Here is a 51,955-nt window from a genome sequence, read left to right as displayed (position 1 = left end):
GCGTTGTATAATAGTTGCCCAGAACACATTGAGGTTCTTTTGGCTCATGGCGCTAACCCATTAGCCAAAGATGATTTTAATGACAGCTTCCTTTCTTTGATTTCTGCGGAAATAGCCAAGGGAGACAAAAATAATTCTTATATAAAGAAATTAATTAAAATTAAAGAGAAAATAAACATTATGAATTAGTTGGCTCTCAGGTGGGTGAAATAATTGGCGTTTGACGTGGATGGGATGGGTATGGCATGAAGCACATTATTCTCATTATCACCGTGGTGCTGTCTATATGTGCGATGCAGGGATGCGAACAAGGTAGGGATCTACAACCACAAGATTACTTTGAAGGGAAGCAGCTGGACATCGCCACCATCATTTACGAGGGTGACAGGCAAAAGCTGGATAAAGTTTTATCGACGGTAAGCAAAGAAACGTTAAATCGGCCGGCCAAGGCGGAGATGACGTTGCTATTCTGGACGATAAACAACGCCATCTTTGACAAGAACACGCCAGAGCGGCTCAAGATCATTACAGATTTAGTCAAGGCGGGGGCTGAGCCATTACAACCTCAGCCTAACGCACCAGGCAGCCCCGCTGAATTTGTTATGAAAGCGGATAAAGGCATCTGGATACAGGCTATGTTAGAGGGCGGACTTTCTCCAAATGCCAGGGATAAGGTTCATAATCAACCCATTATATTTAATAGTATCTTTGCAAAAAACACAGAAACATTAGAGGTCATGTTGGAGCATGGTGCTGATATAAATATAAAAAATTCACTGGGTGATACGCTGCTCATCGATGCTTTAGACTATCACTCCTATGACCACGTCATTCTTTTATTAGAAAAAGGCGCCGATAGCGATATAAGAGGCAACTCGGGTTGGACGATGGGTAATCAACTACAACGGCTGATTAATAGGAGTCCGGACGGCAGTGAGGCGAAAGCGTCTCTTGAGCGCATCAAAGACGAGCTAATTAAGCGTGGTGGGAAATGGCCACCTCTCCCTGTCAGTAAATAAGCCGTCTCGCTGTATTACCGGAAACTGGGCACATGTTGTAAAGGTGTTCTTACCGCAGAGGCATTGTCCACAGACGGTCGAGTTGCGAAAGTTTGCTTGGGTTGCGCACGATAAATACCTGAGCCAGTCGGCCTTCGGCATTCAAGCTGAGACTGACAGACGCCGTAATACGGCCTTGTTCGGATAGCAAGGCGCCCGGCACGCCATTGATGAGCGCGTGTTGCCAGAGATAGGCTCGCCAAAATACGGGCAATTTACCGCCGATAAACTCGAGTACCTCACGTTTGCCGACGAGTTCAGCCAGGTTGGCGGGCACTTTGCCGCCGCCGTCCGCACTGAGCTTAACGTCTTCGGACAACAGGGTCGAAAGCGGTTCGATATCTGCCGTTTCCACCGCCGTTTTGAAAGCGATCAGCAACGCCTCCTGCCGCTCTGTGGGCTGGGTTTTACGCTCCTCTGGGCGGCCAACTTTTTCGCGCGCGCGTGACACCAGTTTACGACACGCCGTTTCTTCCCCACCTAATGTCGTGGCGAGATCCGCGTAGGGCAAGTCAAAGATGTCATGCAGCAAATAGGCTGCGCGCTCGCGGGGAGTGAGTCTTTCGAGCAACAGCATAAAGGCCGTCGACAGCGACGATGCGAGTTCCAACGTCTGCTCGGGCGTTTTGGCTACGGCGGTTTGAATGGGTTCTGGCAGCCAAATACCGACATAATCGACGCGAGCCTGCTGCGCGGCGCGCAGCAGGTCAAGGCAACGACGAGTGCAGACGGTGGTCAGCCAGGCCGCAGGATTCAGAATGCTGTGGCGATCCGCATGTAACCATTTGATATAGGTATCTTGCACGGCATCTTCCGCGTCGGCCAGAGAACCTAAAATACGATAGGCGAGGCCGATCAGAAACGATCTTCTCGATTCGAACAGTGCTGCATACTTGTCGTTTTTCATACTAGTGGCCGGAAATATGAATTCTATTCCACAAATTTATCATAGTGATATTTGCGGTTAGCGCGCTGATTTCCTCCTCGGAATAGTACGCGCGCAATGCCGCACGCAGTGGGCCATACTCGGTATGGCGTTCAAGCCGCGTTAACGCTTCTGTCCAGGCAAATGCGGCGCGCTCGCGAGGCGTGAAATCATCAACGTGTTCCCATACCACCAGCCTGTCCAGACGTGCGTTGGTTTCACCGTCCTCGCGCGCTTCTTTGGTATGCATCTCGACACAGTAACCGCAGCCATTGATTTGCGAAGCGCGCAGGAGGACGAGATGGTAGATCTTGCGCTCCAGATTGTGCGCATCGATAGCGCCATGCACTTTCAGCAGCGCGGAAAAAACGTTGGCAATGGTTTGCGCATGATTGACAGGGTCGGTATTCACTAACGTAGTCATAAGAACTCCTCATTTATCGGGTTAACACATATAGATGACGAATGAGAAGAGGGATGTGTGACCGAACCACAGCAAAAATGTGCATTTTGGGGCCGTGGGCCGTTGATGTAATACGTTTTTCAGGCAACAAAAAACCCGATAATCTTGAACCTAAAAGGCGGGATTATCGGGCTCCACAAAATGGGGACATCAAAGAAAAGCAGTGGCACTAATTCAGACTGCGGCCCCCAACGAAAGTTCTGGCCGGCGACAAAAAAATCAAAATATTTTTATCGCCGATCCATCTCTCCCGCTAATCGATCAGCCGAGTATGCCCGGCCATAGCACCACGATGAGTGAACCCGCCAGCGTTAACAGCACGTTAGCGATGGCGTAGGTGCCGGCGTAACCCAGCGCCGGGATGTTGCTGCGCGCGGTATCGCTGATGATCTCCATCGCCGGCGCGCAGGTGCGGGCGCCCATGATGGCGCCGAACAGCAGGGCGCGGTTCATGCGCAGCACATAGGCGCCGAACAGGAAGCAGATAACCACCGGCACCAGGCTGACGATCAGCCCGGCGATCAGCATCTGGCCGCCGACCGCACCCAGGCTGTGGCCGATGCCGGCGCCGGCGCTCAGGCCCACGCCCGCCATAAACACCATCAGGCCGAATTCTTTCACCATGTTCAGCGCGCCCTGCGGAATGTAGCCGAAGGTCGGGTGGTTGGCGCGCAGGAAGCCGAGCATGATGCCGGACATCAGCAGGCCGGCGGCGTTGCCGATGCCGAACGAGAAGTTGCTGAACTGTATGGTGATCTGGCCGATCAAAAGGCCGATGATGAAGAAGGCGCAGAACGCCAGCAGATCGGTCACCTGGCTGTGAATCGAGATAAAGCCAATTTTCTCCGCCACGCTCTTCACCCGGCGCGCGTCGCCGCTCACCTGCAACACGTCGCCTTTGTTGAGCACGATGCTGTCGTCGATCGGCATTTCGATCTGGCTGCGGATCACGCGGTTGAGGAAGCAGCCGTGGTCGGTCAGCTTTAGCTGGCTCAGGCGTTTGTTCACCGCGTTGCTGTTCTTCACCACGATCTCTTCGGTGACGATGCGCATGTCGAGCAGATCGCGATCGAACACTTCCTTGCCGTTGCGGAAGCTCGGGTCCAGCCGCGCGTGGGCGTCCGGGTAGCCGACCAGCGAAATCTCGTCACCCACCTGCAGCACCGCGTCACCGTCCGGGTTGGCCAGAATGCCGTTGCGGCGGATGCGTTCGATGTAACAGCCGGTCTGGCGGTAGATGCCCAGTTCGCGCAGGTTCTTGCCGTCGGCCCAGGCCACCAGCTCGGGGCCGACGCGGTAGGCGCGGATCACCGGTAGGTAGACCTTGCGCTGGCTGTCGGTGTCCAGGCCGCGTTCGCGGGCGATCTGCTGGGCAGAGGTGGACAGGTCCTGGTGTTGCAGCTTCGGCAGGTAGCGCGCGCCGAAGATCAGGCTGACCAGACCGATCAGGTAGGTGAGGGCGTAGCCCAGGCTCAGATGATCCTGCGCCGCCAGCAGCGCCGGGCCGTTGACGATGGTGTTGCGTAGCGTGTCGCCGGCGCCCACCAGCACCGGCGTGGAGGTCATCGAGCCGGCCAACATGCCGGCGGTCAGGCCGATGTCCCAGTGGAACAGCTTGCCGAGACCGATGGCGAGCACCATCGCCGAGCCGACCATCACCAACGCCAGCATCAGGTAGTTTTTGCCGTCGCGGAAGAAAATCGAGAAAAAGTTGGGTCCGGCTTCCACGCCGACGCAGAAAATAAACAGCATGAAGCCGAGATTCAGCGCCTCGGTGTTAATGGCGAAGTGTTGCTGGCCGAGCAGCAGGGAAACCACCAAAACGCCAATGGAATTACCGAGTTGGACGGAGCCCAGACGGAGTTTACCGAGGCACAGCCCCAGTGCGAGTACCACGAACAGTAACAGAATGTAGTTACCGTTTAACAAACTAGCGACGTTTATGTTCACGGAGGATAACTTATTGTTTACCAGTAAGTGCTTGATATAGATAACTATAAGAGATAAATTCAGCCTTAAAACGACGTCATAAATCACCACCAGCAGAAAGCGAAGCGAACCATCGTTCGGCGGCGTTCATTCTAGACGCTATGACCGATGACAGCCAGCACAGAAAGCTGATTTCCTGCGCCGCCGTGCGCATTTAACTCTCTTTTGACCAAGGAAAAAATTCGGTTCAGCGTCACCTCACGGGGGGCCGGACCGATTTCTATTGATGCGGTAATTGGGCGGGGGAGAATTCGCATGACGAGTTATCGATATTGGCTGGGCATTCTCAGCTGTTTTCTGTTGTTCAGCCTGGTGTTTCTCGGCCAGCAAACCGGCCTGTTCGGCAGCACGGATCATGAGCACCACGGGGAAACCGGCCTGCTGCTGTTCGTTGTCCCCGGTGCGATCGCCAGCTATCTGTCGAGCCGCAAGCGGCTGCTTTGCCCGTTGCTTGGCGCGCTGTATGCGCTGCCGCTGTGTCTGCTGATCCGCCACTTCTGGCTGACGCCGTCCTATTCATTCTGGCAGGAGTTGGCTTATGCCACCAGCGCGGTGTTCTGGTGCGTGTTCGGCGCGATGCTGATGCTGTTCGCCCTCGGCCTGTTGCAGACGCTGCAGCAGCTGCACCGGCGGCAGCGGCAATAAAAAAAGGCGCGTTAAGCGCCTTTTTTGTCGTTCAAAAACTTACTGGAACAGGTTCAGGTGTTCTTTGGCGTAAGCTTCGAAATCGGTGCAACCGCCGATGTGCTTCTCATCCAGGAAGATCTGCGGCACGGTTTCAACCGGTTTACCGACGGTTTTTTCCAGATCGGCCTTGGTGATGCCTTCCGCGTGGATGTCAACGTAACGGAAGTTGAAATCGTCGCGTTCTTCAGTCAGTTTTTCCGCCAGTTCTTTAGCGCGGACACAATAAGGACAGCCAGGACGCCCGAAGATTACTGCAAACATGCAACGCTCCTTAATTGGATTTTCAATAAATGGTTCGCTATTGCAACGACATCCCGTCACCGAAAAAGTCATTACCTGCGTCAGATGGCGCCTACTATGCCCGTTGAGGCCATGAAAAAAAAGCAGGAATTACCTGTTAATCTGATTCATGTAACCAATTAGTCAGCCGGGGCTGTCGCCGTCGGCGGGAATTCACTACACTGGGGGCAGACCTTCTGGAGAAGAAAAATATGCGTTCATTCGGTGACTTACCACGCCCGGTGCTGGTGTTGGAAGGGCTGGGTATCGTGATGTTGGTGCTGGCCTACCTCAGCATTCACGGCCACCTGCAGCTGCCTGGCTGGCTGGCATCGCAGCAGGCGGCGGTCGGCATGATTTTCCTCGGCGTGGCGTTGATGGTGCCGGCGGCGGCATTTCTGGTGTGGCGCGTGGTGCAGGGCTTTGGCCCGCTGATGCGCGGCGGGTTGCCGCCGGAAAACGATCGCCGCAAACCGCGAGATGCGGATGCATCGAAAGATAATCAGGACCGCGATCCGCGCGCCTGAGTGCCGCGGCCGCTAACCCGCCTGCCGGGCAGGCGTTGGCTTTTGGGGTGACGAGTGAAAATTGCCATTCTTTCTCGCGACGGAACGCTCTATTCATGCAAGCGGCTGCGTGAAGCGGCGGAAGATCGCGGGCACAGCATCGATATCATCGATCCGCTTTCCTGTTATATGAACATCAACCCGGCGGCGCCGACCATTCACTATCGCGGCCGCCAGCTGGAACGCTATGACGCGGTGATCCCGCGCATCGGCTCCGCCATCACCTTTTACGGCACCGCGGTGCTGCGCCAGTTCGAGCTGCTTGGCAGCTACCCGCTCAACGAATCCGTGGCCATTACCCGCGCTCGCGATAAGCTGCGTTCGCTGCAACTGCTGGCGCGGCAGGGCATCGATCTGCCGATCACCGGCTTTGCCCATTCGCCGGACGACACTGGCGACCTGATCGAGCTGGTCGGCGGCGCGCCGCTGGTGGTCAAGCTGGTGGAAGGCACGCAGGGTATCGGGGTGGTGCTGGCGGAAACCCGCCAGGCGGCGGAAAGCGTGATCGACGCCTTTCGCGGGTTGAATGCCCATATCCTGGTGCAGGAATACGTGCGCGAGGCGCAGGGGCGCGACGTGCGCTGCCTGGTGGTGGGCGGCCGGGTGGTGGCCGCCATCGAGCGGCAGGCGAAGCCCGGCGAGTTTCGCTCCAACCTGCACCGTGGCGGCACCGCCCGCAAAGTGACCATCACCGCCAGGGAGCGGGCGATTGCGGTCAAAGCGGCGAACACGCTGGGGCTGGACGTCGCCGGGGTGGATATCCTGCGCGCCGAGCGCGGCCCGCTGGTGATGGAGGTCAACGCGTCGCCGGGGCTGGAAGGGGTGGAGACCACCACCGGGTTGGACATTGCCGGCATGATGATCGAATACATCGAGCAGCGCGGCCGGCCGGGCTTCCGCCTGAAATCCGGTGGTTGACGGGGCGGTCGGCGCGCTTTTCCCGCCGAGCAATATCTTAATTAGTGAATTAAGCCGCATTGATCGTGGCGTATCGGGTGAATATTCCGTAAGCTATGCGCCTTTTCGCGTTTTGAATATTGTGAGGCTGGTTATTATGGATTCACTCATTGTCCCCGATTTGGCGCTGTTGCGGCGCTGGCTGGATCAGTCGGGCATTTCTTTCTTTGAGTGCGATTCCTGCCAGGCGCTGCACCTGCCGCACATGCAGAACTTCGACGGCGTGTTCGACGCCAAGATAGATCTGGTGGACAACGTCATCCTGTTCTCCGCGCTGGCCGAGGTGAAACCGACCGCGCTGATCCCGCTGGTGGCGGACCTGAGCCAGATCAACGCCAGTTCGCTGACCATCAAGGCCTTTGTCGACATTCAGGACGACAACCTGCCGAAGCTGATCGTCTGCCAGTCGTTGAGCGTGGCGGTGGGCATCACCTACGAGCAGTTCACTCATTTCATGCAGCAGGGCGAAGAGCAGGTCTCGATGGTGATCCTCGAGGCGCGGGCGAACGATCTGCTGTTTATGGGTGACGAAGAAGAGATCCCCGCTGGCGCCGTGCGTCAGCCGATGCTGCACTGATCCTCGCCGTACCTTAAGCATGCCGTCGCTCCGGCGGCATGCTGCCGTTATTCCCCTCCGCAATAAAATATTCTGCACTTTGGCCTTTGCCGCCCGATCTTTCTCGTCTTTTGTGCCGTTAATGGCGTATCACATAGAGAAAAACTGCATAAAAAATCGATAAATGGCGTTTTTTACCCTGGGGGCTGGCAGGTTGCGGTGGCAGCGGCTATGCTGCTGATTCTGCAAAGGGCTTGCGATTTCCCTTGTAACCACGCGAGCAGGGCAGTGCAAAAAGGCGCATGCAATCATATGCATAGCCATTCATTTCGTGGTTGCAACGATTGCGCTCAATCAGGAAAGGTTTTGTATCGCTGCAGATACAAGTTCAATTCTATGATTTACCCTGTTTTGGAGGAAGTTACGGATGGTCACCCAACGTAAAAAGTGGTTATCGGGTGTGGTTGCCGGTCTGTTGATGGCCGCGTCCGTCACGGCGTCAGCCGAAGAGAAAACGCTGCACGTGTATAACTGGTCCGACTATATCGCGCCGGATACCCTGGCCAAATTCCAGAAAGAAACCGGCATCAAAGTGGTGTACGACGTCTTTGACTCCAACGAAGTGTTGGAAGGCAAACTGATGGCGGGCAGCACCGGTTATGATCTGGTGGTTCCTTCATCCAACTTCCTCGAGCGCCAGTCGCAGGCCGGCATCTTCGAGCCGCTCGACAAGAGCAAAATGCCCAACTACAAGAATCTCGATCCCGAGATGCTGAAGCTGGTTGCACATAATGACAAAGACAACAAATACGGCATCCCATACCTGATGGTGACCACCGGCATCGGCTACAATGTCGACAAGGTGAAGGCGGCATTAGGCAAAGACGCGCCGGTCGACAGCTGGGATCTGATCCTCAAGCCGGAAAACCTCGAGAAGCTGAAAAGCTGCGGCGTCTCTTTCCTCGATGCGCCGAGTGAGGTTTACGCCACCGTGCTGCACTACCTGGGCAAGGATCCCAACAGCACCAATGCGGCGGACTATACCGGCGCGGCCAACGATCTGCTGCTGAAGCTGCGGCCGAGCATTCGTTACTTCCACTCTTCACAGTACATCAACGATTTGGCTAACGGCGATATCTGCGTGGCGATCGGCTGGTCCGGCGACGTGATGCAGGCGGCCAACCGCGCCAAAGAGGCGAAGAACGGCGTGAACGTGGCCTATGCGATCCCGAAAGAAGGGGCGCTGACCTACTTCGACATGTTCGCCATGCCGGCGGACGCCAAGAACAAAGACGCCGCGTACCAGTTCCTGAACTTCCTGATGAAACCTGACGTGATGGCGGGCATCAGCAACTATGTCTATTACGCCAATGCGGTGAAAGATTCCACGCCGCTGGTGAAGGCCGAGGTGCGCGAGAACCCGAACGTCTATCCGCCGGCCGATCTGCGCGCCAAGCTGTTCACGCTCAACGTGCAGTCGCCGAAGCTGGATCGTGTCATTACCCGCGCATGGACTAAAGTTAAAAGCGGGAAGTGATGATGGGGGGATACCCCCGATCGTCGGTAAACCGGCAGGCGGGCGCTCCCCGCCTGCACTGCTGTTTTGGGCCACGGCACTCGCCGTGGTTTTGTGCCGCTTTACGCCGGAGAGCACCCCGATTGAACGACGCCATCCCTCGTCCTCAAGCCAAGTCGCAGAAGGTCTTCACCCCTCTGCTGGAAATCCGTAACCTCACCAAAACCTTCGACGGGCAGAATGCGGTCGAAGACGTCAGCCTCACCATCTACAAGGGCGAGATCTTTGCGCTGCTTGGGCCGTCTGGCTGCGGCAAGTCAACCTTACTGCGCATGTTGGCCGGCTTTGAACAGCCGACGGAAGGGCAGATCGTGCTCGACGGGCAGGATATGTCGCACGTGCCGCCGTACCAGCGGCCGATCAACATGATGTTTCAGTCTTACGCGCTGTTCCCGCACATGACGGTAGAGCAGAACATCGCCTTCGGCCTGAAGCAGGACAAAATGCCGCGGGCAGAAATCGCCGAGCGGGTGGCGGAAATGCTGGCGCTGGTGCACATGCAGGAGTACGCCAAACGCAAACCGCACCAGCTTTCCGGCGGCCAGCGGCAGCGGGTGGCGCTGGCGCGCAGCCTGGCCAAGCGGCCCAAGCTGCTGCTGCTGGATGAGCCAATGGGCGCGCTGGACAAGAAGCTGCGCGATCGCATGCAGTTGGAAGTGACCGATATTCTCGAGCGCGTCGGCGTCACCTGCGTGATGGTGACGCACGATCAGGAAGAGGCGATGACCATGGCGGGGCGCATCGCCATCATGAACCGTGGCAAGTTCGTGCAGATCGGCGAGCCGGAAGAGATCTACGAGCATCCGAATAGCCGCTTCAGCGCCGAATTTATCGGTTCGGTCAACGTCTTCGACTGCGTATTGCAGGAGCGCCACGACGATGCGCTGATCCTGCAAAGCCCCGGATTGCGCCATGCGATCAAAGTAGATCCGGACGCCTCGGTGGTGGACGGCGTGCCGATCCAGGTCGCGCTGCGGCCGGAAAAGATCCTGCTGTGCGAACAGGTGCCGGAAGACGGCTGCAACTTCGCGGTAGGGGAAGTGGCGCACATTGCCTACCTGGGCGATCTGTCCATTTATCACGTGAAGCTGCACAGCGGGCAGATTATCAGCGCCCAGCTGCAAAACGGCCACCGTTTCCGCAAGGGGATGCCCACCTGGGGCGATGAAGTGCGTCTGTGCTGGGAAACCGACAGCTGTGTCGTGTTGACGGTGTAGCGGAGCCGCTGAGGAGTAACCCATATGACCCTGCTTTCTGAACGCACGCCGGAGCCGCCGGCCAAAACGCCCGGCACCCTCAAGGCGCTGTTCCACCGCCTGCTGATGGCTCACGGCCGCAAGCTGGTGATCGCATTGCCGTATTTATGGCTGACGCTGCTGTTCATGCTGCCGTTCCTGATCGTGTTCAAGATCAGCCTGGCGGAGCTGGCGTTGGCGGTGCCGCCTTACACCGAGTTGATGAGCTGGGTGGACGGCAAGCTGAACATCGCGCTCAACTTCGCCAACTACCTGCAACTGACCGACGATCCGCTGTATATCGACGCCTATCTGCAGTCGCTGCGCGTGGCGGCGGTCTCGACGCTGTGCTGCCTGATCATCGGCTATCCGCTGGCCTGGGCGGTGGCCCACAGCAAGGCGTCGACTCGCAACATTCTGCTGCTGCTGGTGATCCTGCCTTCCTGGACCTCGTTCCTGATCCGCGTCTATGCCTGGATGGGGATCCTGAAAAACAACGGCATTCTGAATAACTTTCTGATGTGGCTGGGGGTGATCGACCAACCGTTGGTGATCCTGCACACCAACCTGGCGGTGTATATCGGCATCGTTTATTCCTACCTGCCGTTTATGGTGCTGCCGATCTACACGGCACTGATCCGGCTGGATTACTCGCTGGTGGAGGCGTCGCTGGATCTGGGCGCCCGGCCGCTGAAAACCTTCTTCAGCGTCATCGTGCCGCTGACGCGCGGCGGCATCATCGCCGGTTCGATGCTGGTATTCATTCCGGCGGTAGGGGAGTTCGTGATCCCGGAGCTGCTCGGTGGGCCAGACAGCATCATGATCGGCCGCGTGCTGTGGCAGGAGTTCTTCAATAACCGCGACTGGCCGGTGGCTTCGGCGGTCGCCACCATCATGCTGCTGTTGCTGATCGTGCCAATTTTGTGGTTCCACAAACACCAGAACAAGGAAATGGGGGGGCAGGAATGAACAACTTGCCGGTAGTACGTTCACCGTGGCGTATCGCCATCCTGACGGTCGGCTTTACCTTCCTGTATGCGCCGATGCTGATGTTGGTGATCTACTCCTTCAACAGCTCCAAGCTGGTGACGGTGTGGGCCGGCTGGTCCACGCGCTGGTATACCGAACTGTTCCACGACTCGGCGATGATCAGCGCGGTGGGGCTCAGCCTGACCATCGCCGCCGCCTCCGCCACCGCCGCGGTGGTGCTGGGCGCCATCGCCGCCGTGGTGATGGTGCGGTTCGGCCGCTTTCGCGGTTCGACCGGCTTTGCGTTTATGCTGACTGCACCGCTGGTAATGCCGGACGTGATCACCGGCCTGTCGCTGCTGCTGCTGTTCGTGGCGATGGGGCACGCTTTCGGCTGGCCGTCGGAGCGCGGCATGTTCACCATCTGGCTGGCGCATGTCACCTTCTGTACCGCTTATGTGGCGGTGGTGATCAGCTCGCGTCTGCGCGAGGTGGATCGCTCGATTGAAGAGGCGGCAATGGATCTGGGGGCGCCGCCGCTGAAGGTGTTCTTCGTTATTACCTTGCCGATGATTGCGCCGGCGCTGATCTCTGGCTGGATGCTGGCGTTTACCCTGTCGCTGGATGATCTGGTGATTGCCAGCTTCGTCTCCGGCCCGGGCGCCACTACGCTGCCGATGCTGGTGTTCTCCAGCGTGCGTATGGGGGTGAATCCGGAAATCAATGCGCTGGCCAGCCTGATCCTGCTGGTGGTGGGCATTCTCGGCCTGATCGCCTGGTGGTTTATGGCGCGTTCGGAAAAACAACGATCGCGTGAATTACAGCGGGCGGCCCGTAGCTGAATCGTAACAAACCTGCTATTTTTGCAATCAATAAGTATTGCAACTAACTACCTGACTTTACATGCGCCATCTGTATTGGTGGCGCGTCGTAGCGGAACACGGATATGTCAGACATGCTGAAAAGCGGGCAGGGAATGAGATCGACTTCGGATGCGCCGGTGCCGGTGATGGTGGCGGGCACCGCCATGGTGGCGATCAAGTGTATCAGCGTGGTGTTGTTGTTGGGCGAACTGGGCGTCGACGGCGCACAGGAGTTCGTTAACACCAGCGCGCAGGCGTGGGATTCTACCTTTATCTTTCTGGCCGGCCTGATGCTGCTGTGCCTGCAAATCAGCTGTGGCTTTGCGGTGATGCGCGGCCGCAACTGGGGACGCTGGGGCTATGTGGTCTGCCAGTGCATCGTGGTGCTTTACCTGCTGTTGGCCACCATTGGCAGCGTCTTCCCCGAGGTGTTCACCGTGGAGGGGGAAACCAGCGGCCAAATCCTGCACGTTCTGATCCTGCAAAAGATCCCCGACGCGGTGATCCTGGCGTTGCTGTTCGTTCCTGCCGCCAGCCGCCGCTTCTTCACCGTGCGCAAGTGAGATTTTAGGCGTGCGGAGTGGTAAACTCTGCGCCCTTAATTCGTCATCCTGAACTTCACGGTAATCTTCATGCATTGCGCTTTGTATACGGCGGGTACCTGCCGTTCCTGTCAGTGGCTGGAAAAGCCCTATCCGCAGCAACTGGCTGACAAACAGCATCACCTGCACTCGCTGCTGGCCGGGTGCGACGTCGCGCAGTGGCTGCAGCCGATGGCGGGGGAGCTGAGCGCATTTCGCAATAAAGCCAAGATGGTGGTCAGCGGCAGCGTGGAGCGCCCGCTGCTCGGCATGCTGCACCGCGACGGCACGCCGGTCGATCTGAGCGACTGCCCGCTGTATCCCGCCGGCTTTGCGCCGATGTTTGCGGTGCTGAAAAGCTTCATCGCCCGCGCCGGCCTGACGCCGTATAACGTGGCGCGCAAACGCGGCGAGTTGAAATACCTGCTGCTGACCGAAAGCACGCTCGACGGCGGCGTGATGCTGCGTTTCGTGCTGCGCTCGGAAACCAAGCTGGCGCAGCTGCGCGCTGCGCTGCCGTGGCTGCAGCAGCAGCTGCCGCAGCTCAAGGTGATCTCCGCCAATATTCAGCCGGTGCACATGGCGATCATGGAAGGAGAGCGCGAGATCGCGCTGACCGAACAGCAGGCGCTCGAGGAACAGTTCAATCAGGTGCCGTTGTTCATCCGCCCGCAAAGCTTCTTCCAAACCAACCCGCAGGTGGCCGCCGAGCTGTATGCCACCGCCCGCGACTGGGTGCGCGCGCTGGGTATCGACAGCATGTGGGATCTGTTCTGCGGCGTCGGCGGTTTCGGCCTGCACTGTGCGCAGCCGCAAACGCGGCTGACCGGCATCGAAATCAGCGCGGAAGCGATCGCCTGCGCGCGCCAGTCGGCGCAGCGGTTAGGGTTGTTGCACGTAGATTTTCAGGCGCTCGACTCCACCCGCTTCGCCACCGCCGAAGGCCAGGTGCCACAGCTGGTGCTGGTTAACCCGCCGCGGCGCGGCATTGGCCAGGCGCTGTGCGACTACCTGAGCCGGATGGCGCCGGACTATATTCTCTATTCCAGCTGCAACGCCGAGAGCATGGCGAAAGATATCGAGACGTTGCCGGGGTACCGCATCGAACGGGTGCAGCTGTTCGACATGTTCCCGCATACCGCGCACTACGAAGTGTTGACGCTGCTGGTGCGGCGTTTATAAAACATAAGGCCCGGTTATCCGGGCCTTATTGCTTATTGCGGGAACCATTTGTCGTTGATGGCCTTGTAGGTGCCGTCGGCCTTGATGGCGTCCAGCGCGGCGTTCAGCTTGGCCAGCAGCGCCTGGTTGTCGGGGCGCACCGCGATGCCGAGGCCGGTGCCGAAGTATTGTGCATCGGTGATGTGCTCGCCGACCGGCGCCAGCTGCGGGTTGGTTTTCAGCCACTCGTTCACCACGGCGGTGTCGCCGAACACGCCGTCGATACGGCCGTTTTTCAGCTCCAGAATGGCGTTCTGGTAGCTGTCGTAAGAGACGGTGTTAATCTCCGGGTGCTTGTCCTGCATGTATTTCTGGTGGGTGGTGCCGTTTTCCATGCCGAGCTTTTTGCCTTTCAGATCCGCCAGCGAGCTGAACTTGCCTTTTTGCGCGATCACGATCGCCGAGTTGGCGTAGTAAGGCTGGGTGAAAGCGACCTGTTTGCTGCGTTCCGGCGTGATGTCCATACCGGAAATCACCGCATCGTATTTCTTGAATTTCAGCGCGGCGATCAGGCTGTCGAACGCCTGATTGGTGAAGGTGCACTGCGCCTGCATCTGTTTGCACAGCGCGTTGGCCAGATCGATATCGAAGCCGACGATCTGGTTGTTGGCGTCCAGCGATTCGAACGGCGGGTAGGTGGCGGAGGCGGCGAAGCGGATGGTCTCGGCCGCGGTGGCGTTAAAGGTCATCCCGGCCAACATCGTCGCGGCAAGCAGCAGTTTTTTCATGCGTAGAGCTCCTGTCTGGATCCTGAAAGTGATTATTCGCTATCGTTTGTTTTTACTGGTGAACGCCAGAGTTTTTTGCGTGTGCGCATGCTGATAACCCTGCCATCGAGTGAATTAAAATGCAATATAAATGATTAAATATTGCCGCAGAGATAAAAAAAGCCCCGCACGATGGCGGGGCTCATGGGGAGAGGCGGTCTCAGTTGCGGCGCTCAAACGCCAGCGCGCGACGCTCTACCAGCCGCATCAGCAGCGTCAGCAGGCCGTTGACGCACAGGTACACCAGGCCCGCGGCGCCGAACACCATGACGTCGTAGGTACGGCCATACATCAGCTGGCTGTAGCCCATCACTTCCATCAGCGTGATGGTGTAGGCCAGCGAGGTGCTTTTGAACACCAGCACCACTTCGTTGGAATAAGACGATAGCGCACGTTTGAAGGCGAACGGCAACAGGATGCGCAGCGTCTGCCGGCGCGACATGCCCAGCGCTTCGCACGACTGCCACTGCCCGGCGGGAATGGCGCGCACCGCACCGTAGAACAGCTGCGTGGTGTAGGCCGCGCTGTTCAGCGCCAGCGCAATCATCGCGCACAGCCAGGGCTGCGACAGCAGGTTCCACAGCCACGGGTAGTCGCGGATCGCCGGGAACTGGCCGGGGCCATAGTAGATCAGGAAGATCTGCACCAGCAGCGGCGTGCCGGTGAACAGCGTCACGTAGATCTTGACCAGCGGCGTCAGGATCGGCGTTTTCAGCGTCAGGATCACCGTCAGCAGCAGCGACAGCAGCAGCGCGACGATCAGCGCGGCGACGGTCAGGGTTAGGCTGGTATGCAGCCCTTTGAGGATTTCCGGTAAATACTCAATCATCAGACCGGCCCCCGCTCAAAGCGCGTGGCGCGCAGCTCAATGCGTTTGATGACGTATTGGCTGAACAGCGTCACCAGCAGGTAGATGGCCGCCGCGATCACATACCAGGTAAAAGGCTCCTGGGTGCGGGTGGCGATGCTCTTGGTTTGCAGCATCAGATCGTTCACGCTGATCAGCGACACCAGCGCGGTGTCTTTCAGCAACACCAGCCACTGGTTGCCGAGGCCGGGCAGGGCGTGGCGCCACATCTGCGGCATGATCAGGCGAAAGAAGATCGCCGCCTTACCCAGTCCCAGCGCCTGGCCGGATTCCCACTGCCCCTGTGGCACCGCTTTGAGTGCGCCGCGCAGCGTCTGCGAAGCGTAGGCGGAATAGAGCAGGGCCAGAGCGATCACCCCGCACAGGAACGGACTGACTTCGAAATTGTCGATCGCCAACTGGATCGGCAACTGGAACAGACCGAGGTTGAGGGTAAAGCCGTCGGAGAGCATCAGCAGCAGCTGCGACGAGCCGAAATAGATAAACAGCACCACCAGGATTTCCGGCAGGCCGCGCAGCACGGTCACCCAGGCGGTGCCGAGCCAGCTGACCGCTTTCCAGCGGGACGATTCCCATACGGCGAACAGCATCGCCAGAATCAGCCCGAGGATCAGGGCGCAAACGGCAAGGCCGACGGTCATGCCGGCGGCGCTTGCTAAAGGTTGTAATTCATTCATCGGGGCGTATTACTGCTGGAACCATTTTTTGTAGATGGTTTCATAGGTCCCATCCTGCTTAATCTTGTCCAGAGCGGCATTGAACTTGCCCTGCAGATCGGTATTCTTTTGGCGCACCGCGATGCCGAGGCCGGTGCCGAAGTAGTCTTTATCCGTCACTTTGGCGCCCACTGCCGCCAGCGCGTCATTCTGCTTCAGCCACTCGTTGACCACCGCGGTATCGCCGAACACCGCATCAACGCGGCCATTCTTCAGATCCAAAATGGCGTTCTGGTAGCTGTCGTAAGGCACGGTGGTGATTTCCGGGTGCTTGTCGGTCAGGTATTTCTGGTGGGTGGTGCCGTTTTGCACGCCCACCTTCTTGCCTTTCAGCGCCGTCACGTCGGCGATTTTGCCTTTCTGCGCGATGAACAGCGCCGAGTTATCGTAGTACGGCTTAGTGAACAGCACCTGCTTTTCACGTTCCGGTGTAATGTCCATGCCGGCCATGACCGCATCAAAACGCTTGAACTTCAGACTAGGGATCAGGCTGTCGAACGCCTGGTTGGTGAAGGTGCACTCGGCCTGCATCTCTTTGCACAGTGCGTTGGCCAGATCGACATCAAAACCCTGAATCTTGTTGCTGGCGTCAATAAATTCAAATGGAGGATAGGAGGCTTCGGTAGCGAAACGGATGGTTTCGGCTGCGGAGGCGGAAACGCTGATGCCGGCCAGAACGGCGGCGATTATTAGTTTTTTCATCGCAAAATCCCCAAATTACAGCAAGTTAATTGTTAGTGTGATAAGTAGTTGGCAAACTCGGTGGTCTGTGGCTGCGCAAAGTGGCTGCTGTCGCCTTGCTCCACAACGTGGCCGTTTTCCATGTACACCACGCGGCTGGCGGTCTTGCGCGCCACTTCCACTTCGTGGGTGACGATCACCTGCGTGATGCCGGTGCCGGCCAGTTCGCGAATGATGCTAACGATCTGAGCGGTGATTTCCGGATCCAGCGCCGCAGTCGGTTCATCGAACAGCAGCACCTGCGGTTCCATCATCAGGGCGCGGGCGATCGCCACGCGCTGCTGCTGGCCGCCGGAAAGGTGCAGCGGGAAGCGATCGGCGAAGTCGGTCAGGCGCAGACGCTTGAGCAGCTTGTCGGCGCGCTCCATCGCCTGAGCCTTGGTCAGACCCAGTACGCGGCAAGGCGCCTCGATCAGGTTCTGGACCACAGTGAGGTGAGGCCACAGGTTGTATTGCTGGAAAACCATGCCGACGTTTTGACGCAGTTCGCGAATGGCTTTCTCGCCCGGCGCCTGTTTGAAGTCGAATTGGTTGCCGGCGATCTGCAGTTGGCCCGAACGCGGCATTTCCAGCAGGTTTAGCACCCGCAGCAATGAGCTTTTCCCGGCGCCGCTTGGGCCAAGCAGCACCAGGGTTTCCCCAGCTGGACAATCCAGCGTGATGTCAAACAGCGCCTGGTGAGCGCCGTAATAGCAATTGATACCGTTAAGTTGAATACTCATGCGCCAGAATTGAATAGACATTGATGCCGCAAATGTTAACTTCCACAGAATACTTATGCAATCTTTGTGCGTTAAAATTTATGAGTGTGCGGCGGGAAAGTAAAAGATTAGCACAAGATACCGCGACTCAGGCCGAGGGAGGGGATTTGTGGCGCAGGCTGTGATATCGGTAGCGAAATTTTTTCTATTGGACGAAATTTGAGCTGTTGACTGACGGCGGGGATGACCGACGCGGCAAGCCCGCGTCGGCCGGGGTATCGCGGGTTACTGGTTTTCCAGCACCTGGCGCACGCTGCCGTTGGTGGCGTGTGCTGGAACATTCAGGTAGCGAATATCATCAACCACCCAGCAGGTACCTTCGCGCACCATCAGCACTTCGTCCTGCCAGTTCACGGTGCTGTTGGCGTCTTTTTGATAGCTTAAGTCGACGCGCAGCGGAATATTTTTCGCATCGGTGTTAGGAATGGTCGAGGCGCTGGCGACGGAGGCGCTGCTTGGCCCTTGCGCATTGCCGGAGAACAGATCGCCGGTTATCTGATGCTTGCCCGGATTTTGAGCGGCGCTGACCAGATCCTGATACAGCACTTTGCTCAGATAAGGCTGCAGCTGCGCCAGGCGGTTGCTGTCCGGCAGGCTGGAGCCTTGCTGGATGCGCAGGTCATAGAACTTTTGCGCGACCGTATCCGGGCCGCCTTCCACACAGCTGCCGCTGCGGGTGCCGATATCCTTGTATGCCGGTTCCACCGTGGTACAGGCACTCAGCAACAGCGCTAAGGGTAAAACAGCCGCAATCGTTTTTGTTTTCATCTTATTACCTTATGTGAAAGTCTCTACCATGAAGACCGATAGCTTACAGTATAAATGCGTTTTTTGGCCTTGCATTCGTACTGCGTGCCATTGATTAAGCGAACATAACGCCAATCTTCTGGTCATAGATACGTTGAATTAATCAAACAAGGAGTTCTGATGCAGCTTTCAACTACCCCGACCCTGGAAGGGTTCACCATCACCGAATACTGCGGCGTCGTCACCGGCGAAGCGATCCTCGGCGCCAACATTTTTCGTGATTTCTTCGCCGGCGTGCGCGATATCGTCGGTGGCCGCTCGGGCGCTTATGAGAAAGAGCTGCGCAAGGCGCGCTTGATTGCGTTCGAAGAGCTGGAAGATCAGGCAAAAGAGCTGGGCGCCAACGCGGTGGTCGGCATTGATATCGATTATGAAACCGTAGGTAAAGACGGCAGCATGCTGATGGTGACCGTCAGCGGCACCGCGGTGAAAGTCAGCCGCTAACGCCATTCCCTGCGCCCCGGCCGTTCCGCCGGGGCGACATCCTGTAGGTTCATCCCACCTTGTGCTGCTCGACGATCGGGCGGTGTTCCTGCGGTTTCACCGGCGCCGGCGCTTGGCGATGCGGCATCGGCTGAACGGGCGGCTGATGGATCTGCGGCGCCGGGGCAGGATGCGGCATGATGCGCGCTTGCGGCACTGCCAACGGGCTTTCTATCGTCGGATGCTGTGGCGCTGCCGGTTCACGAACTATCGGCGGCGCAGCGTGCGGCGCGACCTGAACCTGTGGCCGCACGGCGGATTGATGCACTGGCGCGGCGGTCTGCATCGGATGCGTCTGTACCGGAGCCGCATGCACGGCCATCGGCTGCTGCGCGTGGGGCGCTGCCGGCGCGGTATGTGTGAACGTCGGCATGCTCCTCGGTTGTTGCACATGGGGCGCGTTGACCGACTGTTGCACGTGCGGCGCGGCCGCTACCGGCTGGGTGTGTGCAAAGGTTGGCAGGGTCATCGGCGCATGGGCCGCAGGCGCGACGCGCGGCTGCGCGTTAGGCGTCGGCGGGTTGAAATGCGGCGTCGGTGCGGCGGTCGTATTGTTGTAGTTATTCACTGTATGGGTGCTGCGATTCACATTGTTCACGTTGTTATATTGATTGATGTTGGTGACGCGATTCACCACGGTGGTGGAATGCGATACGTAGGGCGCATCGCGGTAGACCACCGGTTGGCGTCGATCGTCCCAGCGCATATCCCAGTTGTGCCAGCCGCTGTTGTGCTGATTGAACAATGAGGCGACCGCAATGCCGACACCGAAGCTGATCACGCCGGCCGCCAACATGTCGCTGCCGCTGTAGCCCGAAGGTTGATACCGATAGCTCGGATAGGCTGGGATCGGCGTGCCGTAGGCCACCCAGGGATCGTAATGCGGGACGTAAACCGTATCCGGCTGGCTGGGTTCGATGACGATGGTTTCGCCCGGCGCCGCTACCACGCGCTGGCGATAGGGCTGCTGCTCAACGTAACGGGTGGTGGGGGCCACGACGATGCGCTGCTGCGGGGTGTTTTTCAGCGTGCCTTGGCTGGCCGCCCGTTGACGCATCACCTGAATGGCGTTCATCACGTCGGTGGGATCGTTCAGGTAGGCGCTGCCCAGGGCGGTGGTCCAGGGGATGTTTTTCGCCATTTGATCGAGCACGTCGGGGAATTGCACCAGGCCGCGCACGCTGGGATCCCAGGGCTGAGCGTCGGCCGCCGAGCTGAGCGCCGCCGGTTGCAACCCGCGGTTTTGCGCCAGCCAGGCATCCGCGGCGTTGATTTGGTCAGGATAACCCGCGCCGGCCAACACCTGCGCCAGCAGCTTGTCGGGGAACAGCGCCACCGGGCTGACCAACTGGTACAGCTGGTCGGCAGTCAGCGGCGTATAGGCCGGCGTACTGGCACTCGCGATGGGCGCGGCCGGGGACGGTGCGCTTGCCCCCATCGCGTCAGCGACTTTTTGCCGATCGCAGCCGCTGAGCGGCAGCATGGCGGCACAGAGCAACCAGGACAGATAGCGTGGCGTCAACATGTTCGACTCCGCTCTTTCGGCGCAGATGATACTTTGAGACTATCATGGGCGGGAAAGGCCGCCAGTCGGGAGCAACACTCGCTTGCACATCGGCGTTGTCTGTCATCATTTCTCGACGAACGTGATGATTGGATACAGGTCAATCGCGTCGCGTTACATCTCACGGACGTCAATCAGGAGGATAAGTGAAAATTTGGCCAGGGATCATCGCCGCCGCGCTGTTGGCGGGATGCCAAAATCCGCAGCAGGACACGCTCGTCGATCGTGGCGCTTACCAGCTCGAAACCTTGCATCAGGCGCAGGGCGCCGATCGGCGCATTCGGTTTCTGGTGATGCACTATACGGCGGAAGACTTTCATTCATCGCTGAAAACGCTGACCGATGAACACGTCAGCGCACACTACCTGTTGCCGGCGCATCCGCAGCGCGAACACGGCAAACCGACGGTGTACCGGCTGGTGCCGGAAGCGATGCGCGCCTGGCATGCCGGCGCCAGCGCCTGGCGCGGCCGCAGCAACCTCAACGACACCTCGATCGGCATCGAAATCGTCAACAAGGGGTTCACCCGCAGCATGCTGTTCACCCATTGGCAGCCTTATACGGCGGAGCAGATCGCCGTGCTGATCCCGCTGAGCCGCGACATCATCCAACGCTATGGCATTCAGCCGCAGGACGTGGTGGGGCACAGCGACATCGCGCCGCAGCGCAAACAGGATCCCGGCCCGCTGTTCCCCTGGCGGCAGCTGGCGCAGGCCGGCATCGGCGCCTGGCCGGATGAACGGGACGTGCAGCGGTTGCTGGCGGGGCGCGATCGCCATGCGCCGGTACCGATGGCGCCGCTGCTCGAAAAGCTGGCGCGTTACGGCTACGCGATCGACCCGTCGTGGGATGCGTGGCAGCAGCGCAATGTGCTGGCGGCATTTCAGATGCATTTCCGGCCCGACGATGTTCGCGGTAAGCCGGATGCAGAGAGTGAGGCGATTATCGATGCGCTGCTGGTGAAGTACGGCGCGGCGCGTTGATTACAGGCCGTGCAGTTTGCCGTGATCTTTCAGCCAGCGGGCGGTGCGCGCGATGCCTTCTTCCAGCGAGACGATCGGCTGATAGCCCAGCTCTTGCTGCGCGCGGGTGGTATCGAGCGTGAGGTCGAAGTTGAGTTTGGCGACGCCGTAGTGGGTCAGCACCGGCTCCTTTTCGCTTTTGCTGCCCAGGCGCTCCATGCCGCGCGCCATCATGTCTAGCATCGGGTAGGGGACGGAGCGGATGCGGCACTTCATGCCCAAATCGTCGATCAACTGCTGCACCACGGTGCGAAGCGGACGCGGCTGCTGGTTGGTGATGTTGTAGGCGCGGCCGGACGGCGTATCTTCTTTTAGCGTCGCCAGCCACATGGCGTGCACCGCGTTCTCCAGATAGGTCATGTCCACCATCGCCGCGCCGCCGCGCGGCAGCAGCAGGTTGCCGTAGCGTTTGATCATCTGCAGCAACCGCGGCAGCATCACCTTGTCGTGCGGCCCGAACAGGCCCTGCGGGCGCAAAATGGTGAAATGGGTCTGCGGATTGGACAGCGCCAATTGCTGGATCACCTGCTCGCCGGCGGCCTTGCTGCGCGCGAACTCGTTGGCGTAACGCTGCGGGCGAAAGTCTTCGGTTACGTTGCGGTGATGGTGGTAGTCGAAATAGATCGCCGGGGAAGAGATGTGAATGAACTGCGCCACGCCATAGGCCGCCGCCCATTCGCCGAGGCGGCGGGTAGCGCGGACGTTGGCCAGTTCGAAGGCTTCTTCGGTGCCCCAGGGCGAGGTAAAGCTGGAGCAGTGCCACAGCACATCGACGTCCGCCAGCATCGCTTTGGCCTGCGAAGAGATCAGGTTGGTGAGATCGGCATGAATGAACTCCGCGCCCATTTTTTCCAGCAGGCCGCCCATCGCCTGGTTGCGGCCAGTGGCGCGCACTTTGATGCCCTGGCGGCGCAGATATTCAACGGCGTTACGGCCTAACCCACTGGTGGCACCGGTGACCAATACCTTCATAACGGACTCTATTCTCACCCAAAATCGGAATACCGGCGGGCGCTTGCGGCGCTCCCAGCAAATAAGATGCCATTCTTCCGTGATTTCGTGCGCTATGCAATCGGAAAGCCCCGAAGCACAGCGGCAAACTGTGCGGTTGATCGACAAATGAACGGCATTCAGCGCTGTTGGCGGTCCAGGTTCTCGGCCAACGTCGCGATGCGCTTCGCCATGCCGCGAAAAATGAACAGGTGTGCGGGCATCATGGCGAACCAATACAGCAGCCCGCTGAAGCCGGCCGGATGCCACCAGGCGCGCACGTCCAGCGTGCGGCGATCGCCGTGATCGGTGATGCTGAAGCTCAGCCGCCCCAGCCCCGGTGCCTTCATGCCGAACAGCAGCGCCAGTTGCCGCAGCGGCTTCAGCGTGATGACTTTCCAGCCGTCGATCTCGTCGCCCAGCGCCAGGGTCGCGCGCGCCGGGCGGCCGTAGACCACGCCGTTGCCGATCATGTCGTCCATGCGAGCGCGGATCCGCCACAGAATATTGGCGTAGAAATAGCCTTCTTCGCCCCCCAGCTGCTGCACCGTTTGCCACAGGGCCTGGCTGGAGGCGGCGGTGTCCAGCGAACAACCGGCCTGTTTTGGATAGTAACCGTAGCCGGGGCGCCAGCGGGCCCGCGCCGCCGGATCGTAGCCCCAGTCGGCGGAATCGACCACCTCCTGTTCGCGCTGCAGCGTGGTGGCGACCGCCTGATCAAAGGTGTGCAGCCGCTGCGGGATCAGGGCCTGCAGCGGCCGGCCGTCGGCGGGCAGATCGTGCTTCAGCCCCTGGATCAGCGCGCGGGCGATCGGCGTCGGCACCGAGGTGATCAGGCTGATGAACCACACCGAAATCAGCCGCGTCGGCAAAGGGATCGGGATCAGCCAGCGCCGCTTGCCGCTGAGGGCGATAAAGCGTTTGAACATATCCTGATAGCTGAGGTACTCCGGCCCGGCAACGTCGAAGATGCGGTGTTCCTGCGCCGGGTGCGCCAGCAGATCGGCCAGATAAACCAGCAGGTTCTCCAGCGCCACCGGCGACGACTTCGAGCGCACCCAGCGCGGCGGCGTCAGCACCGGCAGGTTATAGACCATGTCGCGCATCACTTCGAACGCCGCAGAGCCGGGGCCGACGACGATGCCGGCGCGCAGCTCGGTCACCGGCACGCCGCTCTGGCGCAAGATCTCGCCGGTCAGGCGGCGGGCCGCCAGGTGCGGTGAGCTGTCGTCGTTCGGCTGCAGCGCGCCGAGGAAGATCACCTGTTTGACGCTGGCATTGCGCAGCGCGTCGCGCAGGTTTTCCGCCGCCTGGCGCTCCTTCTCGATAAAGTCGTCGCCGTCGCCCATCGCATGCACCAGATAGTAAAGCGTATCGATTTCCCATAGCGCCGCGCTCAGGGTTTCCGGGCGGTACAGATCGACATACAGGCAGTTGACCTGCGGCCAGTTCTGCTCCTGCAGCCACTCGATGCGCCGCGCGGCGGCGGTAATCTGGTGCCCCTGTTCGATCAGGTGCGGGATCAGGTTCTGGCCTATATAGCCGCTGGCTCCAAGAACCAGTACGCGTTGGGGTGTCATCGGGCCGCCTTGTGCGGTAGAGGATTGGCAGAACGACAGGATGCCAAATTCAGGGTTTAAATGCACATTTTGTATGGGTATAAGTCGGTTGCATCCATCCTGGCGCAGGTTCACACTACGCGCCCCTTATCGCACGAAAAACCGGATGCCATGAAGCTCAATGTGATTTGTTACGCCCTGCTGGGCCTGGCGCTGATCGCCAGTGTGTTCTCGCCGCATCCGGTGTGGATGTGGTTGTTGCTGGCCAACCTGCTGACGTTTCTGATCTACGGCGGCGATAAGCTGGCGGCGCGCAAAGGGTGGCGACGGGTGCCGGAGGCGACGCTGTTGCTGTTCGGCGCGCTGGGCGGCTGGTTGGGCGCGCTGCTGGCGCAACAGCTGTTTCGCCACAAAACCCAGAAGCAGCCGTTTAAAACCTGGTTCATCCTCAGCGTGGCGCTCAATCTGGCGGCGGTGCTGGGGCTGTGGTACTGGGTTTACGGCCGCTGGATCTTCTGACTACAGCAGCAGCGGCAGAGTCGCGCTGGCGGTGGCCTGCATCGCCTGAGCGTAGGCGGGATCGCGCTGAGTCAGTTCGGCGATCATCAACTCCACCAGCAGCATGGCGCCGACCTTGGCCGGCAGGGCGCCAGCGGTCAGCGGCCCTTCCGGTTTAGCCGCCACCAGCAGCGTATCCGCCATCTTGGCCAGCGGGCTGCGTTGGGTATTGCTGACGGCGATCACGCGTGCGCCGCGCCCTTTGGCCAACGTCACCGCATGCAGCACGTCCTTGGTTGAGCCGGAGCTGGAGATGACGATCAGCAGATCCCGCTCACTCAGCGAGGCTGCATTCATCGCCGCCCGGTGCATGTCGCTGAACAGCTGCGCCGGTTTGCCGAGGCGCAACAGCTTGTAGTGCAGGAAGTCGCCGATGATGGCGCTGGCGGCGACGCCGTAAATCTGCACCGAAGCGCAACGTTGCAGGCTATCCGCCGCCTGTTGCAGCGCCTGCGGATCCAACAGCGCGCCGGTATCCCGCAGCGCCTGTACGCTCTCTTCCACCAAATTTTCCGCCGCGCTTTGGCGCGTCGCCGCTTCCGGCTGGCTTTGTTGCAAGCTGAGGGCCAGCGCCATTTTAAATTCGGTATAGCCTTTGCAGCCGAGATGGCGGCACAGCCGTGTGACGCTGGCTTCGCTGGTGGCGCTTTCACGCGCCAGTTCGGTGATGGTCAGGTAAACGGCGCGGGAAGGCTCCGCAAGAAGATAGTTGCCGAGCTTTTGCAGCGTGGGGCTGTACCCCGCCAAATCCTGCCGCAGCCGCAATAACAAGTTGCCTGTATTCATCACGTTACCTTTCTGAGTATTCCCGTTTCTATTGTGGCGGAAAGACGCCGCGGCTCGCCAGTGAAATCGACGGATTGTGAAGCCGATCATCGTTATGAATAAAATTTTCATTAAATTAATTTTAATGTGGTAAAAATTTTCATCATAAAAATGATGTCGGGGGAAAATTTATGTCAACACCAGAATTGCCGCGCTCCGGCGGTTGGTTCGAAAAAGCCCAGCTGTTCGGCAAGTCGTTCATGCTGCCGATCGCCGTGCTGCCGGCGGCCGGCCTGCTGTTGGGGATCGGCGGTGCGCTGTCCAATCCCAATACCGTCGAGGCGTATCCCTTCCTCGATGTCGGCTGGTTGCAAAGTATATTTACCGTGATGGCCAGTGCCGGTGCTATCGTGTTCGCCAACCTGGCGGTCTTGTTCGCGGTCGGCGTGGCGGTGGGGCTGGCCAAAAGCGACAAGGGCACGGCGGGGCTGGCTTCGCTGATCGCCTATCTGGTAATGAACGCCACCATCAATGCGCTGTTGAAAATCAACGGTACGCTGGCCACGCAGAACGCGGGCGCGGTGGGGCAGGGAACGATTCTCGGGATCCAGACGTTGGAGACCGGGGTGTTCGGCGGAGTGGTCATCGGTTTGGTGACCTGGTATCTGCACGGCCGCTATAACAAGATAGCGCTGCCACCGTTCCTGGGTTTTTTTGGTGGCTCGCGCTTTGTGCCGATCGTCAGCTCGCTGGCGGCGATGGCGGTCGGTGCCCTGATGACGGTGGTGTGGCCGCATTTCCAACAGTTGATCTTCGGCATGGGCGGTCTGGTAGACGCCAGCGGCTATCTCGGGACCTTTATCTACGGCTTCGTATTGCGCATGCTCGGGCCGTTCGGCCTGCATCACATCTTCTATCTACCGTTTTGGACCACCGCGCTTGGCGGCAGCGAAGTGATCAACGGACAGCTGGTGGAAGGCACACAACGCATTTTCTTCGCCCAGTTGGCCGACCCGAATACTCAGCAGTTCTACATTGGCACGGCGCGTTTCATGTCCGGCCGTTTTATCACCATGATGTTCGGCCTGGTCGGTGCCTGCCTGGCGATGTACCAGAGTGCGCGTCCCGAGAACCGCAAACGCGTCGGCGGACTGTTGCTGTCGGCGGCGCTGACCTCGTTTCTGACCGGCATCACCGAACCTATCGAATTCTCTTTCCTGTTTGTCGCGCCGGCGCTGTACGTGGTGCACGCGCTGTTCGACGGCCTGGCGTTCATGATCGCTCACATCCTGCATATCACCATCGGCCAGACGTTCTCCGGCGGCTTTATCGATTTCATGCTGTTCGGCGTGCTGCAGGGTGAAGCGAAAACCCACTGGATGTACGTCCCGCTGGTCGGTGTGCCTTGGTTCTTCCTGTACTACTTCACGTTCCGTTTCCTGATCCTGCGCTTCAACTTTAAAACGCCGGGGCGCGAGGCGGAAACTGCGCCGGAAGCGGTGATGACGGGCACCGAACGCTCGCAGCAGGTGCTGGCGGCGCTGGGCGGCAAAGAGAATATCGTCGAACTGGATTGTTGCGCCACGCGGTTGCGCGTGACGGTGAAGCAGAGCCGGTTGCTGGACGAAAGCGGGCTGAAGGCCAGCGGCGCACGGGCGGTTATCGTTCGCGGCAACGGTGTTCAGGTGATCTACGGCCCGCACGTTACCATCATTAAAAACGAAGTCGAGGAGTTGTTGGATTTATGACGCTTTCCATTTTGCAGCAGATTGAGGGGCGCCTGGTGGTGTCTTGCCAGGCGCTGGACGACGAGCCGCTGCACAGCGATTTTATCATGTCGCGCATGGCGCTGGCGGCCGAGCAAGGCGGCGCGGCGGCGATCCGCGCCAACGGCGTCGAAGACGTCAACGCTATCATGCGCACGGTGGCGCTGCCGGTCATCGGCATCATAAAGCGCGATTATGCGGGCAGCGACGTCTATATCACGCCGACCCTGCGTGAAATCGATGAGTTGATGGCGGCGGCGCCGCAGATGATCGCGCTGGACGCCACCGGCCACCCGCGGCCGGGGGAGTTGCAGCTGGCGGCGTTGGTCGCCGCGATCCGCGCCAGGTATCCCCGGCTGTTGCTGATGGCGGACATCGCCACTCTGGAGGAGGCGCAAGAGGCCGCCAGGCTGGGCTTCGACTGTGTGGGCACCACGCTGTACGGCTATACCGCTGAAAGCCGGGGCGCCCGATTGGCGGATAACGATTTCAGCTTTCTGCGTGCGGTGCTGGCGACGGTATCGGTGCCGGTCATCGCTGAAGGCAATGTCGAAACGCCGGCGATGGCCGCGCGATGCCTGAGGTTGGGGGCGCATGCGGTGGTGGTAGGGGGCGCCATTACCCGCCCGCAACAGATCACTCGCCGCTTTGTCGACGCCATCGGCGGGCGATAAGAGGCTCCCCGGCGCACCGGGGAGGGAAATCAGGCGTGGTGCTGAAGAAACTCCCGCCACAGTTCGACCACCCGCTGCAGATCCTGACGGCTGACGTCGAGGTGGGTCAGAATGCGCGTCAGCGGGCCGCTGCTGATCAGCACGCCGCGTTCGCGCATCCACGGGCCGAGTTTGGCCGCCAGCGCCGGCGGTTGGCGCAGGTACAGCACGTTGGTCTGCGCGCCGGGTTCGGCAATCTCTACGCCGATCTGCCGCAGCTGTTGCTCCAGCCAGACCGCGTTGTCATGGTCTTCGCGCAGCCGCGCGACGTTATGCTCCAGCGCGTAGAGGCCGGCCGCCGCCAAAATGCCGGCCTGGCGCAGCCCGCCGCCGGTCATCTTGCGCCAGCGCAGCGCGCGTTGGATGAAAGCCTCGCTGCCGCACAGCAGCGAGCCGACCGGCGCACCTAGTCCTTTCGACAGGCAAATGGTGAAGGTGTCGCAGTACTGCACGATCTCTTTTAGCGGCAGGTTCAGCGCCACGGCGGCGTTGAAGATGCGCGCGCCGTCGATATGCAGCGCCAACTGCCGCTCGCGGGTAAATTGCCACGCCTGCTGCAGGTAGGCCTGCGGCAAAACTCGGCCGCTGATGGTGTTTTCCAGGCTCAGCAGCCGAGTGCGGGCGAAGTGGATATCGTCGGGTTTGATGGCGGCGGCGAGCTTGTCCAGCGGCAGCGTGCCGTCCGCGTCAGCCTCGATCGGCTGCGGCTGGATGCTGCCCAGCACCGCTGCGCCGCCGGCCTCGTATTTATAATTGTGCGCCTGTTGGCCGACCAGATACTCGTCGCCGCGCTGGCAGTGGCTCAGCAGCGCCACCAGGTTGGCCTGGGTGCCGCTGGGCAAAAACAGCGCCGCCTCTTTGCCCGATAGGCGCACCGCCTCGGCCTCCAGCGCGTTGACCGTCGGGTCATCGCCGTAGACGTCGTCGCCGACCTCTGCCTGAGCCATCGCCTGGCGCATGGCGGCGCTGGGGCGGGTGACGGTGTCGCTGCGTAGATCGATAAGCATAGGGTTCCTGGAGAATATAAGGGAGAGGAAAAGGGTACATGGCATCATATACCCTTTATTTCACCGGGGCAGCTGGCTTAGCGCAGCCAGTTGGTTTTCGCCAGCTCGACCACTTCGTCGCCGCGGCCGTTGATGATGGCGCGCAGCATGTACAGGCTGAAGCCTTTCGCCTGTTCGAACTTGATCTGCGGCGGCATCGCCAGCTCTTGCTTGGCGGTGACCACGTCCAGCAGCGCCGGGCCGGGATGCGCCAACATCTCCTGCAGCGCGCCGTCCAGATCCGACGCTTTTTCCACGCGGATGCCCTTGATGCCGGCGGCGTTGGCGATCGCCGCGAAGTCCGGATTATGCAGATCGGTGCCGTCGGTCAGGTAGCCGCCGGCCTTCATCTCCATCGCCACGAACCCCAGCACGCTGTTGTTGAACACCACGATTTTCACCGGCAGCTTGAGCTGCGCCAGCGACAGGAAATCACCCATCAGCATGGTGAAGCCACCGTCGCCGCACATGGCGATCACCTGTTTATCCGGCGCGGTGGCCTGGGCACCTATCGCCTGCGGCATGGCGTTGGCCATCGAACCGTGGTTGAACGAGCCGAGCAGGCGACGCTTGCCGTTCATTTTCACGTAACGGGCGGCCCACACCGTCGGCGTGCCGACGTCGCAGGTGAAGATGGCGTCGTCGCTGGCGTACTGGCTGAGCTGCTGCGCCAGATATTGTGGGTGGATCGGCTGGTCGTCGTTGGCGGTCGCCAGCCCGTCGAGCTCCTTACGCGCGTTGCGATAATGCTCCAGCGCCTTGTCGAGGAACGCCCGGTCGCGCTTGGGCTCCAGCTGCGGCAGCAGGGCGGTGAGGGTGGTGTGGATATCGCCCACCAGCGCCATATTGACCGGGCAGTGCGCGCCGATGCTGCCGGGGTTGATGTCGATCTGAATGATGTTGGCGTTGGTGGGGTAGAACGCGCGATAGGGGAACTGGGTGCCGAGCAGCACCAGCGTGTCGGCGTTCATCATCGCGTGGTAGCCGGAAGAGAAACCGATCAGTCCGGTCATGCCGACGCTGTAGGGGTTGTCCCATTCAATATGCTCTTTGCCGCGCAGCGCGTGCACCACCGGCGCCTGCAGCAGCTCGGCCAGCTTGACCACTTCATCGTGCGCGCCGGCGCAGCCGCTGCCGCACATCAGGGTGATGTTCTTCGCCTTGTTCAGCGTCTCCGCCAGCTTGTTCAACTCGCTCATCGGCGGCTGCACCAGCGGCAGCGCCGGGGTATGCCAGGTCAGCGTCGCGTCTTCCGGCGCCATGCGCAGCGCCACGTCGCCCGGTAAGACGACCACCGAGACGCCGCGATTGAGGATCGCCTTGCGCATGGCGATCTCCAGTACGCGCGGCAGCTGTTCCGGGTTGGAGACCAGTTCGCAATAGTGGCTGCATTCGCGGAACAGCTCCTGCGGATGGGTTTCCTGGAAGTAGCCGCTGCCGATTTCGCTGGAAGGAATGTGTGCGGCGATCGCCAGCACCGGCACATGGTTGCGGTGACAGTCGAACAGGCCGTTGATCAGATGCAGGTTGCCGGGGCCGCAGGAACCGGCGCACACCGCCAACTGGCCGGTGAGCTGGGCTTCGGCACCGGCGGCGAAGGCGGCCACCTCTTCATGGCGGGTGCCCAGCCATTCGATGGTGCCCATGCGGTGCAGGCTGTCGCTGAGGCCGTTGAGCGAATCGCCGGTTACGCCCCAAATGCGTTTTACGCCGGCTTGATCCAGCGTTTTGGCGATCAGTGTGGCTACGGTTTGCTTCATGGTTCCCCCAAACATGGTTTGAAAAACGATGTGGACTCGATCCGGTGAGTGTCAGCAGAACAACTGCAAGCATAGCTTACCGGCTGTGGACGAGATGCGGTCAGGAAGGGTAAAGAGCGTAGGACGGGAAGCAGTGTAACTGGGCTGGCCACGGGGAACTTGCCGATAAATGCCCCATCGCGGCGATGGGGCCAGGGGATCACGCCAGCGTGACGTCACCCTGCAACTGGCAACTGCAGGCCAGCACGTAACCTTGCGCTATCTCTTCCGCGCTCAGCGTCATGGTGCTGGTGGTGATGTAGTCGCCCTCGAGGATGCGGGTTTTGCACGAGCCGCACACCCCGGCGCGGCAGGCGGCGTTGACCGGCAGGGCATGGGCCTCCATCGCCGCCAGCAACGTGCTGCCGACCGGCACGCGGAATTCGCGCAGCGGGCGCGCGGCGCGCAGCGTCAGTCCTTCGGTGGCGTCGGCCTGCGCCGTCGGCGTGTGGAACTGCTCTTTATGGAAATGCTCGGCCGGCACGCCGAGCCGGCGACAAAGCTGCTCCACCTGATCCATGTAGGGCGCAGGGCCGCAGGTCATCACCGTGCGTTCGGCGATATCCGGCGCCGCCTGCCGCAGCGTCTGTTCATCGATACGGCCGCTGAGGTAGCCGGGTTGCAGATCCTGCTCGGCCATCAGCGTCAGGCGCAGCTGCGGATGGGCGGCACACAGCGCGCGCCATTGATCGGCGAAAATCGTGTCGGCGGGGGTGCGTACGTTAAAGATCACGGCGATATCGCAGGCCGGACGGTTAGCGGTCAGCCAGCGGCACATCGAGACGATCGGCGTCACGCCGCAGCCGGCGGCCAGCATCAGATAACGATCGGCCGGGTGGCGCTCGCAGCTGAATTCGCCCTGCGCGTCGGACAGCCACAGCGTGTTGCCGGGCTTGACCTCTTGCGTCAGCCAGCGCGACCCGATGCCGTCCGGCAGGCAGCGCACGCTGATGCTGAGAAAGCGGCTCTGGCCGGGCGAGGAGGAGAGCGTATAGGCGCGCAACGTCTCCTCGCTGTTGCGAATGCTGACCAGCGCGAACTGGCCAGCCTGGTAAGGGTAGAAAACGTCGCAGATCAGGTTCAGCGTCCAGACGTCGGCGGTTTCACGCTGGATGGAATGCACCTGCATGCGGTTCGGGCAAAGCGGAGTGGGTTGAGTCATCGGGGCACCTCAAAAAACAAAGGGGCCGGCGCAGGCGGCCCCATAACGTAACGGCATCAGGCGAGCAGAGCTGCAATATCCTGCTCGACGGTGGTGATCGGACGCAGGCCGAATTTCTCGTTGAGGATCGCCATCAGGTTGTCGGTCAGGAAGCCCGGCGCGGTCGGGCCGGTGACGATGTTTTTCACCCCCAGCGACAGCAGCGTCAGCAGAATGACGATCGCCTTCTGTTCAAACCACGACAGCACCAGGCTGAGCGGCAGCTCGTTGACGCTGCAGCCGAGCGTATCCGCCAGCTTGACCGCCAGCATGATGGCGGAGTAGGCGTCGTTGCACTGGCCGACGTCCAGCAGGCGCGGCAACCCTTCTAGCGTGCCGAAGTCCAGCTTGTTGAAACGGTACTTGCCGCAGGCCAGCGTCATGATCAGGCAGTCTTGCGGCACGCTGCGGGCGAAGTCGGTGAAGTAGCTGCGCTCGTCGCGGCTGCCGTCGCAGCCGCCCACCAGGAAGACGTGGCGCAGTTTTTTCTGCGACACCAGGTCGATGACCGTGTCGGCGGCGTTCAGCAGCGTCTGGCGGCCGAAGCCAACGGTGATCAGGTGCTCAATCTCGGTGTAAGGGAAGCCGTTCATGCCCTGAGCCTGGCGGATCACGGCGCCGAAGTCGTCGCCTTCCAGATGGTTGACGCCCGGCCAGCCGACGATACTGCGGGTCCAGATGCGATCGCCGTAGTTGCCGACGTTAGGATCGATGATACAGTTGGAGGTCATCACGATCGGGCCGGGGAATTTGGCGAATTCCGTCTGCTGGTTCTGCCAGCCGCTGCCGTAGTTGCCCACCAGATGTTTGAATTTTTTCAGTTCCGGATAGCCGTGCGCCGGCAGCATTTCACCGTGGGTGTAGACGTTGACGTTTTGCCCTTCGGTTTGCTCGAGCAGCATGCGCAGATCTTTCAGATCGTGGCCGGAAATCAGAATGGCTTTCCCGGCCACCGGGCGCACGTTGACTGCGCTGGGCTGCGGATCGCCGTAGGCCTGGGTTTCACCGCGATCGAGGATCGCCATCACGTTGAAGTTCATCTTGCCGATGCCCATGGCGTTGTTCAGCAGGGTGTCGACGTCGCGCGGCTGGGTGCCGAGCCAGGCCATAAAGGCGTGGTAGTCGGCATAGAGTTGCTCGTCGAACTGGCCGAGCACGTGCGCGTGTTCCATATAGGCCGCTGCACCTTTCAGGCCGTACAGGCACAGCATGCGCAAACCGTGTACGTCGTCGCCGACCTCGGCCTTGTCGCTGTTGAGGGCAAACTGCGCCGCCTGCTGCAGCAGCGCAGGCATATCGTTGCCGGCCAGCTGCAGCGCCGCCATCGGGTGATCGACGCGCACGCCGGCATCCAGCAGCCGGCAACGGGCGGCCAGCGAGTCGCGCAGCAGCAGGGTTTCCCGCGCGTAGCCGATGATGCGCTGGGAGTCGAAGTTGACGTTGGTCAGGGTGGAGAAGAAGGCGCGCGGGGCGAAGCTGTCGATCTCGTGGTCGACGATGCCCAGCGAACGCGCCTGCAGCGCCCAGGCGGAGAGTCCCTGCAGCGCCGCCACCAGCAGATCCTGCAGATCGGAGGTTTCCGCCGTTTTGCCGCACATGCCCTGAGCATACGCGCAGCCGTTGCCTGCCGGGGTACGGATGGTTTGTTCACATTGCACACAGAACATAGTCGCTTCCTTTTATTTTTAAAGTTGCATTTGTAATGCTTGTTTAAAAGCATAGATCGGCGATCGGGGTTGCAAAAGGCTTTTGTGCGACTACTGCGGGCAAGTTTGATTTAGCGCAATTTTGCCGTGCGGATGGGAATTATTACGCTTTGGGGGCCGGCCGGCCCCCAGGGAAAAGGATCAGGAGAACAGGGCGATCAGCACCGGCGCCAGCAGGCTCAGCAGGAAGCCGTGTACGATGGCGGGCGGCACCATGTCCAGCCCGCCGCTGCGCTGCAGCACCGGCAGGGTGAAGTCCATCGAGGTGGCGCCGCACAGGCCGAGGGCGGTGGAACGGCTGCGGCGCACCAGCGTCGGGATCAGCATGATCGCCACCAGCTCGCGCGCCAGATCGTTGAAGAATGCGGCGCTGCCCATCACCGGGCCGTAGGCGTCGGTAATCAGAATACCCGATAGCGAATACCAGCCGAAGCCGGAGGCCATCGCCAGCCCGGCCTTGACCGGCAGCCCCAGCAGCTGAGCCGCCAGCGCGCCGCCGGCCAGCGACGCGACGGTCACCACCAGCGCCACCAGCGTGCCGCGGCGGTTGAGCACGATCTGGCGCAGCGTCATGCCGCTGTTACGCAGCTGAATGCCGACCAGCAACAGCAGGAAGATCAGCGTATATTCGCTGCCTTTATGGGCGAACTGCAGCCATTGCCACTGCGTCAGGCCGAGCAGGAAGCCGCCGAGCACCACGCCGCACAGCTTGAGCGACTCCAGCGCCATGTGCACGCGTGAAGGTAACTTTTCCTGTTTATGGCTGCTGCGCCACGGCATGCGCCGCTCCAGCAGCGCCAGCAACAGCAGGTTGGCGCAGAGAATACAGAAGAAGAACACCGCGCTGTACTGGAAGATCAGCACCAGGTTGCTGCTGAGATCCTCCATAAACGCCAGGCTGATACCCATGAAAAACAGGATCACGTACACCATCCAGCTGAGCAGCCGGTTGATCAGCACCAGCAGCGGGCGATGGCGTAAGGGAATGAGGTAACCGACAATCAGCGGTAACAGAATAATCAACAGTCCTGAATACATGGTGCAGCTTGTGTCCTTGAGTTTTGAAACGCGCCGAACGGCGGCGAGGAGCACACGCTAACCAAAAGCCCGGCCGGAGTAAAGCGGCAGATTTGACGTTGGCCGCTTGACCTGCAAGGGGTTTTTTGACCATGCTCTGTGAAGGTCACCTCATTGAAGAGGCGACGGCGCGCACGGGAGGCGGCGGATGTTCTTGGAGCGTATCGAAATTGTAGGTTTTCGCGGCATTAACCGGCTGTCCCTGATGCTGGACGACAACACGCTGTTGCTCGGTGAAAACGCCTGGGGTAAATCCAGCTTGCTGGATGCGCTGACGCTGTTGCTGGCGCCGGAGCAGAAGCTGTATCGGTTTGAAGCGCACGATTTCCATTTCCCCCCCGGTGAAGAGTCGGCCAAAGAGCGCCACCTGCAGGTGGTGTTCACCTTCTGCGAAAAAGACATCGGTCATGCGCACCTACCGCGTTATCGCCACCTGACGCCGCTGTGGGTCAAGGGCGAGGATGGCCTGAGCCGCATTCATTACCGCTGCGAGGGCGAGCTGGCCGACGACGGCACGGTGTGCACCTGGCGCGGTTTTCTCGACGCCGACGGCAATGCCTTTCAATTGCACCATATCGAACAGCTGGCCCACGCCATCATCCGCATTCATCCGGTACTGCGCCTGCGCGACGCGCGCTTTATTCGCCGCCTGCGCCCCAGCAGCCTCGGCGATGAACGCAAACCCGATACGCAGGCGTTGGCGCAGCAGCTGGATCAGCTGACGCGCGAGCTGGTGCGCAATCCGCAGAAGCTGACCAACGGCGAGCTGCGTCAGGGGCTGGCGGCGATGCAGCAGCTGCTGGAGCACTATTTTGCCGAGCAGAGTTCGCAGGTGGCGCGGCCACGCCGCCGCGGCGGTGAACCGGAGCAGGACGCCTGGCGTGCGCTGGACGGCATCAACCGCATGGTGGCCGAACCGAACAGCCGCAGCATGCGCCTGATCCTGCTCGGGATGTTTTCCACCCTGTTGCAGGCCAAGGGCGACGTCAAGCTGGATCCGCACGCCCGGCCGCTGCTGCTGGTGGAAGACCCGGAAACTCGCCTGCACCCGATCATGCTGTCGGTGGCCTGGGGGCTGCTCAATCAGCTGCCATTGCAGCGCATCACCACCACCAACTCCAGCGAACTGGTGTCGCTGGTGCCGGTGGAGCACGTCTGCCGGCTGGTGCGCGAGTCGGGCCGGGTCGCGACCTACCGTCTCGGGCCGCGCGGGCTGAGCGCCGAAGACGGGCGGCGCATCGCGTTTCACATCCGTTTCAACCGGCCGTCGTCGCTGTTCGCCCGCTGCTGGCTGCTGGTGGAAGGCGAGACCGAAGTGTGGCTGCTTAACGAGCTGGCGCGCCAGTGCGGCTACCATTTCGAGGCGGAAGGGGTGAGGGTCATCGAGTTCGCTCAGTGCGGCCTGAAGCCGCTGCTGCGCTTCGCCCGCCGCATGGGCATCGAGTGGCATGCGCTGGTGGACGGCGATGAGGCGGGCAAAAAGTACGCCAACACCGTACGCAGCCTGCTGGACAATCATGAAGACAACGAACGCGATCGGCTGACCGCGCTGCCGGCGCCGGACATGGAACACTTCATGTTCCGTGAAGGGTTCGCCCCGGTCTATCACCGAATGGCGTCGGTGCCGATCAACGCGCAGATGCCGGTGCGCAAGGTGATCCTGAAAGCGGTCCACCACTCGTCGAAGCCGGATCTGGCGATCGAGGTCGCGATGCAGGCCGGCGAATGGGGCACGGACTCGGTGCCGCCGCTGCTGAAGAAAATGTTCTCACGGGTGATCTGGCTGGCGCGCGGCCGGGCGGACTGACGGCCCGCCGGGCGTTATCGGGCGCAGAAATGTGCCGCCAATCCCTGTTCCAGCTCGTCCAGCAACTGATAGCGACGGCGATACTCGGCGCGCTTCTTGCTGGCAACCTCTTCGATAGGTTTGCGGGCGATGCGCTCGGGCAGCAGAAAATAGCCGTTGTCGAGCGGTTTGGCGCCCATCGACAGCCAGAACTGATCGTAATCGGCGTGCAGTTGATCCTTCTTCTTACTCTGGTAACGCCAGTTTTGATAGATATGGGTGGCATTGCCGACGGCTACGATCTGGCGGATGCCGAGGTGCCGCGCCAGCGTGCAAATGCCTTCCAGCACCAGCCGTTTGGGGAACAGACCGTGGCACTCTTTGGTGGTGTGCTGGATCTCGGCGTGCGGCACCTCATGGTTCGCGCCCTGCAGGCCGCCGATGAACAGCGTCGGCTGCTGCTGATAATGCATCAGCGCAAAGGTGATCTCCGCCAGCATCACGCCGTTGGCGTTGCGCAGCAGCAGCGTGGCTTCCCCTTCCTTATTCAGTTTGTCGATCGCCGCCAATTCCAGCGTGATCGGCGCTTCGTTTTTGCCCATCGCGCGGGCCAGCACGAAAGGCTGTGGGCCGAGGTGGCCGAGACGCATCTTTAGCGGCATGCGCTGCACGATGAGATCGTAATGATCGCGCAGGGCGAACAGGCATTCGATCTTGCTCATGTTGGCTGCCAGGTAGGGGCGATGCAGCTTGCATGGCAGGTTCGGCTGCGCGCTCAGGATCTCCTCCAGCAGCGGGTTGCTGGCCAGGGTGCTGAGCAGGCCGCTGGTGGTGCGCCAGTTGAGCAGCGAGCGGCCGAGAAACTTCAGGCGAAACGAGGTTTTTTTCCAGGCGTTGCTTGGCGCCTTTTCGCCATTGATCAGCGCCGCCATCAGTTGCCAGCCGTTAAGCGGCCGGGCGGAGGTGAGTGGGTAGCTGAGCTGTGACATGATGAAATCCTTGGCTGTGTTGAATGGCGCTATTTCATCAAGGCTTCACTAAACGAGAGTTCAATGCTGAACTGTAACCAGGCGTGTCTCCACATTGTGTTGAGCTAAGGTTTAGTTATTCCCTACGGTGCGTGCTAATTTAGCTCCGCCGCCACAATGGGCGGTCGATATTCACAAGCACAGGCAGGTCAATTTTGACAGGGTTTAAAGGACACAAACGCCGCTGGATACTCGCACTGGCGGTGATTGCGGCGATTGCCGCGGCGGCCGTTTGGCACTTCCGCCATCCGGTGCCAACCGCTTTCAAAACGGTAAAGGTCACCAAGCGCGATCTGCAGCAGAACGTGTTGGCGACCGGCCAGCTGGACGCGGTGCGCAAGGTTGACGTCGGCGCGCAGGTCAGCGGGCAGTTGGAAAAGCTGTATGTCGAGATCGGCGACAAGGTGAAAAAAGGCCAGTTGCTGGGGGTTATCGATCCGCAACAGGCGCAGAACAGCATTCGCGAAGGCGAGGCGACGCTGCGCGAGTTGCATGCGCAGCTGCTGCAGGCACAGGCCGAGCAGCAATTGGCGGCGGTCACGCTGCAGCGCAACCAGGCGCTGGCCAAACTGCAGGCGGTATCGCGTCAGGATCTGGATCAGGCAGCGACGCAGCTGGCGGTGAAGAAAGCGCAGGTGGGCACCATCAATGCGCAGATCGCCCGCAACCAGGCCAGCCTGGATACCGCCAAGATTAACCTGGCCTACACCCGCATCGAAGCCCCGATGGACGGCGACGTGGTGCAGATCACCACGCTGCAGGGCCAGACGGTGATCGCGGCGCAACAGGCGCCGAACATTCTGACGTTGGCGGATCTCGGCACCATGCTGGTGAAGGCGCAGGTCTCGGAGGCTGACGTCATTAACCTCAAGCCGGGTCAGAAGGCCTGGTTCACGGTGCTGGGCGATCCGACTCGGCGCTTCGACGGCGTGCTGAAAGACATTCAGCCGACGCCGGAAAAGGTCAATAATGCCATCTTCTATTATGCGCGTTTCGAAGTGCCCAACCCGGAAAGGCTGCTGCGCTTGCAAATGACGGCGCAGGTGCATATTCAGCTGGCCGGCGTCGAGCAGGCGCTGGTGATCCCGCTGGCGGCGTTGGGTGACCAGATCGCCGACAATCGCTACCACGTCTCGGTGCTGAAACAGGGCAAGGAAGAGAAGCGTGAGGTGGCTATCGGTCTGCGCAACAATATCGATGTGCAAATCCTCAGCGGGCTTGAGGCGGGCGATGAGGTGATTGTCAGCCGCGGCGGCGTGGAGGCCGGCTGATGGCGGCGCTGTTGCAGCTGAGCGGCATTCGCCGTAGCTACCGTTCCGGCGAGCAGACGGTGGAGGTGCTGAAGGGGATCAGTCTGAGCATCGACGCCGGGGAAATGGTGGCGATCATGGGGGCCTCCGGCTCCGGCAAATCGACGCTGATGAACATTCTGGGCTGTCTGGACAAGCCGAGCGCCGGGGTCTATCGGGTGGCCGGGCAGGATGTGGCGACGCTGAGCGACGATGCGCTGGCGCAGCTGCGGCGCGAACATTTCGGCTTTATTTTCCAGCGTTATCATCTGCTGCCGCACTTGAGTGCGGCGCATAACGTCGAGGTGCCGGCGGTGTACGCGGGGCTGGGCAAAGCGGCGCGGCGCGAACGGGCGGAGGCGCTGTTGCGGCGCCTGGGGCTGGGGGAGCGCGTCAACTACCGGCCGAGCCAGCTTTCCGGTGGCCAGCAGCAGCGCGTCAGTATCGCCCGCGCGTTGATGAACGGCGGGCAGGTGATCCTGGCGGATGAACCGACCGGCGCGCTCGACAGCCACTCCGGCGAAGAGGTGATGGCGATCCTCAAACAGCTGTGCGCCCAGGGCCACACGGTGATCCTGGTGACCCACGATCCAGCGGTGGCGCGCCAGGCGGAGCGGATCATCGAGATCCGCGACGGCGAAATCATTGCCGACTCGCGTCCGGCGCCGCCGGAGGATACCCAGGCCAAGCCGCTGGCGCTGGCCGCCGCGGCGCCTTCCTGGCGGCAGATGGGCGGCCGCTTTCGCGAAGCGCTGGTGATGGCCTGGCGTGCGATGGCGGCCAACAAGATGCGCACCGCGCTGACCATGCTCGGCATCATTATCGGCATCGCCTCGGTGGTATCGATCCTGGTGATCGGCGACGCCGCCAAGCAGATGGTGCTGGCGGACATCAAATCGATCGGCACCAACACCGTCGACATTTACCCCGGCAAGGACTTCGGCGACGACGATCCAACCTACCGGCAATCGCTGAAATACGGCGATCTCGATGCGCTGCGCGAACAGCCGTATATCAGCGCGCTGTCGCCGAGCATCAGCAGCAGCATGCGGCTGCGGCTGGGTAACGTCGACGCGGCGGCCAATGTCAACGGCGTCAGCGAACAGTTCTTCCGCGTGTACGGTATGAGCTTTACCCAGGGCGTAGGCATCGATCCGATGCAGGTGCAGTCACAGGCGCAGACGGTGGTGATCGACGCCAATACCCAACGGCGGCTGTTCCCTCACCAGAAAAACGTGGTGGGCGAGGTGATCCTGGTGGGCAACATGCCGGCGACGGTGGTCGGCGTGGCTAAAGAGAAGCAGTCGATGTTCGGCAGCAGCAAGACGCTGAACGTGTGGGTGCCTTACAGCACCATGGCCAACCGGCTGATGGGCAACAATTATTTCGACTCGATCACCGTGCGCATTCGCGACGGCTACGACAGCAAGGAAGCGGAACAGCAGTTGTCACGCCTGTTGACGCTGCGCCACGGCAAAAAGGACTTCTTCACCTATAACATGGACAGCCTGGTGCAAACCGCAGAGAAAACCACCCGCACGCTGCAGCTGTTCCTGACGCTGGTGGCGGTGATTTCGCTGGTGGTCGGCGGCATCGGCGTGATGAACATCATGCTGGTGTCGGTGACCGAGCGCACGCGCGAGATTGGCATCCGCATGGCGGTGGGCGCCCGTTCCGGCGACGTGTTGCAGCAGTTCTTGATCGAGGCGGTGTTGGTCTGCCTGGTGGGGGGCGCGCTGGGGATTACGCTGTCGTTCGCCATCGGTCTGGCGGTGCAGTTGGTATTGCCGGGCTGGCAGATCAGCTTCCCGCCGGCGGCGTTGCTGAGCGCGTTCCTCTGTTCCACCGGTATCGGCGTGGTGTTCGGCTATCTGCCGGCGCGCAATGCCGCGCGGCTGAATCCGATCGATGCGCTGGCGCGCGAGTAAGTAAAAGGCATAAAAAATGCCAGTCACACGGCGGCTGGCATTTTTATCGCAGTCAGGGTCAATGCAGCGCGACGCTGCCGGAAGCGTTTAGGACAGCGCCTCGCTTTCCACCGGCACAATAAGACTGGCATGGTTCCCTTTTGGCCCTTGATGCACGTCGAAGCTGACCTGCTGGCCTGCCTTCAACGTTCTGTAACCATCCATCTTGATGGTGGAGTAATGCGCGAAAATATCTTCGCCACCGCCGGCTGGGCAGATGAAGCCAAAGCCTTTGGCGTTGTTAAACCATTTAACAGTACCCGTCTCCATGCTTTTACATCCCTCGCAACGCTATTTTAAGTGAGATGAATAACTGAATTCGCACCCGCCGTAGGCGGGTAGCAGGGTGGACAAGGGGTGGTTAAAAGACCACCAGCCACGAATTTACACTCTAGAGCAAATGATCGGGGCGTCAAGGGATCGGCTTTTGTCGGCGGGGAGCAGTTCACCAAAGTTTGAAGCAGGTAACGCTATTGCCACGATTCAGTCACAATTGGCCCGTTTTTTTGCGCACGTTACAGTGCGGCGGGACGATGCCGAAGATGATAAAATAGTAACTATCCCCACTTTGAATAACCGAAACCTGCCCCCATATCAGAGGGCAGAGCAGAGAAGATGAGCAGCGATGGGCAATAACAACGACTGGCTAAATTTTGAACACTTGGCCGAAGAAAAACAAATCGATGCGGTAAAACCGCCGTCTATGTATAAAGTTATACTTAACAACGACGATTACACACCGATGGAATTTGTGATTGACGTTCTGCAAAAGTTCTTTTCTTATGATATTGAACGCGCAACGCAACTGATGCTCACGGTCCACTATCAAGGCAAGGCGATCTGTGGTGTTTTTACCGCCGAGGTGGCGGAAACCAAAGTCGTCCATGTGAACCGGTACGCAAGGGAGAACGAGCATCCGTTGCTTTGTACGCTGGAAAAAGCCTGAATAAGGCAATCTATTGGGGAGGTGCTTATGCTCAATCAAGAACTGGAACTCAGTCTCAACATGGCTTTCGCCAGGGCGCGTGAGCACAGACACGAGTTTATGACCGTGGAGCACCTGTTGCTGGCGTTGCTGAGCAACCCTGCCGCGCGAGAAGCGCTTGAGGCATGTACGGTGGATCTGGCCGCGTTGCGCCAGGAGCTGGAAGCCTTCATCGAACAAACCACACCGACGCTGCCCGCCGGCGAAGAAGAGCGCGACACTCAGCCGACGCTCAGCTTCCAGCGCGTGTTGCAGCGCGCGGTCTTCCATGTGCAATCTTCCGGCCGCAGCGAAGTGTCCGGCGCCAACGTGTTGGTGGCCATCTTCAGCGAGCAGGAGTCGCAGGCGGCCTATCTGCTGCGCAAGCACGACGTCAGCCGTCTCGACGTGGTGAACTTCATTTCACATGGCACGCGTAAAGACGAGCCGGGCCAAGCGCCGAATGCGGAAAACCCGGTGAACGAAGAGCAGTCCGGAGGGGAAGACCGTATGGAAAACTTCACCACCAACCTCAATCAGTTGGCCCGTGTGGGCGGCATCGATCCGTTGATCGGCCGCGATCGTGAGCTGGAGCGCGCGATTCAGGTGCTGTGCCGTCGTCGTAAAAACAACCCGCTGTTGGTCGGCGAATCCGGCGTGGGCAAGACCGCCATCGCCGAAGGCCTGGCCTGGCGTATCGTGCAGGGCGACGTGCCGGAAGTGATGGCGGACTGCACGCTGTATTCGCTGGATATCGGTTCACTGCTGGCCGGCACCAAATACCGCGGCGACTTCGAGAAACGCTTCAAGGCGCTGCTCAAGCAGCTGGAGCAGGATCAGAACAGCATCCTGTTCATCGATGAAATTCACACCATCATCGGCGCCGGTGCGGCTTCCGGTGGGCAAGTGGATGCCGCCAACCTGATCAAACCGCTGCTGTCGAGCGGCAAGATCCGGGTGATCGGCTCGACCACCTACCAGGAGTTCAGCAACATCTTCGAAAAGGATCGCGCTTTGGCGCGCCGTTTCCAGAAGATCGATATCACCGAACCGACGGCGGAAGAGACCGTTCAGATCATCAACGGCCTGAAGACCAAGTATGAAGCGCACCACGACGTGCGTTATACCGCCAAGGCGATCCGCGCCGCGGTGGAGCTGTCGGTGAAATACATCAACGATCGTCATCTGCCGGACAAAGCGATCGACGTGATCGACGAGGCGGGCGCCCGCAGCCGACTGATGCCGGCCAGCAAGCGCAAGAAAACCGTCAACGTGGCCGATATCGAATCCGTGGTGGCGCGCATCGCTCGTATCCCGGAGAAAACCGTGTCGGCCAGCGATCGCGACGTGCTGAGAAACCTGGGCGATCGTTTGAAGATGCTGGTATTCGGCCAGGATCAGGCGATCGAAGCGCTGACGGAAGCCATCAAGATGAGCCGCGCCGGTCTGGGCCACGAGCGCAAGCCGGTCGGTTCCTTCCTGTTCGCCGGGCCGACCGGGGTCGGGAAAACCGAGGTCACCGTACAGTTGGCCAAGGCGATGGATATCGAGCTGCTGCGTTTCGACATGTCCGAGTACATGGAGCGGCATACCGTCAGCCGTCTGATCGGCGCGCCTCCGGGCTATGTCGGTTACGATCAGGGCGGGCTGCTGACCGATGCGGTGATCAAGCATCCGCATGCGGTAGTGCTGCTCGATGAGATCGAGAAGGCGCACCCGGACGTGTTCAACCTGCTGCTGCAGGTGATGGACAACGGCACGCTGACCGACAACAACGGCCGCAAGGCGGACTTCCGCAATGTGATCCTGGTGATGACCACCAACGCCGGGGTGCGGGAAACCGAACGCAAATCGATCGGTCTGGTGCAGCAGGACAACAGCACCGACGCGATGGAAGAGATCAAGAAGGTGTTTACGCCAGAGTTCCGCAACCGTCTGGACAACATCATCTGGTTCAACCATCTGTCTACCGAGGTGATCCAGCAGGTGGTCGACAAGTTTATCGTCGAACTGCAGGCGCAGCTGGATGCGAAGGGCGTCTCGCTGGAAGTGAGCGACGAAGCACGCGACTGGCTGTCGGTGAAGGGCTACGACCGTGCGATGGGCGCTCGTCCGATGGCGCGTGTCATGCAGGAAAACCTGAAGAAACCGTTGGCCAACGAGCTGCTGTTCGGTTCGCTGGTGGACGGCGGTTCCGTGAAGGTCGAGCTGGACAAGGACAAGAAACAGCTGACCTACCACTTCCTCAGTGCCGCCAAGCGCAAGGCGGACGAGGGTGCGGTGCATTAAGGCCGCTTCAGGCAAAGAAAAAGCGATGCTTCGGCATCGCTTTTTTTTATGGGTGAGATTCACCGTACAACAGAAACGAGTGAGCCCTCTCAGTTTACCTGCGCACCTGCAACCCGTTGTGTAACGTCGCTGCGGGGGTAAACGGAAAGGGCTCCCGAGGGATTACATCCTCGATGCCGCCAGCATGTGGCGCGCGGTGAGCCGATTAACGGCTACGGAAGACAATGCGGCCTTTGCTCAGGTCGTACGGGGTCAGCTCTACAGTGACTTTGTCGCCCGTCAGGATGCGGATATAGTTTTTACGCATTTTACCGGAGATGTGTGCGGTTACCACGTGCCCGTTTTCCAATTCAACGCGGAACATGGTGTTCGGCAGCGTATCAAGAACGGTGCCCTGCATTTCAATATTGTCTTCTTTGGCCATCGAATCCTCTAGGTCTAACTACCTTAGTTTTTAACCGGCAAGATAATGCCGAAAAACCCCCATTATGTAAAGATGTGTCGGTGAACATTGCACCGTTTCCATCAATTAGTTTACTGGAGAGGGCGGTTCAACCGGCTGTGGGGATATGACTTGCGGCGCCCAGCACGCCGACGCCAAAGGCCGCCGTTGAAGGGTGCTGAGCTGCTGCAAAAATTGACGGCGCGGAATTTCACGCGCGCCAAGGCGGGCAGTGTGAGCGTTCAGCACCTGGCAGTCAATCAATTCCCCGCCATAAGCGGCAAAATGGCGGCAAAAGGCCATCAATGCGCATTTTGAGGCGTTGGTGACGCGGCTGAACATCGATTCGCCGCAGAACAACGCGCCCTGCGCCACGCCGTACATGCCGCCGACCAGTTGATCATCCTGCCATACCTCCACCGAGTGCGCGTAGCCGAGGCGATGCAGATGCTGATAGGCACGCTGCACCTCCGGGCCGATCCAGGTGCCTTCATCCGGCCGGTGGGCGCAGGCGGCAATCACCGTGGCGAAATCGTGATTGAGCGTGATGCGAAACGGATCGTGGCGCAAAAAGCGTTTCAGACTGCGGTTGAGATGAAATTCGGCAGGGAACAGCACCGCACGCGGATCGGGTGACCACCACAGAATCGCTTCCCCCGGCGAGTACCAGGGGAAGATGCCGCGCTCGTAGGCTGCCAACAGTCGCGGCGCCGTGAGGTCGCCGCCGATCGCCAGCAGGCCGTTGGGATCGCGCAGGGCGCCCTCAGGCGAGGGAAACGCCAGCGACTGGGGGGAAAGCTTAACGATGCGCATACAAGGTCTCTGCGTCCTCTACGGGCCGATTACGGCGCCAGGTTGCTGATACGGTTGCGAAAGCGTGCATAGCGGCCCTGCTGGCGCATCAGGGTGGCGTGATCGCCCTGTTCGACAATTTGGCCGTCATCCATTACGCAAATGCGGTCGAGATGTTCCAGGCCGTACAAACGGTGCGTCACCAGGATCAGCGTCTTGCCCTGACAATGCCGGCGCAGCAGCGCCAGGATCTGCTGTTCGGTTTCGGCGTCCAGCCCTTCGGTCGGTTCGTCAAGCAGCAGCAGCGGGGCCGGATGCAGCAGCGCGCGGGCGATACCCAGTCGGCGCTGTTCGCCGCCGGACAGCTGCCGGCCGCCTTCGCCCAACCAGGCGTTCAGCCCGCCGTCGCTGTCCAGCAATTTGCCCAGCCCAACCTGCTGCAGTACGTCACTCAGGCGAGCGTCGTCGGCATTCGGTGCGGCCAACCGCAGGTTTTCCCGCAGCGTATCGCTGAAGATATGCACTCGCTGGCTGACGACCGTGGTCATCCGACGCAGCGTGGTTTCATCATAATCCTCCAGCGGTTCGCCGTTGAGCAGAATTTTGCCGCCGTCGGTGCGCCAGGCGCGGGTCAGCAGCTGCAGCAGGGTGGACTTGCCGCAGCCGGTGCGGCCGAGCAAGGCGATGTGTTCGCCGGCCGCGACCTCGAGCGTGACGTCGCGCAGCACCGGCTGCGGCTGATCGGGATAGGTGAAACTCAGCTGCTGCAGGCTGAGCTGAGCGCGATCGGCCGCGGCCGGGCCGACGGCAGGGAAGGTGACTTCCGGCTGACGATCGATGATCTGTTTGACCCGCGTGGCGGAGGCGATCACCTGGCCGAGATGCTGGAAGGCGCCGGCGACCGGCATCAGCGTTTCGAACGACGCCAGCGCGGCGAAGACAAACAGCGCGATCAGGGCTCCGGGCTGGGTATCGCCGCCGATGCCGGCGGCGGTCAGCCACAGCAGCAGCGTCACCGTCAGCCCGCTGGCGAGGATCATCAGCGCCTGCGCCTTGCCGCTCAGCGAGGCCTGCTGCCACTGGCGGCGTTGCCACCGCTGTTCGGTGGCGTTCAGCGTCTGGCGGAAATCGTTGACGGCACCGAATACCACCAGCTCTGCCTGCCCCTGTAGCCAGGCGGTCAGGTCGGTACGGTATTGGCCGCGCAGCGCGGTGAGTTGGCCGCCGATCGGTTTGCCGGCGCGATAGAACACCGGCGGCACCAACAGCAACAGCAGCAACAGAATGCCGCCCAGCGTCAGGGCGAGCGCAGGATCGAGCCAGCTCAGGCCATAGGTGACCACCAGGATCACCACCGCTGCGCTGATCAGCGGCGAGATCACCCGCAGATAAAGATGATCCAGCGTGTCCACGTCCGCCACCAGGCGATTGAGCAGATCGGCCTGGCGGAAACGGGCGATGCCGCCCGGCGTCAGCGGCAGGATCTTGCTGAAGGTGAATACCCGCAGATGCGACAGCACGCGGAAGGTGGCGTCGTGGCTGACGACGCGCTCGGCGTAGCGCCCGGCGGTGCGGAAGATCGCCGCGCCGCGCACGCCGGCGGCCGGCAGCATGTAGTTGAAGGTCAACAGGCCCGCCAATCCGGCCAGCGACGAGGCGGCCAGGAACCAGCCGGAGAGCGCCAGCAGGCCGATGCTGGCCAGCAGAGTGACGATCGCTAAAAGGATGCCCAGGCTAATCAGCAGGCTATGGCGGCGATACAACGCCAAAAACGGCAGCAAAACGCGCATGATTAAAGCTCCCCGCGGCGATGGGCGATCAGAGTGGCAAACAGGCCCGGCTGGGCGCTGAGGGTGGCGTAATCGCCCTGTTGCACGATGCGCCCGTTATCCATCACCCAAATCTGATCGTAGTCTTCGGTGTCTTCCAACTGGTGCGTTACCAGCAGGGTGGTTTGCTGATGCGAAGCGGCACTCAACGCCTGCATCACCCGCTGTTCGCTGTGGGCATCGAGGCTGGCGGCCGGCTCATCCAGCAGCAGCAGGCGGCGCGGGCCGATCAACGCCCGGGCGACCGCCACTCGCTGCGCCTGGCCGACCGACAGGCGAGCGGCGTTGTCACCCACTTCGGTGTCGAGCCCCTGCGGCAGATAAGGGAGCAGTTCGCTGACGTAGGCGTGTTCCACCGCCTGCTGAAGCTGCGCTTCGTCGGCCTGCGGGCAGCCCAGCAGGATATTGGCGCGCAAGGTTTGCGCCGGCAGGTGCGGGTTTTGGCCGACCCAGCTCAGCTGTTGCCTCCAGTTTTCTGCGGACAGCTCACGCAGCTCAATGCCGTTGACGGTCAATGACCCGCGATAGGGCAGGAAGCCGAGCAGCAGATTCAGCAGCGAACTTTTGCCGGCGCCGCTCAGCCCGACCAACGCCACGCGCTGCTGCGGTTGCAGGGTGAAGCTCAGCGGCCCGGCCAGCAGCACGCCGTTCGGCGACAGAATTTCCAACGCGTTTGCCTGCAGCGTCAGCGGTTGCTCGGCGGGCAGTTGCCGCGTGCCGTTGCCCATCTGCTCGCCTTCGGCGCTGAGGAAAGTTTCCAGCGCTTCTGCCGCGCCGATCGCCTGCGCTTTGGCATGGTAGAAGGTGCCGAGATCGCGCAGCGGTTGGAAAAACTCCGGCGCCAGAATCAGCACCAGAAAACCGGAAAACAGCGTCACGCCGAGGCCGTAGCTGCCGAAGTTGAGTTCGCCGAGGTAGGAAAAGCCGAAGTACACCGCCACCACGGCGATGGAAATCGAGGCGAAGAACTCCAGCACGCCGGAAGAGAGGAAAGCCAGGCGCAGCACTTCCATGGTGCGGCTGCGGAAGTCTTCGGAGGATTTGGCGATCTGCGCCGTTTCGGCCTGCGCGCGGTCGAACAGCCGCAGGGTGTCCAGGCCGCGCAGGCGGTCGAGGAAATTACCGCTCAATCGCGCCAGCGCCACGAAGTTGCGGCGGTTGGCGTCGGCGGCTCCCATGCCGACCAGCGCCATAAACAGCGGGATCAGCGGCGCGGTCGCCAGCAGAATGATGCCCGCAGCCCAATTGATCGGGAAGACGGCGATCAGGATCAGCAGCGGGATGAAGACCGCCAAATACATCTGCGGCAGATAGCGCGAGTAATAATCCTGCATATCCTCGATCTGCTCGACGATGATGCTGGCCCAGCTGCCCGCCGGTTTGCCCTGGATCCAGGCCGGGCCAAGCTGCTGCAGCTTATCCAGTACCTGTTGGCGCATACGCTGGCGGATCACCTGCCCACACAGGAAACCGATCCGTTCCCGCAACCAGCTTAACAGCGCCCGCAGCGCGAACGCGGCGGCCAGCCAGATAAACGAAGGGATCAGCTGTTCGCGAGGGGTATGCTCGATGATCAGGGCGTGCAGCAGGCTGGCCAGCAGCCATGCCTGCGCCACGATCAGCAGGCCGCTGAACAGCCCCAACAGCATGGAAAGGCGCAGCCAACGCTGCGCCAACGAACTCTGGGTTTTAAGCCAACGGGTTAACTGTTGCTGTCTGGTTTTTTTCATCAGATATGCGTCTGCGTCGCCGGTGCCCGTTTGTTACGGGCTGGGTTAACGTACTGTTAAATAATAGTGTTTGGCGCAATCGGCGACAAACAAGCGAGGTCCCATGTTACCTCGTCACCCGGCAGACTGAAAATAATAAAGCGGCCAAATGTGGCTATAACAGACGCGTTACCGACTATTTGACTTCCTCACTCGCGGCCTCGGCTTCCAGAGCGGCGTGCACCGACGCTCGCTCTGCGATCCGCGCCACATAATGCTGGAGCGCCGGCCACTCGCTCAGCGAAATCTCGAAGCGCGCCATCCAGCGCAACACGGTAAACAGATAAGCGTCAGCGACGCTGAAATGCGCTCCCAACAGATAGGTTTGTTGTGCCAACGCCTGCGCGAGATAACCCAATCGCCGTCTCAACTTGTCGCGTAGCAACGCCTTGGCGCCGTCGGGCAGGGCGTCATTGAATAAAGGGGCGGCGCCGGCATGGATCTCGCTGGTGATGAAATTAAGCCACTCCTGCAGCCGTACCCGCTCAAAGGCCGTCGGTGGCGGCGCCAGCCGGTATTCTGGGCGCAGGTCGGCGAGGAATTGAACGATGGCGGGGCCTTCGGTGATCACGTTGCCGTCGTCGAGCTGCAGGGCGGCGACGTAACCTTTAGGGTTGATGCGATAGAAATCCTCACCGTCGGCGCAGCGCTTGCTGCGATTGTTCACCCTGATCAGGGTGAAAGGGATCGCTAATTCCCGCAGGACGATATGTGGGGCCAGCGAGCAGGCATCGGGAGCAAAATACAGCTTCATGCTATTTCCTTGTGGGTCAATGAGAACGCTTGCCACAGCATGCCGATGCGGGCACCGGCGGGGAAATGGAAATTTCAGAAAGCCGCTATTAGCTCAGCGACTGGCCAGGGTTTGCTCCTGTTCGCGCAGGTAATTCAGCAGGGTTTGGACGGGGGGCTGGGTCACCGCCTCGGATGAGCAGGCCAGGCCGAAACGGCGATAAACCGGCGCAACGAGCGGCAGAGCGCAAACTCCGAGCGCATCGGGCGGGATCACGGACGCGGGCATCAGCGCGACGCCCGTGCCTTCCTTGACCAGCGTCAACGCCGTTTGCCAGTCACTGACGGTGGCGCGGATATCGGCCAGCGCCAGGCCCGACTGCTGCGCCAAACTTTGCGCATTCACATCGCATCCGCCGGTCGCCAGGATGAAAGGCAGCCGGAACAGGGCATCCAGCGCCACCGGCCGCCGTTCTCGCGCCAGCGGGTGCGCGCTGGGCACGACAGCCAACCAGGCATCCTCCCCCAAGGGGAAACACAGCCGCTCCGGTGCCGGATTGAGCACCACGCCGATGTCTGCCGTTGCCGATGTTAACCAGCTCTCCACTTCGTGGTCGGTGCCCTCGAGCGTAATCAGCTCAATGTCGGGGTACAGACGGCGAAATTTGCGCAGCAGCGGCGGCAACAGCGTGCTGAATGCCGACGGGAAACTGGCCAGGCGTATTTTGCCCGCGTGCGCGTTACCGGCTTGCTGCGCGCATTGTTGAATGGCCCGTAGCCCTGCCAACATCGAGCGGGCATGGCCGACGATCTGCAGGCCGCTTTGGGTCAGGACGACATTGTGTGGCTGGCGCACCAAAAGCCGGGTGCTCAGCATCGTCTCCAGTTGAGCGATGGCCTGGCTGGCGGCAGACTGCGTCATACCGCAGATCGCCGCAGCCTGAGTGATGGTGCCGCTGTCGGCGACGGCAACCAGCAGGCGCCAGTGAAGAAGATTATGCATCGGCGTGCATCCTCCTGGGGGCTGAAGACAAAAAAAGCGGCTCGAGAGCCGCTTTTTGCTGATGAAGAGAACGTCTTAGCAGACTTCTGCGCCGGCGATGCCGTCCAGGTAACGCTCTGCGTCCAGCGCCGCCATACAACCGGTGCCGGCGGAAGTGATCGCCTGGCGGTAAATGTGATCCATCACGTCGCCTGCGGCGAAGACGCCGGGGATGGTGGTTTGGGTCGCATTGCCGTGAATGCCGGACTGCACCTTGATGTAGCCGTTTTCCAGCTCCAGCTGGCCGCCGAAGATGCCGGTGTTCGGGCTGTGGCCGATGGCGATGAACACGCCGGCTAGCTCCAGCTCACGGGTTTCGTTTTCTGCTTTGGTGCTGCGGATACGCACGCCGGTCACGCCCATTTCATCGCCCAGCACTTCGTCCAGCGTATGGTCGGTGTGCAGCACGATGTTGCCGCTTTTCACTTTTTCCATCAGCCGGTCGATCAGGATCTTCTCCGAACGGAAGCTGTCGCGGCGGTGGATCAGGTGAACCTCGGCGGCGATGTTGGACAGGTACAGCGCTTCTTCAACGGCGGTGTTGCCGCCGCCGACCACGGCGACTTTCTGGTTGCGGTAGAAGAAACCGTCGCAGGTCGCACAGGCGGAAACGCCTTTGCCCTTGAAGGCGTCTTCGGAAGGCAGGCCAAGGTAGCGGGCGGAGGCGCCGGTCGCGATGATCAGCGCGTCGCAGCTGTATTCACCGCTGTCGCCGAGCAGGCGGAACGGACGCTGCTGCAGATCGACGCTGTTGATATGATCGAAGACGATCTCAGTCTGGAACTTCTCCGCGTGCTCGCGCATGCGCTCCATCAGCGCCGGACCGGTCAGGCCTTCGGCGTCGCCCGGCCAGTTTTCCACTTCAGTGGTGGTGGTCAGCTGGCCGCCTTGCTCCAGACCGGTGATCAGCACCGGGTTCAGGTTGGCGCGCGCCGCGTAGACGGCGGCGGTGTAACCGGCCGGGCCGGAGCCCAGAATCAGTAATTTGCTATGTTTAGCCGTGCCCATGAATAACCTCTTTATTCCACAATGGCGGACAATGAAGCCGATTGTAGGGAAAATGGCGCAGTAAAAAAAGCGCCGGGCGACGTTGTTAACGATTTGTATGATAGTTGTCGCCTATTAATGCACCCGCTGTCGGCAAATCGTACGCCGAACGCAGAAATTTACCTTATCAAAGCCGCATTCGGCT

Annotated in this window: 49 protein-coding genes and 1 pseudogene; 22 read left to right on the top strand and 28 right to left on the bottom strand. The window is 60.6% G+C overall.

What is annotated here, in order from left to right; all coding sequences use genetic code 11:
* Together ACJ8IL_RS20805 and ACJ8IL_RS20800 are read left to right on the top strand one after the other, a co-directional pair.
* Positions 1-189 (top strand): annotated as a pseudogene (locus ACJ8IL_RS20805) (ankyrin repeat domain-containing protein); the annotation flags it as partial.
* Between the two features lie 56 nt (positions 190-245).
* Positions 246-1,019: an ankyrin repeat domain-containing protein gene (locus ACJ8IL_RS20800; protein WP_442516803.1), complete on the top strand. Its 774-nt coding sequence runs from the start codon at positions 246-248 to the stop codon at positions 1,017-1,019.
* 49 nt (positions 1,020-1,068) lie between these two features.
* Here ACJ8IL_RS20800 and sigJ read toward each other — a convergent pair whose 3' ends face one another.
* The 3 genes from sigJ to ACJ8IL_RS20785 all read right to left on the bottom strand — a co-directional run bounded on the left by sigJ (position 1,069) and on the right by ACJ8IL_RS20785 (position 4,396).
* Complete coding sequence (sigJ, locus tag ACJ8IL_RS20795) at positions 1,069-1,965, bottom strand: RNA polymerase sigma factor SigJ (protein WP_060432777.1); 897 nt, start codon at positions 1,963-1,965, stop codon at positions 1,069-1,071.
* 1 nt (position 1,966) lies between these two features.
* The gene (locus tag ACJ8IL_RS20790) at positions 1,967-2,407 is read right to left on the bottom strand and encodes a carboxymuconolactone decarboxylase family protein (RefSeq protein ID WP_060432778.1); all 441 of its coding nucleotides are present in this window, start codon (positions 2,405-2,407) and stop codon (positions 1,967-1,969) included.
* 300 nt (positions 2,408-2,707) lie between these two features.
* Positions 2,708-4,396, bottom strand: coding sequence for an aspartate:alanine antiporter (locus ACJ8IL_RS20785; RefSeq protein WP_047728000.1), 1,689 nt, complete (start codon positions 4,394-4,396; stop codon positions 2,708-2,710).
* Positions 4,397-4,690: 294 nt separating this feature from the next.
* On the opposite strand from ACJ8IL_RS20785, the gene ACJ8IL_RS20780 reads away from it, so the two are divergent.
* Positions 4,691-5,080 carry an inner membrane protein YbjM gene (locus ACJ8IL_RS20780; protein WP_025302232.1) on the top strand — a complete coding sequence of 130 codons (390 nt, stop codon included), beginning with the start codon at positions 4,691-4,693 and terminating at the stop codon, positions 5,078-5,080.
* A gap of 39 nt (positions 5,081-5,119) precedes the next feature.
* Here ACJ8IL_RS20780 and ACJ8IL_RS20775 read toward each other — a convergent pair whose 3' ends face one another.
* Positions 5,120-5,383, bottom strand: a complete 264-nt coding sequence (locus ACJ8IL_RS20775; protein WP_004938676.1) for a GrxA family glutaredoxin — start codon at positions 5,381-5,383, stop codon at positions 5,120-5,122.
* A 230-nt stretch (positions 5,384-5,613) separates the two neighbouring features.
* On the opposite strand from ACJ8IL_RS20775, the gene ACJ8IL_RS20770 reads away from it, so the two are divergent.
* The 9 genes from ACJ8IL_RS20770 (at position 5,614) to rlmC (ending at position 13,886) form a co-directional block, all read left to right on the top strand.
* Entirely contained in the window at positions 5,614-5,928 is a 315-nt protein-coding gene (locus ACJ8IL_RS20770) for a YbjC family protein (protein WP_025302233.1), read from the top strand.
* Between the two features lie 54 nt (positions 5,929-5,982).
* Complete coding sequence (gene rimK / locus ACJ8IL_RS20765; RefSeq protein ID WP_025302234.1) at positions 5,983-6,885, top strand: 30S ribosomal protein S6--L-glutamate ligase; 903 nt, start codon at positions 5,983-5,985, stop codon at positions 6,883-6,885.
* 136 nt (positions 6,886-7,021) lie between these two features.
* Positions 7,022-7,501: a YbjN domain-containing protein gene (locus ACJ8IL_RS20760; RefSeq protein WP_004938666.1), complete on the top strand. Its 480-nt coding sequence runs from the start codon at positions 7,022-7,024 to the stop codon at positions 7,499-7,501.
* Between the two features lie 406 nt (positions 7,502-7,907).
* On the top strand, positions 7,908-9,017 hold the full coding sequence (gene potF, locus ACJ8IL_RS20755) for a spermidine/putrescine ABC transporter substrate-binding protein PotF (protein ID WP_043137777.1): 1,110 nt from the start codon (positions 7,908-7,910) through the stop codon (positions 9,015-9,017).
* Between the two features lie 122 nt (positions 9,018-9,139).
* Positions 9,140-10,273 (top strand): putrescine ABC transporter ATP-binding subunit PotG, encoded by a 1,134-nt coding sequence (potG, locus tag ACJ8IL_RS20750; RefSeq protein ID WP_043137773.1) that lies wholly within the window; start codon positions 9,140-9,142, stop codon positions 10,271-10,273.
* A 24-nt stretch (positions 10,274-10,297) separates the two neighbouring features.
* Positions 10,298-11,260 carry a putrescine ABC transporter permease PotH gene (gene potH / locus ACJ8IL_RS20745; protein ID WP_038629107.1) on the top strand — a complete coding sequence of 321 codons (963 nt, stop codon included), beginning with the start codon at positions 10,298-10,300 and terminating at the stop codon, positions 11,258-11,260.
* Entirely contained in the window at positions 11,257-12,102 is an 846-nt protein-coding gene (potI, locus tag ACJ8IL_RS20740) for a putrescine ABC transporter permease PotI (RefSeq protein ID WP_025302238.1), read from the top strand. The genes potH and potI overlap by 4 nt, the downstream gene beginning before the upstream one ends.
* Positions 12,103-12,206: 104 nt before the next feature.
* Positions 12,207-12,686 (top strand): YbjO family protein, encoded by a 480-nt coding sequence (locus tag ACJ8IL_RS20735; RefSeq protein WP_049205956.1) that lies wholly within the window; start codon positions 12,207-12,209, stop codon positions 12,684-12,686.
* A gap of 69 nt (positions 12,687-12,755) precedes the next feature.
* Positions 12,756-13,886, top strand: coding sequence for a 23S rRNA (uracil(747)-C(5))-methyltransferase RlmC (rlmC, locus tag ACJ8IL_RS20730; protein ID WP_197781471.1), 1,131 nt, complete (start codon positions 12,756-12,758; stop codon positions 13,884-13,886).
* A 32-nt stretch (positions 13,887-13,918) separates the two neighbouring features.
* Here the strand turns inward: rlmC and artJ (ACJ8IL_RS20725) are convergent, their stop codons facing one another.
* From artJ (ACJ8IL_RS20725) to ACJ8IL_RS20700, 6 genes are all read right to left on the bottom strand, one after another.
* Complete coding sequence (gene artJ, locus ACJ8IL_RS20725; RefSeq protein WP_015377297.1) at positions 13,919-14,653, bottom strand: arginine ABC transporter substrate-binding protein; 735 nt, start codon at positions 14,651-14,653, stop codon at positions 13,919-13,921.
* Positions 14,654-14,852: 199 nt separating this feature from the next.
* A complete protein-coding gene (gene artM, locus ACJ8IL_RS20720) occupies positions 14,853-15,521 on the bottom strand; it encodes an arginine ABC transporter permease ArtM (protein ID WP_025302241.1) in 669 nt (222 codons plus the stop codon).
* Entirely contained in the window at positions 15,521-16,237 is a 717-nt protein-coding gene (gene artQ, locus ACJ8IL_RS20715) for an arginine ABC transporter permease ArtQ (protein ID WP_025159684.1), read from the bottom strand. Before artQ ends, artM begins: the two co-directional genes overlap by 1 nt.
* A gap of 9 nt (positions 16,238-16,246) precedes the next feature.
* Entirely contained in the window at positions 16,247-16,978 is a 732-nt protein-coding gene (gene artJ / locus ACJ8IL_RS20710) for an arginine ABC transporter substrate-binding protein (protein WP_049205963.1), read from the bottom strand.
* Positions 16,979-17,010: 32 nt separating this feature from the next.
* On the bottom strand, positions 17,011-17,739 hold the full coding sequence (gene artP / locus ACJ8IL_RS20705; RefSeq protein WP_142590589.1) for an arginine ABC transporter ATP-binding protein ArtP: 729 nt from the start codon (positions 17,737-17,739) through the stop codon (positions 17,011-17,013).
* A 264-nt stretch (positions 17,740-18,003) separates the two neighbouring features.
* Positions 18,004-18,546, bottom strand: coding sequence for a lipoprotein (locus ACJ8IL_RS20700; protein ID WP_049205965.1), 543 nt, complete (start codon positions 18,544-18,546; stop codon positions 18,004-18,006).
* A gap of 159 nt (positions 18,547-18,705) precedes the next feature.
* On the opposite strand from ACJ8IL_RS20700, the gene ACJ8IL_RS20695 reads away from it, so the two are divergent.
* Positions 18,706-19,029, top strand: coding sequence for a heavy metal-binding domain-containing protein (locus ACJ8IL_RS20695; RefSeq protein WP_004928400.1), 324 nt, complete (start codon positions 18,706-18,708; stop codon positions 19,027-19,029).
* 49 nt (positions 19,030-19,078) lie between these two features.
* On the opposite strand, the gene ACJ8IL_RS20690 is transcribed toward ACJ8IL_RS20695, so the two are convergent.
* Entirely contained in the window at positions 19,079-20,593 is a 1,515-nt protein-coding gene (locus ACJ8IL_RS20690) for a DUF3300 domain-containing protein (protein ID WP_197781472.1), read from the bottom strand.
* A 185-nt stretch (positions 20,594-20,778) separates the two neighbouring features.
* Here ACJ8IL_RS20690 and ACJ8IL_RS20685 point away from each other — a divergent pair, with 185 nt between their 5' ends.
* A complete protein-coding gene (locus tag ACJ8IL_RS20685) occupies positions 20,779-21,615 on the top strand; it encodes an N-acetylmuramoyl-L-alanine amidase (RefSeq protein WP_197781473.1) in 837 nt (278 codons plus the stop codon).
* On the opposite strand, the gene ACJ8IL_RS20680 is transcribed toward ACJ8IL_RS20685, so the two are convergent.
* A complete protein-coding gene (locus ACJ8IL_RS20680) occupies positions 21,616-22,626 on the bottom strand; it encodes an NAD-dependent epimerase/dehydratase family protein (RefSeq protein WP_004928393.1) in 1,011 nt (336 codons plus the stop codon). It abuts the gene before it with no gap.
* 158 nt (positions 22,627-22,784) lie between these two features.
* The gene (locus tag ACJ8IL_RS20675) at positions 22,785-24,224 is read right to left on the bottom strand and encodes a DUF2867 domain-containing protein (protein ID WP_173889551.1); all 1,440 of its coding nucleotides are present in this window, start codon (positions 24,222-24,224) and stop codon (positions 22,785-22,787) included.
* A gap of 150 nt (positions 24,225-24,374) precedes the next feature.
* On the opposite strand from ACJ8IL_RS20675, the gene ACJ8IL_RS20670 reads away from it, so the two are divergent.
* Positions 24,375-24,722, top strand: a complete 348-nt coding sequence (locus ACJ8IL_RS20670; RefSeq protein WP_025302248.1) for a DUF1294 domain-containing protein — start codon at positions 24,375-24,377, stop codon at positions 24,720-24,722.
* Here ACJ8IL_RS20670 and ACJ8IL_RS20665 read toward each other — a convergent pair whose 3' ends face one another.
* Positions 24,723-25,550: a MurR/RpiR family transcriptional regulator gene (locus ACJ8IL_RS20665; protein WP_025302249.1), complete on the bottom strand. Its 828-nt coding sequence runs from the start codon at positions 25,548-25,550 to the stop codon at positions 24,723-24,725.
* Between the two features lie 167 nt (positions 25,551-25,717).
* Between ACJ8IL_RS20665 and ACJ8IL_RS20660 the strand changes: the two genes are divergently transcribed.
* A complete protein-coding gene (locus ACJ8IL_RS20660) occupies positions 25,718-27,274 on the top strand; it encodes a PTS transporter subunit EIIC (RefSeq protein ID WP_043137742.1) in 1,557 nt (518 codons plus the stop codon).
* Positions 27,271-27,966: an N-acetylmannosamine-6-phosphate 2-epimerase gene (locus ACJ8IL_RS20655; protein ID WP_149570456.1), complete on the top strand. Its 696-nt coding sequence runs from the start codon at positions 27,271-27,273 to the stop codon at positions 27,964-27,966. Before ACJ8IL_RS20660 ends, ACJ8IL_RS20655 begins: the two co-directional genes overlap by 4 nt.
* A gap of 29 nt (positions 27,967-27,995) precedes the next feature.
* On the opposite strand, the gene ltaE is transcribed toward ACJ8IL_RS20655, so the two are convergent.
* From ltaE to ACJ8IL_RS20630, 5 genes are all read right to left on the bottom strand, one after another.
* Positions 27,996-29,012: a low-specificity L-threonine aldolase gene (gene ltaE, locus ACJ8IL_RS20650; RefSeq protein WP_197769930.1), complete on the bottom strand. Its 1,017-nt coding sequence runs from the start codon at positions 29,010-29,012 to the stop codon at positions 27,996-27,998.
* A gap of 77 nt (positions 29,013-29,089) precedes the next feature.
* Positions 29,090-30,811 (bottom strand): ubiquinone-dependent pyruvate dehydrogenase, encoded by a 1,722-nt coding sequence (poxB, locus tag ACJ8IL_RS20645; protein ID WP_049295331.1) that lies wholly within the window; start codon positions 30,809-30,811, stop codon positions 29,090-29,092.
* A 199-nt stretch (positions 30,812-31,010) separates the two neighbouring features.
* A complete protein-coding gene (gene hcr / locus ACJ8IL_RS20640; protein WP_342096708.1) occupies positions 31,011-32,012 on the bottom strand; it encodes an NADH oxidoreductase in 1,002 nt (333 codons plus the stop codon).
* Positions 32,013-32,068: 56 nt separating this feature from the next.
* Positions 32,069-33,718 carry a hydroxylamine reductase gene (hcp, locus tag ACJ8IL_RS20635; protein WP_141997697.1) on the bottom strand — a complete coding sequence of 550 codons (1,650 nt, stop codon included), beginning with the start codon at positions 33,716-33,718 and terminating at the stop codon, positions 32,069-32,071.
* 180 nt (positions 33,719-33,898) lie between these two features.
* The gene (locus ACJ8IL_RS20630) at positions 33,899-34,795 is read right to left on the bottom strand and encodes a lysine exporter LysO family protein (RefSeq protein ID WP_442516802.1); all 897 of its coding nucleotides are present in this window, start codon (positions 34,793-34,795) and stop codon (positions 33,899-33,901) included.
* Positions 34,796-34,982: 187 nt separating this feature from the next.
* Between ACJ8IL_RS20630 and ACJ8IL_RS20625 the strand changes: the two genes are divergently transcribed.
* Positions 34,983-36,641, top strand: a complete 1,659-nt coding sequence (locus tag ACJ8IL_RS20625; RefSeq protein ID WP_025302257.1) for an ATP-dependent endonuclease — start codon at positions 34,983-34,985, stop codon at positions 36,639-36,641.
* A 14-nt stretch (positions 36,642-36,655) separates the two neighbouring features.
* Here the strand turns inward: ACJ8IL_RS20625 and ACJ8IL_RS20620 are convergent, their stop codons facing one another.
* Positions 36,656-37,609, bottom strand: a complete 954-nt coding sequence (locus ACJ8IL_RS20620) for a VirK/YbjX family protein (RefSeq protein ID WP_151428731.1) — start codon at positions 37,607-37,609, stop codon at positions 36,656-36,658.
* A 194-nt stretch (positions 37,610-37,803) separates the two neighbouring features.
* On the opposite strand from ACJ8IL_RS20620, the gene macA reads away from it, so the two are divergent.
* Both macA and macB read left to right on the top strand, forming a co-directional pair.
* Complete coding sequence (gene macA / locus ACJ8IL_RS20615) at positions 37,804-38,919, top strand: macrolide transporter subunit MacA (protein ID WP_334273928.1); 1,116 nt, start codon at positions 37,804-37,806, stop codon at positions 38,917-38,919.
* The gene (gene macB, locus ACJ8IL_RS20610; protein WP_049204241.1) at positions 38,919-40,865 is read left to right on the top strand and encodes a macrolide ABC transporter ATP-binding protein/permease MacB; all 1,947 of its coding nucleotides are present in this window, start codon (positions 38,919-38,921) and stop codon (positions 40,863-40,865) included. The genes macA and macB overlap by 1 nt, the downstream gene beginning before the upstream one ends.
* An 87-nt stretch (positions 40,866-40,952) precedes the next feature.
* On the opposite strand, the gene cspD is transcribed toward macB, so the two are convergent.
* The gene (gene cspD / locus ACJ8IL_RS20605) at positions 40,953-41,174 is read right to left on the bottom strand and encodes a cold shock-like protein CspD (protein WP_004928349.1); all 222 of its coding nucleotides are present in this window, start codon (positions 41,172-41,174) and stop codon (positions 40,953-40,955) included.
* Positions 41,175-41,529: 355 nt separating this feature from the next.
* Between cspD and clpS the strand changes: the two genes are divergently transcribed.
* Together clpS and clpA are read left to right on the top strand one after the other, a co-directional pair.
* Positions 41,530-41,850, top strand: a complete 321-nt coding sequence (gene clpS / locus ACJ8IL_RS20600; protein ID WP_004928347.1) for an ATP-dependent Clp protease adapter ClpS — start codon at positions 41,530-41,532, stop codon at positions 41,848-41,850.
* A gap of 27 nt (positions 41,851-41,877) precedes the next feature.
* Positions 41,878-44,157, top strand: a complete 2,280-nt coding sequence (gene clpA / locus ACJ8IL_RS20595; RefSeq protein WP_025302261.1) for an ATP-dependent Clp protease ATP-binding subunit ClpA — start codon at positions 41,878-41,880, stop codon at positions 44,155-44,157.
* Between the two features lie 205 nt (positions 44,158-44,362).
* Here clpA and infA read toward each other — a convergent pair whose 3' ends face one another.
* From infA to trxB, 7 genes are all read right to left on the bottom strand, one after another.
* Positions 44,363-44,581, bottom strand: a complete 219-nt coding sequence (gene infA, locus ACJ8IL_RS20590) for a translation initiation factor IF-1 (protein WP_002211347.1) — start codon at positions 44,579-44,581, stop codon at positions 44,363-44,365.
* Positions 44,582-44,686: 105 nt separating this feature from the next.
* A complete protein-coding gene (aat, locus tag ACJ8IL_RS20585; RefSeq protein WP_025302262.1) occupies positions 44,687-45,412 on the bottom strand; it encodes a leucyl/phenylalanyl-tRNA--protein transferase in 726 nt (241 codons plus the stop codon).
* Between the two features lie 29 nt (positions 45,413-45,441).
* Positions 45,442-47,181: a heme ABC transporter ATP-binding protein/permease CydC gene (gene cydC, locus ACJ8IL_RS20580; protein WP_442516801.1), complete on the bottom strand. Its 1,740-nt coding sequence runs from the start codon at positions 47,179-47,181 to the stop codon at positions 45,442-45,444.
* A gap of 2 nt (positions 47,182-47,183) precedes the next feature.
* Complete coding sequence (gene cydD / locus ACJ8IL_RS20575) at positions 47,184-48,950, bottom strand: heme ABC transporter permease/ATP-binding protein CydD (RefSeq protein WP_164099909.1); 1,767 nt, start codon at positions 48,948-48,950, stop codon at positions 47,184-47,186.
* Positions 48,951-49,125: 175 nt separating this feature from the next.
* A complete protein-coding gene (gene gstA / locus ACJ8IL_RS20570) occupies positions 49,126-49,743 on the bottom strand; it encodes a glutathione transferase GstA (protein ID WP_334273926.1) in 618 nt (205 codons plus the stop codon).
* A gap of 93 nt (positions 49,744-49,836) precedes the next feature.
* The gene (locus ACJ8IL_RS20565; RefSeq protein ID WP_308381391.1) at positions 49,837-50,724 is read right to left on the bottom strand and encodes a LysR family transcriptional regulator; all 888 of its coding nucleotides are present in this window, start codon (positions 50,722-50,724) and stop codon (positions 49,837-49,839) included.
* Between the two features lie 75 nt (positions 50,725-50,799).
* Positions 50,800-51,771, bottom strand: coding sequence for a thioredoxin-disulfide reductase (gene trxB, locus ACJ8IL_RS20560; protein ID WP_442516800.1), 972 nt, complete (start codon positions 51,769-51,771; stop codon positions 50,800-50,802).
* Positions 51,772-51,955 lie beyond the last annotated feature (184 nt).

This window comes from Serratia sp. CY47444, from assembly GCF_052168635.1.
GTDB classification, from domain to species: Bacteria; Pseudomonadota; Gammaproteobacteria; order Enterobacterales; family Enterobacteriaceae; genus Serratia; species Serratia bockelmannii.
The sequence above is the reverse complement of the archived record's forward strand: the minus strand, read 5'-3'. Positions and strand labels throughout refer to the sequence as shown.

Bases quoted from the DNA above. Each gene is read 5' to 3' on its own strand.
- ACJ8IL_RS20800 (WP_442516803.1), top strand. From the start codon at position 246: ATGAAGCACATTATTCTCATTATCACCGTGGTGCTGTCTATATGTGCG.
- sigJ (WP_060432777.1), bottom strand. From the start codon at position 1,965: ATGAAAAACGACAAGTATGCAGCACTGTTCGAATCGAGAAGATCGTTT.
- ACJ8IL_RS20790 (WP_060432778.1), bottom strand. From the start codon at position 2,407: ATGACTACGTTAGTGAATACCGACCCTGTCAATCATGCGCAAACCATT.
- ACJ8IL_RS20780 (WP_025302232.1), top strand. From the start codon at position 4,691: ATGACGAGTTATCGATATTGGCTGGGCATTCTCAGCTGTTTTCTGTTG.
- ACJ8IL_RS20775 (WP_004938676.1), bottom strand. From the start codon at position 5,383: ATGTTTGCAGTAATCTTCGGGCGTCCTGGCTGTCCTTATTGTGTCCGC.
- ACJ8IL_RS20770 (WP_025302233.1), top strand. From the start codon at position 5,614: ATGCGTTCATTCGGTGACTTACCACGCCCGGTGCTGGTGTTGGAAGGG.
- ACJ8IL_RS20760 (WP_004938666.1), top strand. From the start codon at position 7,022: ATGGATTCACTCATTGTCCCCGATTTGGCGCTGTTGCGGCGCTGGCTG.
- potF (WP_043137777.1), top strand. From the start codon at position 7,908: ATGGTCACCCAACGTAAAAAGTGGTTATCGGGTGTGGTTGCCGGTCTG.
- potH (WP_038629107.1), top strand. From the start codon at position 10,298: ATGACCCTGCTTTCTGAACGCACGCCGGAGCCGCCGGCCAAAACGCCC.
- potI (WP_025302238.1), top strand. From the start codon at position 11,257: ATGAACAACTTGCCGGTAGTACGTTCACCGTGGCGTATCGCCATCCTG.
- ACJ8IL_RS20735 (WP_049205956.1), top strand. From the start codon at position 12,207: ATGTCAGACATGCTGAAAAGCGGGCAGGGAATGAGATCGACTTCGGAT.
- rlmC (WP_197781471.1), top strand. From the start codon at position 12,756: ATGCATTGCGCTTTGTATACGGCGGGTACCTGCCGTTCCTGTCAGTGG.
- artJ (WP_015377297.1), bottom strand. From the start codon at position 14,653: ATGAAAAAACTGCTGCTTGCCGCGACGATGTTGGCCGGGATGACCTTT.
- artM (WP_025302241.1), bottom strand. From the start codon at position 15,521: ATGATTGAGTATTTACCGGAAATCCTCAAAGGGCTGCATACCAGCCTA.
- artQ (WP_025159684.1), bottom strand. From the start codon at position 16,237: ATGAATGAATTACAACCTTTAGCAAGCGCCGCCGGCATGACCGTCGGC.
- artJ (WP_049205963.1), bottom strand. From the start codon at position 16,978: ATGAAAAAACTAATAATCGCCGCCGTTCTGGCCGGCATCAGCGTTTCC.
- artP (WP_142590589.1), bottom strand. From the start codon at position 17,739: ATGAGTATTCAACTTAACGGTATCAATTGCTATTACGGCGCTCACCAG.
- ACJ8IL_RS20700 (WP_049205965.1), bottom strand. From the start codon at position 18,546: ATGAAAACAAAAACGATTGCGGCTGTTTTACCCTTAGCGCTGTTGCTG.
- ACJ8IL_RS20695 (WP_004928400.1), top strand. From the start codon at position 18,706: ATGCAGCTTTCAACTACCCCGACCCTGGAAGGGTTCACCATCACCGAA.
- ACJ8IL_RS20690 (WP_197781472.1), bottom strand. From the start codon at position 20,593: ATGTTGACGCCACGCTATCTGTCCTGGTTGCTCTGTGCCGCCATGCTG.
- ACJ8IL_RS20680 (WP_004928393.1), bottom strand. From the start codon at position 22,626: ATGAAGGTATTGGTCACCGGTGCCACCAGTGGGTTAGGCCGTAACGCC.
- ACJ8IL_RS20675 (WP_173889551.1), bottom strand. From the start codon at position 24,224: ATGACACCCCAACGCGTACTGGTTCTTGGAGCCAGCGGCTATATAGGC.
- ACJ8IL_RS20670 (WP_025302248.1), top strand. From the start codon at position 24,375: ATGAAGCTCAATGTGATTTGTTACGCCCTGCTGGGCCTGGCGCTGATC.
- ACJ8IL_RS20660 (WP_043137742.1), top strand. From the start codon at position 25,718: ATGTCAACACCAGAATTGCCGCGCTCCGGCGGTTGGTTCGAAAAAGCC.
- ACJ8IL_RS20655 (WP_149570456.1), top strand. From the start codon at position 27,271: ATGACGCTTTCCATTTTGCAGCAGATTGAGGGGCGCCTGGTGGTGTCT.
- ltaE (WP_197769930.1), bottom strand. From the start codon at position 29,012: ATGCTTATCGATCTACGCAGCGACACCGTCACCCGCCCCAGCGCCGCC.
- poxB (WP_049295331.1), bottom strand. From the start codon at position 30,811: ATGAAGCAAACCGTAGCCACACTGATCGCCAAAACGCTGGATCAAGCC.
- hcr (WP_342096708.1), bottom strand. From the start codon at position 32,012: ATGACTCAACCCACTCCGCTTTGCCCGAACCGCATGCAGGTGCATTCC.
- hcp (WP_141997697.1), bottom strand. From the start codon at position 33,718: ATGTTCTGTGTGCAATGTGAACAAACCATCCGTACCCCGGCAGGCAAC.
- ACJ8IL_RS20630 (WP_442516802.1), bottom strand. From the start codon at position 34,795: ATGTATTCAGGACTGTTGATTATTCTGTTACCGCTGATTGTCGGTTAC.
- ACJ8IL_RS20625 (WP_025302257.1), top strand. From the start codon at position 34,983: ATGTTCTTGGAGCGTATCGAAATTGTAGGTTTTCGCGGCATTAACCGG.
- ACJ8IL_RS20620 (WP_151428731.1), bottom strand. From the start codon at position 37,609: ATGTCACAGCTCAGCTACCCACTCACCTCCGCCCGGCCGCTTAACGGC.
- macB (WP_049204241.1), top strand. From the start codon at position 38,919: ATGGCGGCGCTGTTGCAGCTGAGCGGCATTCGCCGTAGCTACCGTTCC.
- cspD (WP_004928349.1), bottom strand. From the start codon at position 41,174: ATGGAGACGGGTACTGTTAAATGGTTTAACAACGCCAAAGGCTTTGGC.
- clpS (WP_004928347.1), top strand. From the start codon at position 41,530: ATGGGCAATAACAACGACTGGCTAAATTTTGAACACTTGGCCGAAGAA.
- clpA (WP_025302261.1), top strand. From the start codon at position 41,878: ATGCTCAATCAAGAACTGGAACTCAGTCTCAACATGGCTTTCGCCAGG.
- infA (WP_002211347.1), bottom strand. From the start codon at position 44,581: ATGGCCAAAGAAGACAATATTGAAATGCAGGGCACCGTTCTTGATACG.
- aat (WP_025302262.1), bottom strand. From the start codon at position 45,412: ATGCGCATCGTTAAGCTTTCCCCCCAGTCGCTGGCGTTTCCCTCGCCT.
- cydC (WP_442516801.1), bottom strand. From the start codon at position 47,181: ATGCGCGTTTTGCTGCCGTTTTTGGCGTTGTATCGCCGCCATAGCCTG.
- cydD (WP_164099909.1), bottom strand. From the start codon at position 48,950: ATGAAAAAAACCAGACAGCAACAGTTAACCCGTTGGCTTAAAACCCAG.
- gstA (WP_334273926.1), bottom strand. From the start codon at position 49,743: ATGAAGCTGTATTTTGCTCCCGATGCCTGCTCGCTGGCCCCACATATC.
- ACJ8IL_RS20565 (WP_308381391.1), bottom strand. From the start codon at position 50,724: ATGCATAATCTTCTTCACTGGCGCCTGCTGGTTGCCGTCGCCGACAGC.
- trxB (WP_442516800.1), bottom strand. From the start codon at position 51,771: ATGGGCACGGCTAAACATAGCAAATTACTGATTCTGGGCTCCGGCCCG.